Here is a 56,297-nt window from a genome sequence, read left to right on the forward strand (position 1 = left end):
TGTGGAGGGGTAGCGAAGTGGCTAAACGCGGCGGACTGTAAATCCGCTCCCTCCGGGTTCGGCGGTTCGAATCCGTCCCCCTCCACCATCTTTGTTTAACTTTACATAAAGTTAGACGATAATATTTAAATATGCGGGTGTAGTTTAGTGGTAAAACAAGAGCCTTCCAAGCTCTGGTCGTGAGTTCGATTCTCATCACCCGCTCCATTAATTTCGGGGCTTTAGCTCAGCTGGGAGAGCGCCTGCCTTGCACGCAGGAGGTCAGCGGTTCGATCCCGCTAAGCTCCACCATACATACTTACATAACAATTGTTACTTCAGGCGATGCCTGAAGTTTTTTTATTTGCTGATTGAAATTGATGTGAAAAGAAAAAAAAACTGAGGAAATGAAAGTGGACAGTAAAAATGTCAGAGTGGACAATAAATCATCGAGAATGGACAGTAAATCATCAAAAGTGGACAGTAAACTCCATTGAGATGTCTATGCGCCTCCGGATACAAAAAAACGGCGCCCTTCATGGCGGCAATCTTTACGTTGGTTACGATAATCTGTCGGATTGATCACATAATCTGTCCGGTTCAACCCGTAATCTGTCCAATCTACAACTTAATTTGTCCGTTTAAGCCAATAATCTGTCCAATTCAGGATTCACGATACTCAAGTCACCCAAAAAGATGAATATTCCAAAAAGATTCTCTTCTAAAGACCAGATTCTCGTCTGGTCTTTTTCTTATTGTCTTATTTAAATAACTTAGAAATTCTCCAAACCTCATAAATATGTAAACAACTATCGAAAGCGCTTTCTTTTCGGTATATCTATGCATTTTTTTGTCCAGTTGAACCATGAAATCCCTTACAGCTACAATAGAGATAGTGATTCTTTAGTTTTAGTGTTTTTCATAAGGGAGGAAGAAGAAATGTTAAAAGACATTACAGTAATCGGAGTACCGATGGATTTAGGACAAATGCGTCGTGGTGTAGATATGGGGCCCAGCGCAATTCGATATGCAGGTGTTGTAGAACGCCTCGAAAACCTAGATTACCGTGTAGAAGATTTTGGTGATATAGAAATTGCTCGTCCAGAAAAACAAAATATTGAAAACGAAGGAAATCTTAAAAATCTTAACGGTGTAATTGAAGCGAGTGAAAAACTGTCACAAACGGTTTCTGATGTGATCACGAGTAACAAGTTCCCGCTCGTGTTAGGTGGAGATCACAGTATTGCGATCGGTACACTGGCTGGTGTATCTAAAAATTATAAGAATCTAGGTGTCATTTGGTACGATGCACACGGTGACTTAAATACAGCAGATACTTCTCCAAGTGGAAACATTCACGGAATGCCCCTTGCAGTGAGTCTTGGAATCGGGCATGAGCGACTTACGAATATCAGTGAGTATACGCCTAAAATCAAGCCCGAAAACATTGTTATTATTGGAGCTCGATCATTAGATGAAGGTGAAAGAGAACTGATTAAGGAAAAGGGAATTAAAGTATACACGATGCATGAAGTGGATCGTCTTGGCATGACAAAGGTTATGGAAGAAACGATCGAATACTTGTCGCACACAGATGGTGTTCATTTGAGTCTTGATCTGGATGGACTTGATCCTCATGACGCTCCTGGTGTTGGGACGCCTGTTCTTGGGGGAATCAGCTACAGAGAGAGTCACCTAGCGATGGAGATGCTCGCTGAAGCGGAGATTATTACTTCGGCAGAATTTGTAGAAGTCAATCCGATTCTAGACGAAAAGAATAAAACAGCGACTGTTGCTGTGGCGTTAATGGGTTCTTTATTCGGAGAAAAACTACTATAATAAAATAGAAAAAATAAAAACAGTTGCCTCTTTACGGATGCAACTGTTCTTTTTGATTTATGCGTTGATATTGGTTAAGCAGCTGATCAATTTCTTGTGAAAGTTCAACTACTTCTTCTGCAATCAATGGTAGGTGTTTTGAAAGTTCATTCATTTGCTGTCTGGAGTGTTCGATTTGTTCAATTAATGATTCTCTATGCATACAAACTACCCCTCTCTGTTTCAGCATAATATCTTATAAGATTAATATTCCCAGGTCGTATTTTTTTGAAACGCGATATTTAGAAAAAAATACCTTTTTATTTCGTCAAATTCTGCAACATGATAAAATAAAATAATATGAAAAGATTTGAAACTTATGGAATGCTGGTACGTAAATAAAATCCGAGTGGTGATAAAATAATGGACGCCTTAATAGCGAATATGGTGACCCAAGTTAAAAAAGGGGACCAGGAAGCGTTTGAAGGCATTGTGGACCTATTTAAAGATAAAATCTACCGGCATTGTTTCCGGATGGTCGGCAATGGACATGAAGCTGAAGATTTGGCACAAGAAACTTTTTTGCGAGCTTATCGTAATATTAGTAAGTACAATAACGAATATAAATTTTCAACTTGGATCTTTCGCATTGCTACTAATCTTTGTATCGACAGACTGAGGAAAAAGAAACCTGATTATTATTTGGATGCAGAAGTGCCAGGAACGGACGGAGCAAACATGTACAGTCAGCTTTCAACGGAAGAGCCGTTACCTGAAGAAGTTGTAACAGAGAATGAGCAATGGAACGAGCTCCAAGCAGAGATTATGAAGCTTCCTGAAAAATATCGGACAGCTATTCTTTTAAAATATGTAGATGACTTATCGTTAGAAGAAATCAGCCAGATTATGGACATACCAGTACCAACAGTTAAAACTCGTATACATCGAGGCCGGGAAGCGCTAAAGAAAGTATTTCAAATGGTTGTAAAAACGAGGTGAAGAAAAAATGCAATGTGAAGCTTCCGTATATGATGAATTAATGAACAAAATACTTGATGGTGAAGCAACGAGTGAAGAAGAACAGATCTTTCAGATTCATTTAACGCAATGTGCGTCTTGTAGAGAGGAATTCGAGCTACTGACAGAATCCTTGAAGGAACTGCAGCTGCAATCTCAAATAAAAGCCCCAGAAGGCTTTACAGAAGCTGTTATGGCTAAACTGCCTAAAGAGAAACAGCAAGTGAAATGGAAACGCTGGATGAAACATCATCCTGCACTGACGGCCGCAGCCATCTTTATGTTCTTTATGGCCGCATCTGTGTTCACTAGCTATAATCAGCAAGATCTAGCTGTTGTTAAGGGTGAAGGCAACCTACAAATCAAGAAATCCGAGGGTGTTGTCGTCGTTCCAGCTGGTGAAACGATAAAAGGCGATCTAGTCGTTGAAAACGCCGATGTTCGAATTGAAGGAAGAGTAGAAGGTGATGTGACTGTCATAAAAGGCAATCAGTATCTCGCTTCTGCAGGTGAAGTAACGGGCCACAGTCAGGAAATTGGTCAAGTGGTCGAATGGGTATGGTATAAGTTGAAGTCTCTGGTTAGTACAAATAAAGAAACAATGCATGATTATAATGAGAGCCGTCCCCATACGGCTTTTTTTATTGCACAAAAGTTTGAAATAAACACTATCATTCAACCATCATGAGAAAAACATGAGTAGGCCATGCTAAGTTTTCTTTACAATGAGGTATGCTATAATATATAAGTTAAATCTTTTTTGTTCGTTTTCAAAAAAATATTAATTTAAAGTGTTTTTGTAACGCGTTTTTCTTAAAGATTTTTGCTTTCAAATTTGTCTTCTATGATAGTTGATTGGAGTGCAGGGTGTGAGACTCCTGCGGGACAGGCGGGCAGGTGAGACACTTATACGTGAAACGTACGAATGTGGCTCACCGTCTGCCCCGCGGAAAGCGAGCACCCTTGAACGGAAATCAACCACTTTCATAATTTATAGATTTTAAATACTTCAACTTGGCAGAAAAAACCCGGGTTGGGAGGGAATTTATGTTACCAATCGCAGATTTTAATATATTTAATTACATCACACAAATCATTGATATTTTATTAGTGACCTATGTGATTTATAAGCTGATCATGTTGATTCGCGGAACAAAGGCGGTCCAACTCTTAAAAGGCATCAGTGTGATTATTGTTGTTTGGTTTCTAAGCAGTTCGTTCGATCTTCGTACGATGTCTTGGCTGATGGATAAAGTGATTACATACGGGTTACTCGCGATCATCATTATTTTCCAGCCTGAACTAAGACGTGCTTTAGAGCAGCTTGGACGCGGCAAGTTCTTTTCTCGCACAGGTCTCCCTGAAGAAGAAGAAACGGAAAAAGCCATTGCTGCTATTGTGAAGTCAACAAACTATATGTCAAAACGACGTATCGGAGCCATTATCTCGATCGAGAGGGAAACAGGTCTGAGTGAGTATGTCGAAACAGGCATTCCAATTAAAGCCCACCTCACTTCTGAGCTATTAACCAACATATTTGTGCCGAATACACCGCTTCATGATGGTGCTGTTATTATCAAACAGAGTCAAGTATACGCAGCAGGCTGTTATCTGCCGCTGACGGAAAGTCCGTTCGTATCGAAAGAACTAGGAACAAGACATAGAGCAGCATTAGGGATTAGTGAAGTAACAGATGCAGTAACCGTTATCGTTTCTGAGGAAACCGGTACGATTTCTCTTACAAAGAACGGAGAAATCTATCGAAATCTGGACGAAGAGTCTTTAAGAAATTTGTTAAATGCAGAATTGATTATCTCTAACAAGTCCACTTCCTCAAACCGCTGGAATTGGAGGGGAAAGAAAAATGGACAAACTCCTTAGTAGTTCATGGTTTGTAAAGATCATTGCTTTCCTCCTTGCACTTATGATGTATACGATCGTAACGATGGAAACGCAGGAAGAAGCAGCAAACCGTTCCATATTCTCAAAAATGTACACAGAAAGTGAGACCATTCAAGGCGTTCAGATCAGACCTTATTTTGATGACGATAAATACGTCTTAACTGATTTGCCTCCTTCAGTAGATCTTACGCTTACCGGTTCGAGCCGTTTAATCACGAAAGCGACAAAAGTGGATAAGGAATTCGAAGTATATATTGATCTGACAAATATGAAACCCGGGAACAAGCGGGTGAAAGTTCAAGTACAAGGTTTGCCCGAAGGTGTGAAAGCAAAGATTAATCCTGAATACGTCGATGTTATTCTTCATAATCGAGTAACAAAACAAATGAACGTCAATGTCGACTTAAAGAATACAAGAAAGCTGCCAGAAGGCTACACGGCAGGTGATATTGAGTTCTCACCAAAAACGGTGAACGTAACTGGTCCTGAAGGGATGATTAATCAGATCTCATTTATTACAGGATTTGTTGATGTGGGAGAAGCGGATGAGCCTATTCAAACGAAGGTACCTTTGCGAGCATATAATCAGCAAGGAGACATAATCGATGTACAGATTAATCCAGGTGTAGTAGATGTTTCTGTGCCGATTAATAAACCTAAGAAAACGGTACCGATCTCAATTGGTACAAAAGGTAATTTAGAAGAAGGACTAACCCTTCAATCCATTACTACTAATCCGAGTGAGATCACGTTGACAGGAACAACAAGTTCACTTGATAAATTTGATTCATTTAAAGAAATCTCTATTGATTTAAGCAAGATAAAAAAAGATACAACACTCACCGTTGATGTTCCCGTTCCAAATGGGATCGGTGCTGTGTCTATTAAAGAAGTAACGGTAACCATCGATGTGGAGAAAACGGAAGCAGAAACTGAAACGGAAGTGGATCAAGAGACGACAAGAACGTTTAATGATGTTCCACTAACCCTGCTCGGGGTCAATAACGAAAAGCAAGCAACCATTTTAAATCCGGCAGATGGTGTTGTAGATGTTACGGTAAAAGGCAAAAAGAGTGTGCTCGATTCACTTAAAAAGTCTGATCTGCAAGGAATTATAGATGTGAGTACGCTTGAACAAGGAACACATGAAGTGAAAATAGATTGGAAAAATCCTGGGGAAGTTGAGCTGTCAGGTACAGTTCAAGAAGCCAGCGTGGAAATTCAAACAGAGACTAGCAGTCAATAGTTGAAGGAGAGAGCAATAATGGGAAAATATTTTGGGACCGATGGAGTAAGAGGAGTTGCAAATACAGAGCTTACGCCTGAACTAGCATTTAAATTAGGCCGTTTTGGCGGTTATGTTTTAACAAAAGACACAGACAAACCGAAAATTTTAATCGGACGTGATACGCGAATTTCCGGTCAAATGCTGGAAGGTGCTCTCGTTGCTGGCCTTTTATCAATCGGTGCAGAAGTAATGCGATTAGGTGTGATCTCAACGCCTGGAGTTGCTTTCTTAACAAAAGCACTTGGCGCACAAGCTGGAGTTATGATCTCTGCGTCACATAATCCGGTTGCAGACAACGGTATTAAATTCTTTGGTGCTGACGGCTTCAAGCTGTTAGATGAGCAAGAAGCAGAAATCGAAGCTCTTTTAGATAAAGATACAGATGAACTCCCTCGTCCTGTAGGCGGTGACTTAGGATCTGTCAGCGATTATTTCGAAGGCGGACAGAAGTACATGCAATATTTAAAACAGACCATTCCTGGAGATTTTTCAGGTCTTCATATTGCGCTTGATTGTGCTCATGGTGCGACATCTTCTCATGCACCACACTTGTTTGCTGATCTTGAAGCGGACATCTCAACGATGGGAACAAGCCCAAATGGCTTAAATATTAACGAAGGTGTTGGAAGCACGCATCCAGAAAAGCTAGCTGAACTCGTAGAAGAAAAAGGGTGTGACATGGGGCTTGCTTTTGATGGAGACGGAGACCGTTTAATCGCAATCGACGAAAAAGGGAATATTGTCGATGGTGATCAGATCATGTTCATCTGTGCGAAGCATCTTAAAGAACAAGGTCGCCTAAAGCAGGATACAGTCGTATCAACGGTTATGAGTAACTTAGGATTCTATAAAGCGGTTGAAGCAAATAACATGCAATCTGCACAAACGGCTGTTGGTGACCGTTATGTCATGGAAGAAATGCGTAAGAACGACTTTAATCTTGGCGGTGAACAGTCTGGGCATATCATCTTCCTAGATTACACAACAACGGGTGATGGACTTCTTTCTGGGATTCAGCTTGCATCTATTTTAAAAGCTACAGGCAAACCGTTATCTGAACTTGCGGGTGAGATGACGAAATTCCCTCAGCTTCTAATCAATGTAAAAGTAGCTGATAAATCTAAATTAAATGGCAATGAAACGATTAATGCTGCGATCAACAAAGTAGAAACAGAACTTGAAGGAAATGGCCGTGTGCTTGTTCGTCCTTCTGGTACTGAGCCACTTGTACGTGTAATGGTTGAGGCTCCATCAGAAGAACTTTGCCAAAAGTATGCAGATGAGATCGTGAACGTTGTAAAAACAGAGCTTGTCTAAAAAAGAACTAAAAAGTCCCTCATAAAATAAAAAAGGGCACGAAACATATGCATATGCGGCTCACACAAAGGGCTGTTTATGCATATTTTTTTATTATGGAACTTTATGTTTCAAGTTTTTCTAAAATCGGGAAATAATAAGAATTGACGGTTTTGAAAAACCCGTGTATGATTATTTTTGTTTACTTCAAATAAAAGGAAGGGGTTTACAGTTAATCATTCATCCAAAGCGCCTGAACTGCTGATCGGAAAAAAGCAGTTGACGAGGAAGAGGTTCATCGATATTTCGGCGGATGCCTCTCGGAACATCACTTCCGTAAGCTTTTGTTCAAACCAGGTAAGGTGACTTCCTGTACAAAGACGAAAGCAAGTGAAACAAAATAAAAATAGAGAACATAGGTGGGGTTGTGAGCCCCGCTCACGGCCCCCTTATGAAAGCCGTCAGCAGAGTGTGATGGCTTTAAGGAGGACGTTTATTTATGTGTGGAATCGTTGGATATGTTGGAAATAATGATGCAAAAGAAATTCTATTGCGCGGATTAGAAAAATTAGAATACCGCGGATATGACTCAGCAGGAATTGCAGTACTAAACGACAGCGGCGTTCATGTATTCAAAGAAAAAGGCCGCATTGCAAATCTGCGTGAAAATGTTGATCTAGGTGTAGAAGCATCCGTTGGAATCGGACATACACGCTGGGCGACACACGGAGTTCCAAGCAAAGTGAATTCACATCCACACCAAAGTTCAACAGAGCGTTTTACACTTGTACACAACGGTGTAATCGAAAACTATGAACAGGTGAAGAAACAATACATTTCAGGTGTTGAACTGTTGTCTGAAACAGATACAGAAGTTATCGTTCAGCTTGTAGAATACTTTGTAAATCAAGGCATGGAAGTGGAAGAAGCATTCCGCCAAACATTGTCTGAGTTAAAAGGTTCTTATGCGATCGGATTAATTGACAACGAAAACCCTGAAACCATCTATGTTGGTAAAAACAAAAGTCCGTTATTGGTAGGTAAAGGAGAAGGCTTCAACGTTATTGCAAGTGATGCGATGGCAATGCTTTCTCAAACTGATCAATACGTTGAATTAATGGATAAAGAAATCGTAATCGTGACACGTGACAGCTATACGATCAAGACTCTTGAAGGTGAAGTGGTAGAACGTGCCCCTTACACAGCAGAACTTGATGCAAGCGACATCGAAAAAGGCACGTATCCTCATTTCATGTTAAAAGAAATTGACGAGCAGCCTTTCGTAATGCGTAACATCATCAATCAATACCAAAACGAAAACGGAGATCTTAAGCTTGATGATGATATCCGTGCTGCAATGAAAGACGCAGACCGCGTTTACATCATCGCTTGCGGAACGAGCTACCATGCTGGCCTTGTAGGTAAACAGCTGATCGAAAATATCGCGAACATTCCAGTAGAATCACACATCGCGAGTGAGTTTGTTTATAACATGCCGCTTTTATCTGAAAAGCCATTGTTCATCTTCATCTCACAATCTGGTGAGACTGCAGACAGCCGTGCCGTATTGGTTGAAGTTAAGAAGCTTGGTCATAAAGCATTAACGATCACAAACGTTCCGGGATCAACATTATCTCGTGAAGCAGACTACACGCTTAACCTGTATGCAGGTCCAGAGATCGCGGTAGCATCAACAAAAGCATACACTGCTCAAATCGCAGTACTTGCGATATTAGCTGTTGACTCTGCTCGTGCAAAAGGCATCGAGTTAGACTTCAATCCACTTCAAGAGCTTGCAATCGTTGCAAACGCGATGGAAGTGCTTTGTGATCAAAAAGAAGAGATGGAGAAGATTGCACGTGAGTTCTTAGCTGTAACGCGCAACGCATTCTTTATCGGTCGTGCTGCGGACTTCTATGTATGTTTAGAAGCTGCACTTAAATTAAAAGAAATCTCTTACATCCAAGCAGAAGGTTTTGCTGGAGGAGAATTGAAGCATGGTACGATCGCATTGATCGAAGACGGTACTCCAGTTATCGCACTTGCAACACAAGAACATGTAAACTTAAGCATCCGTGGTAACGTAAAAGAAGTAGCGGCACGTGGAGCGTACACTTGTGTAATCTCTATGGATGGACTGCAAGAAGAAGGCGATCGCGTCGTTCTTCCGAAAATCCACCCGTACTTGACTCCGCTAGTATCTGTTCTCCCAATGCAGCTGATCTCTTACTATGCAGCGCTTCACCGCGACTGTGACGTAGATAAGCCGCGTAACCTAGCTAAGTCAGTAACAGTTGAATAAAGATAGTACTAGACGAAAAAACCTGTAGAGATACAGGTTTTTTTGTTTGTAATAAGAAGGGTGTTAAAAAGGATAAATGAAATGTATTCTTGACAATATTCAATACCTATCATATAGTTAGTTTGTCAAACTAATATTATAGTAAGAGGTGAGATCTTTGTTGGATCAAATGTTAAGGGAGTTCATTATCACTCTCGATACATCTTTTAAGAAATTAGTAAAAGAAACGATTGAAACAGCGGGTGTTTCTAATTTAAGTGTTAATCAGATTCAATACATTCAAGCAATTGGTAAGCTTAAAAATCCAACGATTAGTGAGATTGCTGAGGAATTGAATATTACTAAGGCTTCCGCAACAACCGGAATAAATAAATTAGTGAGCTTAGGATATGCGAAGAAAAGTCAATCAACCCAAGATAAACGGATTTTCCACGTTACATTAACAGAGGCAAGCGAGACCTTTATTCGGCTAAATCAACAGGCATTGGAGGAATATGTTGCTTTTATTAGTCAATCGCTAACTTCAGAAGAATTAGATCAATTCAAGGAAACTTTAGAAAAGCTAATTAAAGAATTCTATCAAAGAAACTCTTTATAAATAACAGGTGCGAATATCCTGTTAAATATTAAAGTAAGTTAGTCTAACTAAATTATTTCAATAAGGAGGTTTAACTAAGATGAACATTTCATTATTGACCACGGGTACTAGAGGAGATACACAGCCATACATTGCACTTGGAAAAGAGTTAAAGAAGCTGGGACACGCAGTGAAAATTGCGGCGTTTGAAAATTACCAGGGATTAGTAGAGGACCATGGCTTGGACTTTCATCCCATTAAGGGTGACATCTCCAAGATAGTAGGTGAGATGTCCAAAAGCTCCATTGAGTCAGATAATCCTCTTAAGTTCTTTACAAGCTTCCGTAAGATGAAACCTTATATCAAGGATAAGCAGATGGGGATGCAGAGTGATTTATTTGATGCTTGTGAAGAAGCCGATGCAATAATCTATCATCCAGGTGCAGCAATCGGACAATTTGCCGGAGAGTACTTCGGTGTACCAACAGTTCTTGCGACGCCCTTCCCTATGGCGGCTACAAAAAATTACCCTGCACTCATTTTTTATCGTGTTAGATTGGGAAAAATGGCAAATCTTCTTACACATAAATTATTTGAAAAAGGATTTTGGTTAACGGTAAAGTCTCCGATCGGTGAGTTTTGGAAAGAAAGGTTCGGAATGCTACCAAAACATTTCAATAATCCTTATCTTAAAGAAACGACAAGGTTTCATACTTCGGTGATGTCGATGAGCCAGCACGTTTTTCCACAATCAAATGAAGAAACAAAGTGTCTGGGTTACTGGTTTTTGAAAGAAGATCTAACGGATTGGGAACCGCCAAAGGAACTTGTTAGTTTTATTGAAAGTGGAAAGCCACCTATTTACGTTGGCTTTGGAAGCATCTACGACGAGAACGCGAATGAAACGGCCAAATTGGTCGTGGAGGCATTACGAAAGACAGGACATAGAGGGATTCTAGGTATGGGATGGAATCGAGTAGATGATATCGAGGATTTCAAGGACATGTATTTTATTGACAATATTCCTCACACTTGGCTTTTTCAAAGAACAGCAGGGGTAATTCATCATGGAGGGGCTGGTACAACTGCGGCCACATACTATTCAGGAGTCCCGAGTGTTGTCGTTCCTCATGGAAACGATCAGTTTGCATGGGGAAAACGAACAGAGGAATTAGGGGTTGGCTCTGCACCAATTCCTAGAAAAGAGCTGACTGTTGAGAAATTAATGGATGGAATTCTTCGAATGCAACAAGAGTCTGTTGTGGAAAAAGCCCGAGAGTTAGGTAACAGGTTGCAAAAAGAAAACGGTGCTCGTGATACAGCCCTTTATATTCATACTTTCTTAAATAACTAGAGCCATAGCATCAACAAAACCCCATTTCAGTAAGAGAAATGGGGTTTTGTTTTATATAGAAGTCGTTTTTTCATACTTAGTAATCTCATTTCCAAGCTGACCGAATAAAATCAGCCGATACATACGAAAATCAGCACGTAATGACCAGAATGGATGCCCAAAGGTAGCGGGTTTGTTTCCTTCAATAAAAAAATGACTAAACCAAGCGATCCCGTATGCTACAACTGGTGCTGCCAACAAAAACCATGGACTTTTCCAAACGGCAAGTATGATGAAAACAAACACAAAAGAAGTGCCAATAAAATGCCAAGCTCTCGTGGAAGCTTTGCTGTGCTGAGATAGATAAAACGGCCAGAACTCTTCATAACTGTTAAACCCCATTGTTAATACCTCCTTTGTTCGTAATATTCTTCTGAATACAAGAAAAACCCTTTATTCAAAAAGGAATAAACATGATCTTGAGGAAGACTAATAGTTAGACAAAAAAAGATTGACCATGTGGTGCACAACACGGTTTATGATGGAATAGCAGGTGGTGAATGAAGATGTATCGAGTAAGTGAATTTTCGGAAATGACAGGGTTGAGTAAAGAAACGCTTAGGTATTATGCAGAAGTAAAGTTGCTTGAACCGGTTTATATTGATCCTAAAAATAAATATCGCTATTACGATAATGGTTCCTACTTAATTGCCATGATTCTAGTCAGTTTGAGAAAATTCAACTTCACCATTCAAGAGATGTTAACCGTCATTGAAGATGAATCGTTTGAAAACTTAGAGCACATTCTAAATCAAAAAAAGAAAGATATTCAAAATAAAATAAAGAACCTAAACAGCACGATAGATGAGATTGATCAGTTTCTAAAATGGGGAAAAGAGGGCGATGACAATGCTGACATGGAAAGAAGAGAAGACGATACCAGCAAATATTGAAAAAGTTTGGGAGCTATTTTCTGATGAGAACTTGCAAAGGATCATGCCGAACGTTGTGGAGCATACACCAATTGAGAAGAAAGAAGGTATTGTAGGTTCTACGTACAGACAGTCATATAAAGAGGGACGTAGGATAGAAACGTACATTGTTGAAACATTAGCGTACGAAAATACGGAGAATCAAAAACACTTAGCCATTGGTTTTAACTTAGCTAAAGCATTTGAAATCCAAACTATGTTTACTCTTATTAAAGTGGATGAATCTCAAACTCGCTTTATCTATGAAGGATCTAACAAGGGCATCAATTTTATAGGAAAAGTGATGCTGAAATTAGCAGGTGAAAAAAACAATAACAAAGTTGTGCAAGATTTTATGGATACTGTAGAAAGAGAAAGCCTAGTGAGTGCTACTGCTTAAATTTGATTGTAATGCATAACCTGATGTTTTATATTCCATCCTAAAAGGTAGATATTAAAGAGCCTAACTTTAAGGAGTGGATGACGATTGGATAAAGAACAAATGAAAAATAAAGTGTTTGAAGTGCTTGAAAAGAAGCAAACGGGAGTACTGGCAAGCGTTAAGAACAATAAGCCGCATTCTAGATATATGACTTTTTTTCACGATGACCTGACATTTTACACGCCAACGAGTATCGACACACATAAAGCCGATGAAGTTCAAGATAACCCGAATGTTCATGTGCTAGTCGGTTATGAAGGCGAAGGGTATAATGATCCATATCTAGAGATTGAGGGTACAGCTACCATTAGAGACGATCAACGGTTAAAAGAAAAGTTCTGGAATGATCAAATGAAACATTATTTTGACGGTCCAAATGATTCAAACTACATTCTACTTGAAATAAAGCCAAGTTTGATCAGACTTATGAATGCAGGAGAACATGAACCACAAATTTTGGAGTTATAAAAAAGTAGGCCTCTCTTTGAATAAAAGGGAGGCCTTTGTTCGTCTAATTGTAAAAGGACTGCCAAATACCAAACAATTTTCCTTTTATTGTAAAAAAACAGCGGGTTGATTATACTTTAATAAGACTGAATATTCTAGAATAATCAAACGAGGGGGAGTTTGAATGAAAAAGGTATGGGCTACGATTGGTCTTCTAGCACTTTTAATCGGCTGCTCTGAAAAGGAAATGGATAATGAACCTAAGTTTACAGTGAAAGAAGCCATTAAAAATAATGTAGTGATTCAAAATCTGTCTGATAAAGAACATGAAATTATGTCAGGGGAGACAAAAGCAGAACACCTTGTTCCCATGTTCGCTTTTTTAGACGATGTGAAAGCCAATAAAGAGAGTACACTGCAAATCACGGTTTTCCCAAAAAGCGGTGAGCCTACAACAAGCGAATTGCATTTCATCAGCGAAGATAAGACCGTTTTTACGAATAACAATAAAACATTCGCGATGCCTACTGGTGAAATTGAATGCATGAGTATCAGGGATTCAAACCGAAATTTTACAGTAGATGGATGCAACGGTGAATATAGTTCCGTGTTTGTTTTTCCATTTGGCTCAAGAGAATACAATCTAGCAAAAGTAGAGTACAAAAAGAAAAGTAAAAATTAGGGGGATGTTATGCCATACATAGTAAGAGATAGTATGCTCTCTTTGATTCTATCTGTAATTGGAATTATTCTGCTTGGCTCCGTTCCGTTCATGTTCACTGGAATGGCTTTTAATACGAGTGGTTATTTGGATGGATTAGCAGAATTGTTTAACACCATGATGAATCCTGGAGAGATCATGTATTTTACGAAGAGCGGTCAGTACCCGCTTTTCCCGAATATGTGGGGAATTTACAGTTATTCTTTAACAATCTTATTTTCTGCTTTTTTCATTGCTCTTATATTGGCACTTGTATTTGCTGTCATCATTTTTATGATGCCGTCTCGTGTGAAAGATAAAATACGCGTTTTTTCCTTTATTTTCGAATCGATACCAGATCTGTTAATCGCAATCAGCATGCAGTTCTTTATTATCTGGTTTTTTAAAAAGACAAATATTCTTTTGTTTCAGATTGTGTCACTTTATGATCAAAAAACGTATGCTGTTCCAATTTTTTGTTTAACCGTATTGCCGACATTTTTAATCTTAAGAATTTTGCTTCTTAATATGGAGGAAGAATTCGGAAAGCAATATATAGATACGGCGAAAAGTAAAGGGATCGGGGGATTCCGAATTCTATGGCGTCATGTCCTGCCGAATACGCTGCTCAGTGTATTTCACCAATCTCGTAATATCCTTTGGTTTATGCTGTCTAATCTACTAATGGTTGAATATCTGTTTAATATATATGGAATTACCACGCTAGTGAGGGAAATGGGAAGTCCCGCTATTTTTACGATCTCTATGCTATTACTGTTTGTACCGATGTTTCTATTTTTTACAGCTCTTAGAATGATTACATATAAGTGGGTGGGTGAAAAATGATTAAAATGATATGGAGACAGCCTTTCTTTTTAGCAGGTTTTCTATTTGTCTTTTCATTGCTCGCCTTTAGTCTGTATCACCACTTTGTGATGGGAAATGCAATCTATGAAAATCAAATTATCTATGAGGGCATTAAACCTATTGATAAAGCGCCTTTTGAGCCATCACGTGAGTATTGGTTCGGCAGCGATCGAATGGGAGCAGACTTGTTCTATCAAATTATATCAGGTGCAAAATACACGTTGGGTATTGCTTTCGTTGCTAGTTTTCTAAGGATTATTCTTTCATATGTTGGCGGAATCTTATTATTGAGTGCGGGAAAAGCCCTTCCGTTCATAAAGGGATTGGGACAATCTTTTTATTATATACCTTCAGCTCTCCTTATCTTTGTGATCGTCTGGCCAATCATCGCTTCAGACCAGTTCACGTTTTGGGAGAAAGTATACTTTGAACTTCTGTTAATCGTAATGATTGCTGTGCCGAATACGGCGATCTTAATAAAAGAAGAAATTAATCTGATTCAGCGTGAAGAATTTATAACCAGTGCTAAATTGATGGGAGGCGGCAAATTCCGTATTTTGTTTAAGCATGTTATGCCACATTTGTGGCCGAAGCTTGTACTTATGTATCTGCAGCAGGTCATTGCCGTTTTGCTTTTACTTGCGCATCTTGGCATATTAGGTTTGTTTTTTGGCGGTACGGTCTATAGGGAGTATGGACCAGAATTTGAGATACCTGTATCGGTTTCTAACGAGTGGTCTGGCCTTTTAGGAGGCTATTATTATCAAATGCGACTTGCGCCATGGCTTGTGTTTTTTCCAGTTATGAGTTTTGCTGCGGTAATCATGGCATTTAATTTCATGGCTGAGGGGATTAAGCGAGCGTCAGATCGACTTCCTAGTGGAAAAAAGATGTTAAAGAACGAAGAAAGACAAGTTAAACATGAGGAAAAGAATCTCTCTTTTGTTTTGTTGAATGAGCGAAAAACAAGTTAAATAATACGGCAAGAGCAGCAGCTCTTGCCGTATCAGATACTATCTCAACGTCGCACCGATGATGATGAGAAGGATAAATAGCACAACAATTAAAGCGAAAACTCCGCCACCGCCGTAACCGCCATAGCCATAACCACCATAACCACATGGAGAGCATCCATAACCATATCCTGGGTAACCCCAGTTACGTTGTTGCTGTCTCTTTCCAAACATGCTGTCAGTCCTCCTTCTTTCTTGTGCCTTATGCTTTCAACATAGTGTATGTCCCAGGCAGAGGAGTGACATGGACATAATCCTAGTAAAAACGAAAAAGTTTTTTACTTAAAGGAGGACAAACCATTGAACGATGTGCTCATGGAATATAGAAGTTTTGCAAACTGGATGGATAAGTTGAAAGAAGTACCAGAAGAAATTTGGCTTCATCCCATTAAGGATGACAAGTGGTCAATTGGTGAAATGCTTGCTCATATTAAAGCATGGGATATCTTTGTATGGGATGAAAGGTTCTCGTATTTTGTAGATGGATCAAGCCTGCCGCCCCAAAAGGTTGATGTAGAAGAGATTAACAGAAATGCTGCAAATGATGCAAAGTCAGGCATTTCTAAGACAGAACTCATTGATGAAGTGATTGAATGCCGCCTTGTTCTCTCTAAAAAGCTTGAAGAGATGCAAAGAGAGATTTGGGAAAAGAAAATCCAAATGGGGAACAGTGAAATTACACTATGCGAATATATCAAAGGTATGGTGGAACATGATCAGCACCATAAGATTCAAATTGAAAATTTTCTTATTTCTAAAGGGATTAAGCTTATTGATCAGGTCGTGTAAACCTTTAGGAAATAACGTCGAATTTCCCCGGAAATTATCTTAGGAAATAATGGTAAGTATTTAAGAGCTTCTACCAAGACAGAAGCTCTTTTTTTCGTTAACATAAAAGGAGGTTGTTTTTTAGAATCTTTGATGTTTTTAAATGGCTTAATTTCCGTTCCAGGCTATTCGTTTTTTCCGCTAGGCAACCTTTCTTTGAAGACATCCTAATAATAAGAATTAAAGAGGACATATGGATACAGTTACTCATACATTATTTGGTTTAACATTATATGGTGCTGCTAATAAAATGAATATGGACAAGTCTTATAAACGTGCTTTGTTATTTACAACGGTTGTTGGGAGTCAGATTCCCGACATTGATGTTGTAGTTAACCTGACTGAAACGGGACGGATCATGCAGCAGATGTGGCATAGAGGATTAACACACTCTTTTTTCCTAATTCCTGTTTGGGGCATGATTATCTACCTGCTAAGCAGACTGTTATTTAAAGTAAAAGATCGAAGGATTTTTTACTGGGCTATACTAGCCGTGTTTATTCATGATACAAGTGATCTGTTCAACACATGGGGAACGGGATACATTGAACCTTTCTCCAGTTACCGTGTAACGTTTGGTACGATCTCGATCGTTGATTTTGTTTTCTGGTTTCTAATGCTTGCTGGATTTATCGTTTCTCGGAAAAAAGAAGCAGACAGTCGCTACAAAGTGTTCAGAGTGGTATGGCTTCTAATGATTGCTCACGTTGCTGTTCAATCACTTCAAGGTTATGTCATCTATAATGAAGCAAAAAATAAATACGAAGACGTCGCTTTAGCAGCAGGTTTTGTTCCTACTCAGTTTCAAGTGATCGGAAAAAAAGGCAATGAAGTTGAAATTGTAAAGGATAGTATTTTTATTAAACCGCAATTAGAACATCGCTTAGTTTCAAATGACGAAGCGGACTTAGAACCGCTTTTTGAAGAAAATCCTCGGGCCAAGACACTCTACGAATGGTCACCGTTTGTGGTAGTCGTTGAGGAAGAAGGGAAACTAGGCATTTACGATCCAAGATTCTATCGAAATGGAGAATCCTTTTTGTATGAGTTCATAGAAAAGTAACCCGCTATTAAAGACGGGTTACTTTTTCGTTTATTCTGTTGTCTGTGTAATTGTCGTTCCTGCTGTCCCGGCCTCTGTCCCAGTTGTCTCCCCTTCTGGTGGAGGATCTGTTGCAGGTGGTTCAGTAGGCGGCGGTTCAGTAGGTGGTGGCTCCGTTGGCGGCGGAGGCTCCGTTGGAGGATCCTTTGGTTCAGGATCTGTTCCTGTTCCTGGCTCATCCTGTGGCGGCGGTGGTGGATCTGGTTTATCATCTTTTGGCTTTGCAGGAGGCGGCTCCGGCTTTTTCTCTTCATTCTTCTTTTTCACTTCTTCTTGCTTTTTATCGTTTTTCTTTTCTTCATTTTGTTTCTTATCTTTTTCTTTGCCGTTATCTTTTGTTTTCGTTTCATGTTTCTTAGGTGCTTTTTTCGGTTTAGGTGGTGCTGTCATTTCTTTAAGTGATGTACCTTTAACGATAAGCTCTTTTACAATGTTAGAACCATTTTCGCTTTTCGTGATATATCCCGTATCTTTATTGATATAAACTTCCTCAACAGACTTTGGCTTTGTGAATCCAGCTGTCTTCTTATCTTTAGATACTTCTGAAACAATGGATTTAAAGATATATTTTGCAATCTTTTGATCTTCTGGTGTTAAATACGTTTCTGAAGTGGTTTTGTCATAGCCAGTCCAAACGGCTGCAGTGTAATTTGTTGTATAGCCCGCAAACCAAGAATCACTAGATCCTTTTTCATTATTAATTCCTTCTGGCAAGTTTGTCGTTCCTGTTTTTCCTGCTACTTCTAAACCAGGGATGGCAGCTAGTGTTCCCGTCCCGCGTGTAACAGCATCTTTTAACATATCGGTAATCATGTATGCTGTGTAATCATGCATAGCTGCGACAGGTTTAGATTCGTACTTTGCTTCATAGCCGTCAGGATACGTTACTTTGCGCAGAGTCGTTGGTTTATGGTAAATTCCTTGGTTGCCAAATGCGGTATAAGCTCCTGCTAGTTCCAGAGGGGAGGGGCCATTCCCAAACCCGCCGATTGCATATGCTGGATAAGCTTGTTTAATCGGAATACCTAACTGCTTAGCAAATTTTACGGCATCCTCAGAACCGACCTCCATAAAGGTTTTTATCGCAGGGATGTTGTAAGACTTTACAAGTGCTTCACGCATGGAAACATCACCATGAAACTCATCGTCCCAGTTTCCTGCTTCCCACCCATCAATCTCTAATTCTTCGTCTTTTAACTGTTTATACGTTGACCATTTAAACTTTTCAATGGCAGGTCCATAATCCAATATTGGTTTTATAGTTGATCCCGGCTGGCGTTTTGTATCTGTGGCATAATTGAATCCTTTTTCAACGTTTTGATCGCCGCTTGTTCGATTTCCGCCTAAAGCACGGATTACGCCAGTCTTTGTGTCTAAAAGAGCAACCCCAGCCTTAAACTTCTCGCTTGGGTATTTTACAAATTCTTCAGTGGATAATACTTGTTCGGTATGTTTTTGTGCTTTCGGATCAAGGGTAGTATAGATTTTTAACCCGCCTTCATAGATGGCTCGTTCTGAAATCCCTTTTTCCTTTAGCTCTTTTATAACTTGCTGAATAAAAGCTTCATACTTTAATCGCTGCGTTTTTTCTTTTGCTAGTGAATCGGTGACAGGAGTGCTTACGGCTTCTTCTTTTTGTTGTTTTGTTATTGCCCCATTTTTGTACATCAGCTGCAAGACGGTATTGCGCCTTTCTTCGGCAACTTTAGGGTGTAGAAAAGGATCATAGCTGCTCGGACGTTGAGGCAGTCCGGCGAGAAGTGCTGCTTCAGCTGGGGTCAGATCTTTTAAAGATTTATTAAAATAGGTCTTAGATGCTGTCGCAACACCATAAGCTCCGCTGCCAAAGTAAATCTTGTTTAAATACATCTCCAGAATTTCATCCTTTGAGTACTTGCGTTCGAGTTGAATGGCGAGATATGCTTCTTGTACTTTTCGTTCGATCGTTTTATCAGAAGATAATACACTGTTTTTAACGACTTGTTGGGTAATCGTGCTGGCACCTTCTGCACCAAAACCATCTTGAACATTAGCTACAGCAGCTCCGACAATTCGTTTCATATCAATTCCCATGTGCTCTTTAAATCGAACATCTTCTGTTGAAATGAAAGCTTGTTGAACCAGTTCTGGAATATCATTGATCTTTGCGTATTCCCTTCGTTCGGACCCGGTTACATACGTAATAAATTCGTCATTCATGTCATAAATCATGGATGATTTCGGATCTTGCAAGTCTTCCTCTGTCAGTTTCGGAGTACCGTTTACGTATGCGTAAATCATGGCGCCACCGAATGTTACGCTGGATAAGAAAAAAATGATAGTTATAATAGCGGTTCGCCGAATCCAAAGCGAGCGTTTCTTTTTCTGACGAAGCTCTGTTCTTTTCGCCACGGTCCTCTTCCTTTCTTTAGGGTACTATCCTTGATTTACCCAATACTTGCATAAATAAAACAGTTTATAAAATGATAGGAGGGGAATCGGATAGTGAGAGGTGATCTTATGAAAACACAGACAAAAGAGAGAGCGCAGATTATTTATTCCATGTTGGAACAAATTCAGCAAAACCATCATGTAAGTGAAGAACAAATGAATAAGTTAACTGAAGTTGCCCAACTATTAAAAGAAGATGTAGAAATAGGCAAGAAGACATCGGGAGTATTAGATGATCTCACCGAATTTGGAGAAAAAGCTTTGCAATTATCATCTGAACAGCAATTGAATGACTTTATTCAACAAGAAGAACAAAAAATAGAAGAATATTACGATCATTTTAAGATGCTGTTTAACGAAAACCAATCATAAAAGAGCAAAAAACTGATTCAAGAGGTACGTAATGTCCTTTTGTAATCAGTTTTTTTTGGGGATGAGGTATTTCACGTGCTGTGAGCGAAACCTGTTCATTTATGAGCGAAGCTTGGCCAGTTATGAGCGCTACTGTGTTATTGAGCGAATGTGTAAGAAAAATAAGAACACGTACCGTAAAAGCAGCTCAAAATTTTGTCGAACGAAACTGTTGGTCAATTTTGGATTTTTTTAATAAAATTTAATAAAACGACCAGTCGTTTTTAAAAAAGTGATAGTTGAGGAGTGATCATTGTGTTAGTTATCAAACGTTTTAGTGAGTTGTCATTTAATGAAGCCATCTCATTATGGAATACATCTTGGCAGCATTATTTTTCTGATATGACGATGGATCTTAATCGCTTTTTGCAAAAGGTAGCGGGAGAGGGCATTTCTTTAGAAAAATCGGTTGTTGCAGTTTACGATGGTAAACCTGCAGGTTTCGTACTAAACAGCTTCCGAACGATCAATGGAAAACGTTATGTGTGGAATGGCGGCACAGCGATCGCTCCTGATTTTAGAGGCATGGGAATTGGCAAAAAGTTAATTTCGGTGTGCCTCAATATATATGCTGAAGAAAATGTGGATATAGCTAGGCTTGAAGCAATTAAACAAAATGAAGCAGCGATTAAGCTGTATAAGAAAATGGGCTATCAAACGTTTGAAGAATTAATCTTTCTGCAGCATGAAGGGGCACTTACAACCCTAAAGGCAAAAAGTACGGATATACATGTAAGAGAGGCAAGTATACAGGAGATTCAAGAGTTACCTTTCTATCGACCTGTTTCAGCATGGCAAACGCAGTTTCCTAGTCTAAAAGACTTTACCTGTTTGCTGGCAGTTAAAGATAATAATTCGTTAGGTTACGCCGTATATAAAAAAGGATTTAATGAAAATGGAGAGCTTGCAGGAATTGTCCTATATCAGTTTGAAACAGATTCGCAGTATCAAAAAGAACAAGAAGTTGTTGCTTCTCTTATACAAAAGTCATTCGCTCCATTAGATGCATCTGTAAAAAGAATGACCATGAACATACCAAAAAAAGATAACTCATTAAACCGTTTGTTAACAGAATTAGGATTTACAACTTTAGTAGAACAAGTGCATATGGAACGTGCTATAGAAGTAAAGTTGGATTCTGAAGGTGTGAAAACTTTTTCCGGAATAGACTGAAAACTCTGTTATACTTATTAGGAAGACGTGTCAAAATGGAGGAAGCATCATGCCTAAAGTTTCAGCTCAGTATAAAGCAGAGAAACGTAATCAGATTCTTGAGAGCGCCTTAAAATGCTTCGGTGAAAAAGGGTATCAAGCTACGATTATTGATGATATTGTAAAAGACTCGAATATTAGCAAAGGTGCAATCTATAACTATTTTGCCAGCAAAGAGGAGATTTACCTGCAGCTGTTAAAGCAGCGTACAGATCGTTTTTTTGAAGATATGGATCAAGAGAACGCTTCTCTTACAAGCGCTAACGATAAACTTGCTAATTTGTTTAAACGTTTTAAAAAGCAAGAGTTAAAAGAAGATGATCAGCAGACTATGAGAGTATATATTGAATTCTGGCTCTATGGCTCGAGGCAGGATGATTTGAAGTCCATTCTTGCAGAAAGATACAATAGGTTCATTGATTACATCGTTAACATTATCAGTGAGGGTCAAGAAGCTGGAGAAATAAGTGAAAAGCTAGATCCGCAGAATATCTCGCGCATCTTTTGGGCTATTCGTGATGGTAATGTTCTTCATTATTCGTTTTTAGGAGAAGAAGAGCAATATCGCAACGCGTGGGATACGATAGAAGAAATGTTTTTAAGCTATGTAAAAAAATAAAGAATAGTGAGCAAAGCATAGAAAACAGCCAATCAAAAAGACACCTTTATCTGGTGTCTTTTTTTAATTGATGACTGATTTTGTCTAAGCAGAATTTCTTTTGTTGGTAATTATCGACAAATTGGTCCTATCGAGATAGGCAAATTAAGAGTAGACTAAGAAGTAACATGTTTGTAATGTAACTTTTTATGAGTAAATACGACTACATAATTACATAGAGACAGGGGGCCATCCGAAGTGAAAGAAACGTTCGACCGATTGTATGACGAGTATCATGCTGCTCTATTTCAATTTCTTTTTTATATGGTACGAAACCGTGAATCGGCAGAAGATCTTGTACAAGAGGTTTATATCCGGGTATTAAACGCTTATGAAAGTTTTGAAGGCAAGAGCTCAGAAAAAACATGGTTGTATTCTATCGCCAGGCACGTGGCCATTGACTGGCTGAGAAAACAATCAAGACGCAATAAACGATTTCTATTTTTTGATATCAAAGACAGCGAGAATGTACTGCGAGACCAGGATCCCCTTCCAGAAGAGTTAGTTGCAAAAAAGGAGTCTTATCGAGATTTATATAAAATGATGAAAGGCTGTTCACTCGATCAGCAGCAAGTCCTTGTACTTCGGTACATTCAGTCATTGTCAATCTCAGAAACTGCGCAAATTTTAAGTTGGACCGAAAGTAAAGTAAAGACCACCCAGCACCGGGCTATAAAAGAATTGCGCAAATGGTTGGATCAGCAACCGGGCCTGGAGGAGGAATTGAAAGATGGAACCAATTAAATGGAACGATGAAAATATTGAACAGCATCTTAAGTCTATGCCCCCTATAAAAGATCGCCAATCCAAACAAGAGCTCTTTCTTAAGGTCCAGGCAAAGATTGAATATAAACAGCCAAAAGGAAAAAAACTTCCCACTTGGAGCCTTCCTGCACTTGCCACAGCATGTGCGCTTGTATTATTTGGCATCTTCGTTCCCGACCTAATGAAGAACGGCGGTCAAAAGATGGAGAATTCTAACATGGCACAACACGATGGGGATATGAAAGCAAAAATGGCTGATGATTCTGCGGGTGGTAAGGATAAAAATCAGGTAGGTCTTATGAAAACTGAAAGACTTGCTGCCTATCATTCTCCTCTTTTGAAAAAGGATATTGATTCATCCAATAAAGACTGGGTAACAATAGGTTATTTGGATGAACAGGCACAGCTTGTTATACCTGTTAGTTTTTTAACGGATAAAGATTATTATTTAAATAAGGTCAATGACCAGCTTCAAAAGTTTAAGCCAAATGATGCTGGTTTAACAGAAAGTCCTCTCATTAAAGCTAAAATAACAGAAGAGGAAGAAACAGTTATTGTAGATTTCCCGCAAGGAGCGGTACTTGAGTCAGAGGAGCCATTGTTAAAGTCATTAATCTCAATAACATTTGCTAACAGTGGGCAAAAAGCAAAGGTCGAATTCAGAACAGATGGGCAGCCAGGCTATGAGTTTCCACGCTTTGGTCCGGCTAAAGAGTGGGATCTAGCCGTTCCTGGAGCTCCACACTACCGATACGATGCACCATCAAATGATGCTTTTATTGTTAGTCTGTTCTCAACAGGCGAGGAGGCAGATCGTCTGCCAAAGGAGTTTAAAGACGCTCTTGAAATGATGGATGATGAACAAGAGCGCGGACTTAAACCGCTTTTGCCTAAGAATATTACTTTTGGTGTAAAAGAGATCAATAAAGATTATGTAGAGATTACTTTTCCAGATTCGATTAAGCTCTCAGCCGACGATACAGAAGATGTAATGATGATTGACGCCATTCTCTTAACGGCTGAAAGTTATGGATATGATTCTGTGAAATTTATGAATACGAAACTAGATACAATCGGTCCCTACCATCTAGATAAACCGATTGAAGGAGTAACTGGAACTAACTTTTATCATTACCAATAGATTGTCGAAAAAGGCTGCAATTTGCAGTCTTTTTCTTTTGGTCAGAAAGTAACTTTGCCCCTCAGCCCATCGACTAATAGAGTGTAAGAGTTAATTAAAGAGAGGATGTTAAACATGAAACGTATTTTAGTAGCTTTTGTTTCATTAGGGCTCGCAGCCATGTTGATCTTAGGCGGTGTATCAGCAGCTAAAGCATCTCCATCTTATGACCAAGAAGTAACAGAGACAGCCAAACTCTATAAAGGCACTCCTTTTAAATGGGGAGGAACGACACCTAAAGGGTTGATGCTTCAGGTTTTACAAAATATATCTACAAAACAACCGTTGTAAACAAGAACTTGCCACGAACGTCCGCTGAACAATATAAAGGCGGGAAAGCTGTTGCAAAAGGAAATGAAAAACTGGGAGATCTTGTTTTCTTTAAAACCAATGGGAAGAGTGTTTCATTTGTAGGAATCTATATGGGGAATAAAGAGTTTATTTCGGCCACTTCTAAAGGGGTTCGGATTCAGTCTCTTAACACGAAATATTGGAAAGATACTTATGTGGGAGCAAAGAGATATTTACCATAGTTTCAATGTCAGGTACTAAAAAATTGTAGCTCAAAGCTCCTTTCATTCTCATCATTGAAAGTTAATTGGAGTGTAAGGTGTGAGACTCTCGGCTAGGACAGGCGGGCAGTCCGAAAAGTTAAAGTGGCTCGTTCAGCCCCGACATGCAAAAGGTGAATGAGCTAGGAAGGCGCAATTTGCCTTCTGGATCATTTAACTTTTGACCTCGAGGGGCTAGCCACTGCAACTAGACAGGTGAGACACTTAAGAGTGAAACGTACAAATGTGGCTCACCGTCTGCCCCGCGGAAAGCGAAGCACCTGAAACTGAAATTAACTAGCTGAAGTCGATTTAATGAACTGTCCTCGCGTTGGGCAGTTTTTTTGTAGGAAATTTTCTAATTTTGTATATTTAGTAAATATTTTCAAATGTTACTTGTTTTTCCTTGTTTGGCATACTACAATATCCAAGTATTGTATTAAAAGCAGGCCTTATTTACTAATAAAGGCAGCAGGGGATGGAGGAAGGGAAATGTTGAAACTGACTTGGTTTTCTTTAAAAAATCGCTCAGCCATCGTGATTATGTGTTTGTTGATTTCTGCATTAGGGGTTTATGCAGGACAGCGCTTACCGATGGAGTTTTTGCCGAGCATTGATAATCCGATGGTTACGGTCACGACCTTAGCAGATGGAATGGATTCAGAAACAATGACTGATACCATTACAGCACCGATGGAACAAGATCTTCGCAATATAAAAGGTGTTGATACGGTTACATCTGTATCTGGACAAGGAATTTCAAGAATTGATCTAACGTTTGATATGGACTCAGATATGAAAGAAGCAGCTACAGAGGTGGAACGGAAGACAAACAACTTTCCACTTCCAGAAGGGGTCAACAAACCTTATGTCATTCAGTTAAACACGTCTATGATTCCGATTATGGATCTTACACTTAATAAAGACGGTGCATTTACAACAGAAGATTATAAGCGGATTGAAGAAGAAGTCATTCCACAGCTTGAAAGTGTTGAAGGGGTTTCAGATGTGGCGTTATACGGAAAAGCGACTCGTGAAATAACCTTGCAGCTTGATAGCTCTAAGCTTCTTGAGAAAAAAGTAGCAGCGCCACAGATCATGGCTGCATTTCAAGGAAAAGATGTATCACTTCCGGCAGGAGATGTAACGCTTGAGAACAAAACGAACACGCTCAGAGTAGTGGGTGAGATGAAAGACTTGGAAGCATGGAAAAACGTTGCTGTTGCTCCAGGTGTTCTATTAAAGGACGTAGCAGAACTAAAAGATGAGCAAAGCTTAGAATCCTTTACACATGTTGACGGAAAAGACGCTATGTATTTGTCTGTTACGAAAGAAGCGAGCGCAAACGCCGTTCAAATCGGCGATGATGTACGTGAAAAAATGAAAGAAATCAATAAGCAATACGGTGATTCGTTCAAACTGAATGTTTTTTACGCAACATCAGACTCTGTATATGATTCAGTCATGAGTATGGCAAAAGAAGTGGCATTAGGGGCTTTATTCGCATCCGTTGTTATCCTGCTTTTCCTTCGACACTTTAAATCAACGGTTATTGCCGTTATCAGTATTCCGCTTTCTATTTGTTTAACGCTCTTTTTGCTGCACCAATCAGGCATCACACTGAACGTGTTAACGCTTGGTGGTCTAGCTGTTGCAGTCGGGCGATTGGTAGATGATAGTATCGTAGTGATTGAAAATATTTTCCGTCGCTTACAAACGGGTGAACGCTCAAAAGAACTGATCGTTGATTCAGTGAGAGAAGTAGCAAAGGCAATCACCTCCTCAACGATTACAACGATTGCTGTATTTTTACCAGTTGGACTTGTCGAAGGCGCACTTGGCGTTTTCTTCCTGCCTTTTGCACTAACGATGGTATATTCTCTTCTAGCATCATTGCTCGTAGCTCTGACGGTTGTTCCTTTAATGAGCTACAAAATGCTTAAAAACGTTAAAGAGCATACGGCAAAACCGCCAAGACGCTACTTGAACATTTTGAATTGGTCATTGAATCATAAATGGATCGTAAGCGGCATTTGTATCATGCTTTTCGCAGGATCTATCGCACTTTATGTGGTGATGCCTGCAGGATCAATGGCATCTGCTGATGAGAGTATGGTGAATGTAAGCCTTGAATATCCAGAAGATACGTCGCTCGATACTGTAAAATCAGGCACATATAAACTGGAAGAATATATTAATAATTCTGATGACGTAACAGCAAGCTACTCACAGGTTGGTGTTTCGAGTGAAATGGCTCAGTGGGGAGCAGCTCAAGGAAATAATATTGCGAGACTTGTTGCTAAGATGAAAAAAGGGGCAGACACCGAAAAGTTTGTAGAAGAAATTAAAGCATTACAGAAAGACTATGCACCTGCTACCATTTCAGCGGGTATGGCTAGCATGATGGGTGGAAGTTCAGACGCCATCTCACTTAACATCACGGCTGAAAAACAAGAAGATCTGGCTCCAATGGCTGAAAAGCTTACGGCAGACCTTAAGGACGTTAAAGGTCTTGAAAATGTTCAATCTAACAATGAAGATCTAAAGAATGAATGGATTTTAAATATTGATCAAGTTAAAGCACAGGCAGCAGGCTTAACACCAGCTGAAGTTGCACAGCAAGTTAGAGGTTTGACAGGAAAGAGTCCAGTTGGACAGATCACAATTGACGGTATCAAGCTTCCCGTCATGATGAGTTACGATTTAAGTGACGTTAAAAATCGTGATGATTTATTGAAAACAACCATTCTTTCGCCTATAAATGGACCTTTAGCATTAAAAGATGTAGCAGACTTGGAGCTTCAACCTGCAAAGTCCCAAATTTTCCGTAAAGACGGCAAAGAATATTTGCAAGTCACAGCAACCATCACAGATCAAAACGTCAAAAAAGTAAATGCGGATGTAGCCACAATTCTAAAGGGGATTGAAAAACCAGCGGGTGTTTCAGTTGCTTTAGGCGGAGTTGGTGAAGAGATGAATGAACAGTTTATGGACCTATTCTTAACGATGGGAGCTGCTATTCTGATCGTATACTTAATTATGGTGATAACATTTGGTCAGGCGCGCGCACCATTTGCAATTCTTTTCTCGCTTCCATTCGCGGCAGTGGGTGCCGTGTTAGCACTTGTAATTACACGGATTCCAGTCGATATCTCCTCACTGATCGGAGCATTAATGCTGATTGGGATCGTTGTAACCAATGCGATCGTGTTCATCGACCGCGTCCAGCAGCAGCGTGAAAAAGGATTAAGTGTAAGAGAATCTATATTAGAAGCGGGCTCAACCCGTTTACGTCCAATCTTGATGACAGCAGTTGCCACGATTTGTGCGATGCTACCATTGATGTTTGGCGAAGAAAGCGGCAGTCTTGTATCTAAAAGTTTAGCAATCGTGGTGATCGGCGGTCTGTCTGTATCAACCCTTCTGACCCTCGTTGTTGTTCCAGTGATCTATGAAATGCTCGCTAATATTGGAAATTTATTTAGACGTAAAAAGAGAAAGCAGGCGGAGAAAGCGGCTTAATCGTTTTGCAATGAGACCACCTAATGCTGGAAAATGGCATTCAGGTGGTTTTTTATTGGGCTGATTTGGTTAAATTCCACCTCAAAAAGGTCATACTGTTAACGATGAAAATGAGGTGTAAGAGATGACCATTATTAAACTTGGATTTGTAGCGATGAGCATGGAACTGCAGAATGCTTCTCCATCAAAAACGATGACGTATAAACAGTTCAGCCAGCTTCAAAATAGAGAAGCGGGTTTAAGAAAACTAGAGCGCATATCGCTTGCCAATATAACCAATACGCTTAGGGTTTTAAAGCATGCAGTGGCAAATGATGTTACCTTTTACCGTATGACATCCCGCATTATTCCGCTGGCGAATCATAGTGAACTGCTGGATTGGGATTATATAAGTCCTTTAACAGACGCACTTCATGAAATGGGACAGTACGCTAAACAACATAACATGAGATTGGATTTTCATCCTGACCATTTCGTGCTGATTAACTCTCCGAAAAAAGAGGTTTTAAAAAACTCGCTTAAAACGCTGCAGCTTCACTATAAACTATTAAAAAATATGGGAATCGACACAGAACATCGGTGCGTGATGCACGTCGGGGGGAATTATAAAGAAACAGATGTGGCTCTTGAAAGGTTTGTGCAGAACTGGGGAAGTGTTCCTTTACCTATTCAAAAGATGATCATGCTTGAGAATGATGATACGTCTTTTTCAATGGCTGACGCTCTATATCTATGTGAAAAACTTCAGATTCCACTTGTTTTTGATTATCACCATCATTTGGCTTTTAACCTGGATGCAGACTGGGTGCAGCACTGGCAACGTGTAGTGGATTCATGGAAACGTTCGCCACTTCCATTAAAGATGCATATCTCCAGTCCAAAGAGTGAAAAGCAGTTCAGAAATCACTCAGACTTTGTAGATGTGGAAATGTTCTTTGACTTTTTAAAAGAGGTTAAAGGCAGCGTTGACGAGATCCACTGCATGATCGAATCGAAGAAAAAGGATTTAGCCCTTTTTCAACTTATGAGAGAAATAAAGGAAAGATCAGACGTTGAGATAATAGATGGAGCGTCATTTCGACTTAAGTAAACCTTTGCCCGGGCAGAGGTTTTTTTTTATTTTCCGGGAAATTTGTCGAAAAATTTGTGAAACAAAGAGATTGACGAAACAAAATTCATAAAACTATAATTAAGATACTTAGTAAACAAAAATGTATAAAAAGTATATGATAAACAAAATCAATTAATCTTGAGGAGGAAGAAACATGAAAAAAGTAGCAATGATTACAGGAGCATCAAAGGGTTTAGGGAAAGCCCTTACACACTATTTTGCACGTGAAGGATATAACTTAGCCATCTGTTCAAGAAATGAAGAGGCGATTGGAAATGTAAAAAAAGGAGCGGAGAAGCTTGGAGCGGATGTTTTAGCCATACGTGCAGATATGTCTAAAACAAAAGATGTAGAGCGGTTTGTTGCACTGACAGAAGAGTATTTTGGAAAAATCGATGTCTTGATCAATAATGCTTCCATTCTAGGACCTAGCCCAATGCCTTATTTACTCGATTACCCAGAGCAGGATTTTGAAGAAGTTCTCAGGGTAAACACGATTGGGCCTTTTCTCGTGACAAGAAGAGTGCTTCCGATCATGCTTCAAAAACAGAAAGGCAGCATCATCAATATCACCTCTGAAGCAGGGGCAACAGGATATGCAGGTTGGGGTGCGTATGGCATATCAAAATTTGCACTTGAAGGATTAACCGAAACTTGGGCAGACGAAGTAAGCGAGTCAGGTGTTCGTGTCAATATGGTTGACCCTGGAGAAATGGATACTGATATGCATAAGCTTGCAGTACCGGATTGCGATTATGGACTTGCAAAGCCAGAAGAGATCACAGCAGTATTTGGTTACTTAGCATCAGACGCATCATCACACATCACCGGAAAGCGTTTTGAGGCTCAGTCCTTTCAATTAGAGGGGAGTGAATTCTAATGGAATCAGCTATGAAGTTTGAACTTCCAGATGAACTAAATGCAAAAGAGCCACCAGAAAGACGGGGATTACGCAGAGATTACGTGAAGATGATGGTGCTCGACAAAACCACAGGGCAAACCAATCACACGCAGTTCTATCAGTTGGATCGCTTTTTGAAAAAAGGAGACCTGCTTGTACTTAACGCAAGCCGCACCGTTCCTGCGGTTTTAAAAAGTATAAAAGAACAGGACGGAACAGAGGTCGAAGTCAGGCTTGCTCACAGAAAAAATGATTCCATATGGGAAGCGCTCCCCGTAAGTGGAAGTGTAAAGAAGGATGACGTGATTCGTTTTTCGCCGACATTAACAGCGACGATTATCGAGCAGTCCGATCATACACCTTTTGTTACACTAGCCTTTAATTTATGCTGCTCCTCACTTTTTAACCAGATTTATGATTTAGGAGAGCCCGTAAGGTACGAGTACATTGAGGAACCTTGGAATCTCGATTACTATCAAACGGTTTTCGCTACAATACCAGGTTCTGTTGAAATGCCGTCTGCCGGTCGGGCATTTAGCTGGGAGTTGCTGTTCCGTCTACAAAAAAAGGGAGTGAAGATTGCTTACATTACACTTCACACAGGACTTAGTTATCTGCTTGATGACAAGTGGCATAAAGGACCTGATAAGAACTTTGAAAACTATGAAGTTCCAAAAGAAACAGCCGAGCTTATTTTAGAAACGAAGCATGCAGGTGGTAGGATAATCGCAGTAGGTACAACGGTCGTAAGGACTTTAGAAACCGTTGCAATTGAAAAAGGAATGCTGCAGGAAGCAAGCGGCTGGACCAATCTTTATATAACGGAAAATACGAAACTGCAAGTGTGTGATGGCTTGATAACCGGCATGCATGAACCAGAAGCGAGTCATCTTCAGCTGCTGTCGGCATTCGTTGATCGTGAAAAGCTGTATAACGCGTATACCGATGCCATTCATCAACGCTATCTCTGGCACGAGTTTGGCGACATGAATCTCATTTTGTAGGGATTCATTATGCTGCATCATGTTGGAATATACGTAAGTGACTTAAAACGGTCTAGTGAGTTTTATGAGTTGATCTTACCCGTTACAGAAAAAGAAAAACTAATCTGGAATGATACCGAGCTGCTTTTTTTAAAAGGCGAGGGGTTTCAGATAGAACTCATCCATGCAGCAGCACTTGAACAGGCTTACACACATATCGCATTTAGTGTCACCTCTGTAACTGCTAAGATCAACGAGTTGAAGCAAAAAGGAATAACGCCAACAGAAGGACCTTATGAACTTCCAAACGGATGGAAAACCGTATTTTATGAAGATCCGGATGGTGAAGAAATAGAATTTATATGTACGACAAAGCTCTTTAAGAAACTCTAACTATGAAAAGCTTTTATTAAAAACTCTCTATCGGGTACTTGTAGCAAGCGATATGCTTTAAATAGATTTCTGCGGTCGTAAGGTACAGATTTGAATTCAATATGAAGTGTATCATCATCAGCATAAACGAGCGCATACCGGGCTAGAGCTTGAGCGTTACATCCTAATGCCCCAGGATTAACAAATTGTGTATGATCAATTTCAAAATGATGAACGATGTGATGGTGCCCAAATCCTATAAAGTCATAGGAAAGCGAGTGCCTAAAAAGAGCATGCATAGATTCAGAGTTGGGTTGACTAATAATGGGCATGAAGGGATCTTCAGAAATGGGAGATTCCTTTTTTCCTTTTTTAAAAGAATAATGGGTAATAAGAAACCGGAAATTATTCTGCTCAAATTTCAGTTCACGAGGAAGTTTACACAGCTGGTTAGCATATATATCTTGAAGATGATTTGCAACCCACTGATGATGCTTCTTAGCATGAAAATGGCTTTCTGGATAAGGGAGACCAAACTTCAATGTAAGAACCGCCTCGTCATGATTACCAGTAACCAGATCTATAGAGGGAAGATTAAACAAAAGCTCTAACACTTCGTTCGTAAAAGGTCCAATTCCAATCATATCGCCTCCACATATAAAGCGGCTTGCACCATTTGCCATAGCATCATCAACCACTGCTTGTAATGCATCTATATTTCCGTGAATGTCGGTAAAATAAGCAAAAAGAAACTTCAAAATATTCCCACCTTTGTGTTGTTATGAATTATTATAAAAGAGGGCTAACCCTGGTACAACAAGAAAGCTAAATGTCGCGATACATAAGTGCTGTTTGATAGGCAATACCAGGCATTCCAATGAAAATAAAAAAATAAATAAAACGATTGGCAGGAAATAAAGGATAAGCAGCGTAAAAGAATTCTTATACACGATTTAGGTTTTAGCTTTTGTTTGATTAATAAATACTAGGAGAAAAAATGAAATGACAACTCCAGAAGGATTTCATCATATCGAAATAAATGTTCATAACTTAAAAGAGACAAGAGACTTTTATGATTGGCTGATGCCGGAATTAAATTATTGTCTTTTTCAGGAATGGGAGAAAGGATTTAGCTACAAAAACGGTTTTGCATATCTTGTATTTACACAAACTGATGATGAATATAAAGAAATACCTTTTCATCGGAAGCGTTCAGGACTTAATCACCTGGCCTTTTGGGCTAAATCACGTGCGCACATAGAGCAACTTCGTGTACAATTGAAGAAGAAAAATATTTCCTTTTTATATGAAGACAAGTTCCCTTTTGCAGGGGGAGAAAGTCATTATGCTTTATTTTTTGAAGATCCAGATCGATTAAAAATTGAAATCGTGTCGCCGAGGTGATCAGATATGATTGAACAGGAAAAAGAAACCAAGCAGAAAAGTGAATGGGTCAGTTGGTTTAAAGCAATCGGGTTTGCATTAGTTTTTGTTTTCATTACAAAAGCCTACTTCTTTGCGCCGTACATGGTAGAAGGAGCTTCGATGTCACCTACTTTACACGATCAAGAAAAGCTATATGTTAATAAAATTGTTTACGCTTTTTCTGAACCGAAAAAGGGAGAAATTGTCATTATAAAAGGTGACGATAAACGTTATGTGAAACGGATAATCGGTGTTGAAGGAGATATCATTCAAATGAAGAGTGATGTTCTCTACGTAAACGATAAAAAAGTAAAAGAATCGTATCTGCAACAAAACAAGTCAGAAGCAAAAAGTCTGGGAGTGTACTTAACGGAGGACTTTGGCCCGATAAAAGTGCCAAAAGGCAAAGCTTTCGTTATGGGAGATAACCGCCTAAACAGTATGGATTCGCGAAACGGTCTAGGTTTGATCGAATTAAACTCAATTGAAGGCCGGTCAGAAGTCGTCATTTACCCGTTTTCTGAAATGCGGGCAACTCAATAAAAAAGTGCAGCCACGCTGCGCTTTTTATTTTTTTATAAAGGAGTATATTCAATGAATCGATGCAAGTGGAGTGAAGAGAGTGAGATGCTGCAGCATTACCATGATAATGAATGGGGGAACTGGGTTGTTGGTGACAATAAGCTGTTCGAGTGCTTAACATTAGAGTTATTTCAGTCGGGTTTAAGCTGGAAAACCATTCTTCACAAACGGGAAAACTTTAGAAAAGCATTCTTAGAGTTTGAGGTAGAAAAGGTAATGCAATTTACAGAAGAGGACATAGAGCGATTACTAGAAGATGCGGGAATCGTAAGACATAGAAAAAAGATTGAAGCGACGATTGAGAATGCGAAAAGGGTAATTGAAATAGTTAATAAGTTTGACAGCTTTGCAGAGTTTCTAGATCAACTGCCTGCAGATAAAGAAGCAAAACAAAAAACACTGCAGAGGACTTTTAAGCATGTCGGGTTAACAACAGCAGAAAGTTTCCTGGAAGCAACGGGAAGAATTCCTGCTTCACATAGTGAGCAATGCTTTATGGTATCTAAATAAGAGGCATTTCAAACTTGTCCTGCATAAGCTAAAGCGGGAGGTATGACGATGCCTTATGAGATCTATATTTCAACAGCAAGAAAAAGACTTGCCCTCGTAAAGGATGGGAAAGTCATCAAACGCTATCCCATTGGAGTAGGGAAGATGCTTACACCGACACCAACTGGAACATATACCATTATCAATAAAGCACCTAATCCAGGCGGCCCATATGGAGTGATGTGGATGGGACTTTCAAGGCCGCACTACGGCATACACGGAACAGATAACCCATCATCCATAGGAAAATACGTATCTAAAGGGTGTGTGCGCATGCAGAACAATCACGTATTAGAACTATCCAAATTGGTGCCGATTGGGACGAAGGTGGTTATAAGTGCATAAAAAATATAACCCTGCGGGGTTATATTTTTGTTTTCTTATATGAATTTGGTTGAGGATTGTCTTCAATTACTAATCTGTATGAATTTGGTCGAGGATTTAGTTCAATTGCTAAATTTAACTTTTGTGAGTTCGGTCGAGGATTTAGTTCAATTGCTAAATTTAATTTTTGTGAGTTCGGTTGAGGATTATCTTCAATAACAAGTTTTTGATTATTAGGTTGAGGATTATCCTCAATAGTATTTACTAGTATAGAATCATTTAAAGTAGTAATTAAAAGCACCGAAATTAGTGAACCGAAAATAAGAATTTTTTTCAATGTTGTTACCTCCTAATTTTAATAAATATTTTTCCTAGCATTGTTAGCAATTCTATAATATAAACTAGCTTTCTTGTATTGACCTTGTTCAAAGTAGATATCAGCTAATAATTCAGAGTGAGTTGCTTCATGTTCCAAAATACCTTTTTCCTTAAAAAAAGGAATTGAGTCTCTGCTTAAAAATTTAGTAAATTCAGGGTCTTTTTCGTTTCCAGTTACCTGGAACTCTAGCTGTTTTAAATGGTAATATACTTCGTGATTGGAGTTTACTATTTTAAGTCCTTGATAAATTAATTCTTTAGCTTCTTTGATTTCACCAACTATATAGTATTCAGTTGCAAGTAAATATAAAGTTCCTGCGGTATTATGAATGGTACCGCGGTCTTCTTTATATATTAAACTCTGTTTAAGGTAATCTATAGCTTTATAATGTTGATTTTGACAAGCAGCCACATAACCAAGATTATGAAGTATAACTCCACTAGTATATTTATCTTGAAAGACAGTAGAATATTTTAAAGCTAAATTCAAATGATACTTTGCTTTTTCATAATTTCTTGCTCTTCTATAACTTAGACCTAACAGGATTTGACAATCAGCACTTCTTGAATAACAATATTCTCTATCAAAAATTCCAATTGCTTTGTATGCATAGTTAGCAACAGAACTTATATGCAATAAATAATTGTGAGTGAGACCTAAAAAGTAATAGACAGTGGCAGCCTCTATATCAGAAAGGTTTGAGGTTTGATTAAATTGTTTATCAGCTTTCTCAAAAAAATCTAATGCTTCTTGGTATCTACTAATATAGTTAGAATACATTCCGTTAAATGTATAAAAATAAAACTTTAAATCATTTGGTAATTGTTCAAATAACTCATTTACCTTATTAAGCTCATCTTTAGCTAAACTTAAATTAGGGGTACTTTGAACTAAATAGTAGCGTGCTTTGAACAGCTGGTATCTAAGTAAAAGGTTTGGTTGGCTAATACCTTTCATGTTTTCGTTAACTTCTTGAAATGTTGCCTCAGCCTCATCAAACTGCCTATTAACCATCATCATATTCCACTCATTCAACATCTCTAGGATCTTACTCTCATCCACTTCCTCAGGCGAAATACCTAGACGTTCACAAAGCATGTTAATGACTTCTTCGCTTGATTTGGCGTCCCCTTTCTCAATTTTGCTCAAGTATGAAACAGAGCAAATTCCCTGTGCTAGTTCTTCTTGGGTTAGGCCTTTGGTTTTCCTATAATATCTTATTCGTTGACCGACCATAAAATCCCCCTTTCAGAACTTGGGAAAATTGTCATGCAATACCCCCAATAAACAAGTACCTATCCTACTATTTTTCCCAATACAGAATAAATGGATTGTTTGATAAGATAAATATAACAGAAAATACTAAGTTTTTGCTACAAATTGATAATTTTGAAAAAACGTTTTACATAAATCCTATGTCAACGTGGGACCGGCGTCAAATTCGAAGGGAGAGAGTACTATGGCCAAAATGTATAAATTATCATCACGAGCTGCAGAGAAGAATCAATCGCTGTACGTCTCACATGATCCTGAACAGGCCGGGAATGTAGTAAGAAATGAGGAAGGTGCTTTTGCCTACTCCGACGTATTCATGGACAAACAGAAGAACTACTGGTTTTCCAAAAAGGTAGAAGATCAATCAAACGATCATAAAATCTTCATTTTTGACTATAAGAACGGCTGTTTAAAATCACAAACCGTTAAAGGGCAACCTAACTTTTATGAATTTGATCCGTGTGTCGTTGTAGCTTGTGAGGGTGATGGTTCTAAAGGCTCAGTTTTGATTTTTTCGAAAGACGAACCTGAACTCATGAAAGAATGGAAAGTGAACGGGTACTTGTGGGAAGTTGAGATGAACCAAGATGTTCTGTATATTTCCTCTTATATCGTAGAAGAAGATCAAGCCGTTCTGTATATCATCCGCAATGGTAAGAAAAAACGAATAAACCTTGGAAGCAACATGGCACCTACTGATATTTTATGTCATGAGAATCTTGTGTACGTTTCCGGTGCACCTGTACTAAACGGAGATCCTAAGAAAATCATGGTATTAAATGAAAAGGATAAAGTTGTTACAGAATATAAATTGTCTATCTCGCCTCGTGCATTATACCAGGTAGATGACCAACTGCTTGTATATGAACTGGACTTGGCGACGGGTAAAAGCGAGCGGATCGTATATATTGATATGAAGACAGGAGAACAAAAGGAACATGAAATTCCTCACTCGAAAATCGTTGAGTGCACAAATGATTCTCTGTCACTTTTAGAACAAAACAGTAAAACGCTATACATTTGGGATCATTGTAACCGAAGAATCGTAAACACCCAAAAAGTAGCAGATCAATCCAAAGTCATATAATTGTTGAAAAGTCCTGTGTTGCTGCACAGGACTTTTTTATTGCTTTAAGAAAATAACAGGAGAGGGGGGAGATGGAATGAAGTGGGAAGGTACAAGCTGTATTTGTGTGCATGATGGAAAGATTTTAATGGTCTTACAGGGAACACCTGAAGAAGAGAAAAAGTGGAGCGTGCCGTCTGGTGGAAGAGAAGGTAACGAAAGTCTTGAGGCATGCTGTATTCGTGAAGTATGGGAAGAAACGGGTTATGTGATTAAGATTATTCAGAAACTACATAGTAAAGAGGGAGTTTCACAGGGAATTGATTACAAGGTGCAATACTTTTCAGCTGAAATGATTGGCGGATCCTCTGTTATTCAAGATCCCGATGGTTTAATTTACGAAATAAGATGGGTATCCTTGGAGGAGTTAGACACCCTTGTTTTGTCTTTTCCTGAAGACCGGGAAGTATTGTGCAGCTACTTGTCTCAAGTAAAGATTTAACTGAAGGTTTACCTTGTCACTAAACGGGAAATCTATTTGGAGGGAAGTACAGTGGAAGCAGTTTTCGCTACAAAAGAGGATCTTAATCGTTTACTGAATTGGTGTAATGATGCTCCCGATTATCAAAAATATCTTTCTTCCTATATAAAAGATCGTGATGACACGGCTGTCGTAATTTTAAAAGATGAGCATGAATTAGCTGCGATAGGCTTACTAAAGATAATGACAACGGAAAAAACAGGCTCGATTTGGATATATACGAAAGAGGCCAATTACCAAAACCATCCCGAAATGATACAGACGTCACTGAAATGGTTAAGGCAGAAAGGCGCAAAGAACTATACCGTCATATAAATACAATACAAAATAAAGGATGGATCAAAAAATGGAACAGACCAGTGTTTATGGTTGGAAATGGTACCGTCATGATTCCCATAATGATACCATTCAACAACTAATATCTAATAACAAAGGCTGTAAGAATTGGTTAACAAATATCCAAGAAGAAAAAGTAAATTATTTGCGCATTGAAAGAGAAAGTAACGGCGATCCCATTGTTAGAGGTTCTTTAACATACAAACAAGATCCTGAAAATCAATCAGACTTCGAAATTTTTCATTTTTATATAAGACAACAATCCCTCATCACGGTAGGGCTGGATCTTTCTCGAATAGAGGGTGAGTACAGAGAACCATGTGAGCACTTAATTGTAGAAGAAAAGACGCCTGTAGAAGGGTTTATCATTCTATTAGGTGAGTTAATTAATTACTTCCTGGACGGAATAGACAAATTAGAGTTTAAACTGAAAGAACTTCAGAGAGATGTGCAGCAGAATAACCATACTACTCTATTGAACAGTATTTATGATCGCCGTATTGAACTGATTAACTGGAGTGATTTAACACTACCTGTTCATGAAACACAGATGGCCATTAAAGAAGCATTTCTCGATGAAATCACGGAAACGAAGGCGTATAAGAGAATTGAAACAAGAATTGATCGTACGACAACTCTTTTATCTCATTACAGACAAGACATTGACACCTTATTAAATTTAGAAGAGGTTCTTTCCTCACATCGCGGTAATGAGATCATGAAAACACTGACGGTATTTACCGTGATATTCACCCCGGCAATGGCGATTGGTGCAATATGGGGAATGAACTTTAAGAACATGCCAGAACTTGAATGGAAATTCGGATATCTGTATGCCATGATTCTAATTATTGCATCAACATTAGCTATTTACCTGTGGTTACGTATGAAAGGCTGGACAGGAGATTTATTAAGAGGAAAGAAAAATAAGAAGCATTTTGACTAAAGAAAACGTGGAAACGTACGATAATTAAAAGGAAACAGGCGAATTTTGTCGAACGGTATAAATTGATAAAAACGCCTGTTTTTTTATGGCAAAAATTACTGTATTTCATTTTGATTTCAACCATAAAAGAAAAGATAAATCATGCGAAGAGTTATGAAGATTAAATGACTAACGGGAGCGGAAAGAAATGAAAAAACTGAGCCTTTTTCTTGTTCTTACACTTATTATGCTTATGCAGACCCAATTTGTGGAAGCAACAGGTGAGAACACACCAGAAATAAAGAGCGAAAGCGCCGTAATGATTGATGCAAAAACGGGAGATATTTTATATCAAAAAAATAGCTCAGAACAAATGTATCCAGCGAGTATTACAAAAATCGTTACAGGCATTCTGGCTATAGAATCAGGCAAATTAGACGAGTCCGTTATCGTTAGCAGTGAAGCAGTCAAAGCTGATGGAACGCGTGTCTATCTACTTGAAGGAGAACACGTGCCATTAAAGAAACTTGTGCAAGGGTTGCTGATCAATTCAGGAAATGATGCAGCCATTGCCATTGCCGAATATGTAGCGGGTGATGTGGCTTCGTTTGCAGACCAAATGAACGAGTTTGCAAAAAAGGTAGGAGCAGATAACACCCATTTTGTTAATCCAAATGGTCTGTTTGATGTAGAACATTATACGACAGCTGAAGATATGGCGAAAATCACACAGTATGCGATGAAAAATGAGGACTTCCGTGAAATCGTGTCTACAAAAGAATTGCCTTGGGTAGGTGAAGGCTGGGACACGACTTTACGAAACCATCACCAATTATTGTGGGACTATCCAGGAACAATAGGTGTGAAAAACGGATACGTTGATGAATCGAAGCATACTCTTGTTACAGCAGTTTCCCGTGATCATTTAGATGTGATTATTGTTACGCTAAAAGCTCCAACAAGTCGTGCTGCTTATTGGGATACAATGGCGATCGGCGATTACGGATTTGCAAACTTTGAAAGACAAACCATCTCGGCAGGGACGATGATAGAAGCTGAAAATGGACAAGCATATGAGCTTAAAGAAGACTTAACCGTTACTTTGCCTAAGGGAGAAAAACCAATTCAGAACGTTACGGCAGATGGTGAATTGCAGCTAAAGGACTCAAGCGGCAATTTGCTGCTTACTCACACGCTTTTTAAAGAAAAGAAAAAAGCATCGGCAGCTGAAAAGGCTAAGGAAAAAACGGTTGAGGAAGTAGATTCATCCTTTATGCATAAGATTGTGAATACGAGTATTTTCTTATATTCTGGATTACTTCTGTTACTCGCTTTTCTTGTGATCTTACGCATGCGCAGCCAAAAACACAAAAATAGAAAAATGCGACATGTCGCTCGCAGTTATGTGAAATAAACCGTCATTAGGCGGTTTATTTATTTTTAGTAACTTTTGTGCTCGAGGCACACTTAACTTACAAAAAGAATTTCTGCAGGATTCCTCGAAGGAAAAAGCAGATAAGCTGAAGAACTTAGTAGGTGAAAAGATTATACTTTGCAGGAGGAAAAAGAAATGAATGCAACCGTTTCTTTAACAGAGACTTTATTGGAAGAATTATATGTTGTTGTACGAACGACGAAAAGTTTATTAGTAAAGGCAAATCCTTCTGTGTATGACTTTCGTCCAGCTGAGAATATGCGCTCTTTCTTAGAACTTGCAAACCACTTGGTTCAAATCCCGCATATAGATTTAGCGATTTTACAAGAGAGAACGGAAGAAGAAGTTCGCCTGTTGGAAAAAAAGTTATCTGCTGGAAACATAGCCGAACTGACACACGTTCTAGAGGAAGGATACCATTTAGTAAAATCGTACTTTTTATCACTCTCTGAAGAAGACTTTCTCAGAAAAGAAACAAAAGCGTTTTATGCAGAAAAAGGCGTAACACAAGCCAAGTGGCTTGTTGAAATTACAACGCATGCTTTTCATCACAGAGCACAGCTGTTTACATATTTAAAACAGACAAAACATGAAGTGAATATGTTTGATTTGTACTAAAAGCACTGGTATTTCCTACCGGTGTTTTTTTAGAAGCTCGACTTCTATTGTTTCTTCCTGTAGTATGGTTGGTTCAATTGAAAGTTGTTGCTTAGCAGAATTACCAGCAGGAAAAAAGAAATCATTATTGAATCTTTTAGGAGATAAACAATTGATATTGTTAAAATACATCTAAGAGGTGATGTTGCATGTACACCGTTTTTTCAACATTTGATGTTCCAAACGATAAAGCAGAAGAAGTGATACAAATCTATAAAAACCGCTCTAGATCTGTGGACAAGGCAGATGGTTTTGTAGATTTTTTATTATTGCAAAATGACAAAAGAGCGGGTGAGCTTACCGTGCAGCTCATTTTTACTACAAAGGAAGATTATTTAAAATGGGTAAGAAGTGAAGAGTTCAAGAAGATCCATGACCTAGAAAAAAAATATCCAGACAAGGAATTGGCGGCAGTCGTACCAACTGTAAAACAATATAAGGTGGTCGCCAAATGACGGAAATTAACATAAATGTTATGGTAGAACGAGTAACTGAGAAAATTTACGAAAAAGATCCTACCCTTATTGACCGATATGGTGATAAAGGGAGAGCAAAATGTATTGAAGATAATCATCACCACTTCAAACATCTAGAAACGGCATTCGAGTTGAACAACAGTATTTTCTTTACCGATTACGCTGTGTGGTTGAATGGTATTTTGCAAAAGTTCGGGATGAGTGCAGAACTTCTAATGGATAATTTCGACTTTATAATAGAGGTTTTGCGAGATGAACTGCAAAATCAACCACTAGAAGTTAGGCGTTTTGATACTTATATTGAATGTTTAAGTCAAGCAAAGCATGTTCTGAGTGAACAATCAGCAGCGCATTAGACAAAGGAGAGGTTCCAACCATGGCTATTTCAGAAGCGGAAAAACTGGCGCGGCTGTTTTTAGAAGGTAATCATGCTGAGGCATTACATTTCATTAGACAGCAGCCAGATCAAAATCGAATGGTTTTGTTTAAAGACCTATTTACTCCGGCGATGTACATGATTGGAGACCTCTGGGAAAATAATGAGATTTCTGTTGCGGATGAACATTTAGCAACTGGGGTTTGTGACTTTGTTCTCTCCAGGCTCTTTCAAGTTTCGGTGGAAGAAACAAAGCGTGAGAAAAGAGCGATGTTTCTGTGTTTGCAAGGTGAGCAGCATTATCTTGGTTTAAAAATGATAAATAGCATCTTTGAAGAAAAGGGTTGGGAAACAAAATATTACGGAGCGAGCTTGCCTTTAGAATATGCACTAAAATCCGCTCTGGAAATGAAACCAGAGGTGATTGGACTCTCTGTTTCAATTGTATACAATCTCCCAGTGCTTAAAAACTATGTTCGAACATTATCTGCTCTTCCTAATAAGCCAGTCATCTTAGTAGGTGGAAGGCTTACCGAAAAGTATGACTTAGATCCATATGTGAACAATCAAGGAATCATCATTAAAAACCTCCAACAGGCAGAAAAATGGCTGGATGAGTATATAGAAGAGAGGATCAACGCCTAAAGATGAGCTGTGTATTGCCAGTACCTTACGTAAAATTGAATAAAGATGGCGTTATTCTTATCAAATCATCAAGAGCCGAAGACCTGTTAGGTATACAGGTAGAAACGATTCGTGATTGTTTTGATGAAGAAAGTCATAACAAATTAATGAAGTATATGATGCCTTTTAGTGGTGAGAAAACATTTGAAGCTAATATCAGGACTAAAGATCAGCCTTTTCTTCTATGTGATGTTTTCATTTCATGGGAAGAAGAAATGGCACATGTTGTGTTTATACCAACAGGCAAACATGTTCAAGGACTCGAGGAAAAGCTCCTCGAACTAAGACTGAGGCTATCGTCCACCGACTTTGAACTTTTTGAGAAAAAAGAAGCGTTAGAAGAGGCGATGAAACGGCTTGACGAGTTATCAGGTCCATTTATCCCGATTTCTGAAAAGATGGCATTTGTTCCGTTATTCGGAGACATATCTGAGAGTAAGATGCTAACTGTTACAGGGAGTGCTCTTAAAGCAGCTTATGAAGGTCAGTTTGAAGAAATCTTTTTTGACTTATCAGCGACTGGTGAAATGGATGAGAGCGGCGTCCAGAAATTAAGCGAGCTGTTTCGGATGCTTCATTATATGAATGGAAAACCCGTTAAGATAATAGGTGTTAAGCCTAAACACGCTAGGCAGCTGAATTCGTTGGAAGTGGATTGGCCAGTATATTTTGAAACTTCGTTAAAAGAAGTACTGATTGAACATCTTCAATTTGAAAAATAGGAAAAGCACCTCGGCGCTGCGAGGTGCTTTTTTGCATGAGCATAAAATCTACCATCTCTTACTCTTTCGATGAAGTGAGGCTAAAATGATGGGTGCGAGTGCGGCTCCGCCGATCAAGCCAAAGATATGCCCCATTACATTTATCCGTGCGTTTAAAAATGTAGTAACTAAGCTGATTCCAAGAACAACTAAAAGAATTTGCGTATTCGCTCGGTCAATATACTGCCGATGGTTATAAAGCATATATACATAAATGCCGAACAAGCCGAAGATGGCCCCTGATGCACCGATATGAGCATATGAAAGCGGCAGAAGCAAAAGCGTCGCGATGTTTGCGATCAATCCAGCCCCTACGTACCCGATAATAAACCGTACTTTGCCTAAAATCCCTTCAAGGGCAGGGCCGAACAAAACAAGAGAAAACGAATTAAATATCAAATGACCAGCAGCTTCATGCGTAATGATCGGTGTAAATAAGCGCCAGTACTCACCGGCATAGATGTAATAATTTGACCCGACCATAAAATGATACAAAGAGGTGCTAAAAGGGGTAAAATTAATAAGTAGAAACACAATAATATGGGCGGCGATTAAGAAAGTTACAACTGGATAGCGCCTTGTAAAGGTTTGAAAGCTTTCATCTCTTATAAACATGTAAAATTATCACCCTTTTTATAGGAAGTTTACATACCGGTTCGTCTTAACTCTCAGTTTACCATGTGCAAGGAATTAGGGCGAAAGATATAGCTGCAGAGGAGTAGTTTACAATGATCATTGGAACAGGCATCGATATGATTGAATTAACGAGAATAAAGCGGGTAGTTTCTCATCAGCCCCGTTTTCCGGAGCGTGTATTAACACCTTTTGAACATAAACGATTTCAATCTTTAAGTGGAAACAGAAGATTTGAATACTTGGCCGGGAGGTTTGCAGCAAAAGAAGCGATGGCAAAAGCCCTTGGAGTAGGTATCGGTGCAGAACTTTCATGGCATGACATGGAGATTAAGTCCGATGAAAAAGGAAAACCTTTCTTGACATCCCCTTATCCTTATTTATGCCACTTATCCATTTCTCATACGAAGGAACATGCAGTGGCGCAAGTGATTTTAGAAAGCTCGTCAAGCTAGTCTGCATATTGTCCAGGGTTGTCTCATATATTGTAATGCGGTAGAAGGGGTAGTCCTTTGCAAGATGCAGAGTTAGTCCCCCTTCAATGTCGAAATTACTTTGGGACAAAGGGGATGGCAAAAAATGAAGAAAACACTGTCAATGATTTTGACGGCGTTCATGATCTTACTGGTTCTGTCAGCGTGTGGTGAACAAAGCCAGAGTGATGTTCTGGATTCATTGGAAGAGAGAATGGAGTCCATGACAGGCTACAAAGCTGAAGCCAAGATGACGTTAAGCACAGGTGAAAAGCCGCTAACGTACGATCTAGAGATTTGGCATAAGAAGCCGGATTTTTACCGAGTTAGCTTGAAAAATGCTGAAAAGGATCAAAGTCAGATGATTCTGCGCAACAAAGACGGAGTATTCGTGCTAACACCAGCTCTAAATAAAAGCTTCCGATTCCAAAGCGACTGGCCAGAAAATAATAGCCAAGTGTATTTGTTCCAATCACTTATTTCAGACATCCTAAACGATACGGACAGAGGTTTTAAATCGAAAGAGAAAAGCTATGTTTTCCATACAAAAACAAATTATCAAAACAAAAACCTGTATCAGCAAGAAATTACACTTAACAAAGATCTAGATCCAACACAGGTACGCATTATGGACCAAGACCAAAAAGAGCTAGTAAGACTGGATTTCTCTAAAGTTCAATTTAACGCTAAGTTTGATAAAAACTCGTTTGATATGGAATCGAATATGTCGAGCGCTCAGTTTGAGGTCCCTACTTTTTCTGGTGGTGGAGAAGAATTTGAAGTGCTGTATCCGGTTTACACAGCTAACTTAAACATCGTGAACGAGCGAGAAGTTGTTCAAGGCGAAGAGGATTCTAAAGTAGTATTAAACTATGCAGATGCAGAAGAAAATAAATCATTTACACTAATGCAGCAGAAAAATACGGCTGTTGAAACGGCATCGCGATTAACGATGTCAAACGGTGAACCCGTTGATTTAGGATTTACAGTAGGAGCGATGACAGATCAGTCGATCACCTGGAATTATAATGGTGTTGATTACTTCCTTGCTTCCAATAATTTAGGTCAAGAAGAGCTAATGGCCATTGCACGTTCTGTTTATGGAGAGGCCGTTAAATAATTTCTACATTAAAATAGTATATCAAGAACAGGCTGGCGAAAACGCTAGCCTGTTTTGCTTAGTCATGATGGGTATGTGAAGTCATCAGCTAGTGAGAAAATTGTCGAGGATTGTAGACTCGTGGATATATGTCCAAACTTTTGGATTCTGTACATGAATTTCTGGATTGAAGCAGCTACTTACATAAAACGGTCATAGAGGGTAAAATAGAAGGCAGCAATCAAGAATTAACAGGGAGGCAATCATATGGATAAACATCATTTTTATCGAGATACATGGGCTGAAATAGATTTGGATAAGATCAGCCAGAATATAAAATCATTTAAGAAGCATCTCCCTGACAAAAAAATAATGGCTGTTGTTAAAGCGAATGGATACGGACATGGCGCTTATCAGATCGCGAGAGAAGCACTAGAGTCAGGAGCAGAATGGCTCGCTGTAGCGTTGCTTGATGAAGCGTTAGCTTTAAGAAAACAAGGTATAACTGCACCGATTTTAGTTATGAACCGGGTACGTCCCGAATATGTTAATCTTGCGGCAGAAAATGAGATCAGTATAACAGTCTTTCAGAAAGATTGGCTGGTTGAAGCCGAAACGTATTTAATGGATACAAGCTACCAGCCTTTGAACATTCATCTCAAGATTGACACGGGTATGGGGCGTGTAGGTGTAAATGACGAAAATGAGCTTTATGCCATTACTCAGTATATGAATCAATCTGCCTTGTTTCATCTTGAAGGCGTTTTTACGCATTTTGCTACTGCAGATGAGTGGGAATCTGCTCTTTTTGAGAAACAGAGAAAGAAGTTCATTAAATATATAAACTTGCTTCAAGAGTGGGGAATCAAGCCGTCTCTCATTCATAGTGCAAATAGCGCTGCAGCTTTACGAAAAGTAGAAGGCCCTTTTAATCTCGTTCGTCTTGGGATCAGCATGTATGGCTTAGCGCCTTCTGGAGAGTTAAAGAAAGACTTGCCTTTTTCATTAGAAGAAGCGTTTAGCCTTCATTCACAGCTCATTCATGTTAAAAAACTGATGCCTGGAGATACTGTAAGTTATGGAGCTACTTATACAGCTAAAGGGGAAGAGTGGGTAGGCACCCTTCCGATCGGTTATGCTGACGGATGGCAAAGAAGACTTTCACCAGGAGCATTTGTATTGATTAATGGGGAGCGTATGCCGATAATCGGCCGAATTTGTATGGATCAGTGCATAGTGAGACTTCCAGAGAAAATGAGTGTTGGTGAAGTTGCTACATTAATAGGCGGTCAAAAAGATAAGAGAATAGAGATGGATGAGATAGCGGGGATTGCGAAAACCATAAATTATGAAATTCCATGTCTCATTTCTGCTCGAGTGCCGAGAGTTTATGTTAAAAATGGTCGAATTTCAGAAAATATGAATGTTATTCTAAATTTTTAGCAGAATATTAGAAGGACTATTAAAAAATTTGTAGAATAAATACATTGAAATCGCTTTGCAAATGGAATATTGAAGTGATAAGATTATATGTGGTTAAAAGGAATTTGATCGTAGTATAGCTTTGCGCTGGAGGTGTATGTTGTGTCCGAATTGAACACAAAACGAATAGTGATTAGTCTTCCTCAGAAATTATTAAGTGAGGTTGATCGTGTCATTAAAAAAGAAAATTTGGACCGCAGCGAATTTATCCATCAAGCTACTGAGATGTTTCTTCGTGAGCGGAAGAATAAGCGTCAGTTTCGTGATGAGATGAGACAAGGTTACATGGAAATGGCTAAGATCAATCTAACGATTGCCTCAGAAGCATTTATGTTAGAGGAGGAAGCCGATCATACCTTGGACCGCTTAGTTAGCGGGGTGTAGTCCTTGATAGTCAAACGCGGAGACGTTTACTTTGCAGATCTTTCACCGGTAGTTGGTTCAGAACAAGGCGGAATTCGCCCTGTACTGATTATCCAGAACGATATCGGGAACCGTTTTAGCCCTACTGTAATAGTTGCTGCAATCACAGCCCAAATTCAGAAAGCAAAACTACCAACACATGTTGAAATAGATTCTAAAAAATACGGCTTTGAACGGGATTCAGTTATTTTGCTTGAACAGATCAGAACGATTGACAAGCAAAGATTAACAGATAAAATCACACAACTGGATGAAGATATGATGCGCAGGGTAGACGACGCATTGCAGATCAGCACAGGTCTGGTTGATTTTTAATTTCATATCTACAAATTAGGAAACTGCTGACACGATGTCTGGCGGTTTTTTATTTTATCTGCTGTTTATCATAAAAAGAACTTTGGAACATAGAATAGGCTTTCATTTATAAGGTTAGTTCTTTTGGTATATTTTGTGATTTTCTTATCTGACGTGACCGAATGTGGATCACCGCCTACCCCGCGGAAAGCGAGCAACTGTAACGGAAATCAATTACCTACAAAAGCAATGAAGCAAAACAGCTAAAATAAAGCTGGAAAAAAATACATGTTTAACATTTTGGATCTTGGGTTATATATCCAAAGTTAGAAAAAGAGTAAACATTGCACAATATATTCAGAAATGAAATAATAGAATTTGATACTAAATGTAGTGGGGGTGCAAGGAAAATTGGACAACTTGATTGTACAGATGGTCAATGAGAATCAAGAGACCCTAAAAAATAATTGGATAAAAGAGGTCAATCTCTTCAAAGAAAAAGAACTAGCTGGGACCACACTTAAATTTAGTGATGAGACTGATCAGCAGTTTTTTAATATGTTAATTAAACACATTAATTATCACGATATATCCAAAGATGGCACACTTGATGAATTTTTTGATCAAGTGCTTCATACAGGCTTACCTTTAAGCTATATAACACAAGGACTTCAAGCGGCACGCCGTGTTATCGTCAATTTCTTAGTAAAAACAGAAATGGATAAGGAGAAGCTTGCGTCCGTTTATAGAGAAATCGACAGATGGTTAGATCCTATTCTTAACCAAGTGGTAGAAAATTCTTCTCAGATTTGGGAAAGAACTGTTTCAATTCAAAAGACAGCACTATTAGAACTTTCCGCTCCGCTTATCCCGGTTTTCAAAAACATCAGTGTTATGCCTCTTATCGGATCGATCGATACGGAACGCGCAAAGCTGATCATGGAAAATCTTTTAAACGGAGTGATTAAATATCGTTCAGAAGTTGTGCTGATTGATATAACAGGGGTACCAGTCGTAGATACGATGGTGGCCCATCACATTATTCAAGCTGCAGATGCTGTGCGCTTATTAGGTTCAACATGTATCCTGGTAGGAATACGTCCTGAAATTGCACAGACCATTGTAAGTTTGGGTATCGACTTAAGTCTATTCCCAACGAAGAGCACTCTTCAAAAAGGAATGGAAAATGCATTGGAGATCACAAATCAGCAATTAATCAGCAATAAATAGGGAGTGAGGGGAAAAAAATGAGGATTCCTATTTTAAAATTGCACGAGTATTTATTGATCACCATTCAAGTTGAAATGGACGATCAAACAGCCCTTCAATTTCAAGAGGATTTGCTTAACAAAATTCATGATACAGGGGCAAAGGGAGTTGTTATTGACTTAACATCAGTAGACATGATCGACTCTTTTATTGCAAAAGTTCTTGGAGATGTGGTGAGGATGTCAAAGTTAATGGGAGCTCAAGTTGTATTGACAGGAATACAGCCCGCAGTTGCTATCACTTTAATTGACCTTGGAATTTCAATGAGGGAAGTTTCGACAGCACTTGACTTAGAACAGGGGCTTGATAAATTGCGTCTGGAACTGGAGGGATGACTATGGACATCCAATCCTGTGTGGAAGTACGCAATGAGTGGGACATCGTAAGTGCCCGTCAACTTGGAAGAAACATGGCTAAGGAGCTTGGTTTCGGAAATGTTGATCAAGCCAGAATAACAACAGCGATTTCCGAACTCGCACGAAATATTTATTTATATGCAGGTCGAGGAAAGATTTGCATTGAACCGATTAATCAGTTAGGAAAAAAAGGACTGCGAATCGTAGCCTTAGATAATGGTCCTGGCATCCGAGAAATCCGAAAAGTGATGGAAGATGGTTATACGACTTCCGGCGGATTAGGAGCTGGATTGCCGGGTGTGAAGCGTTTAATGGATGAATTCTCTATTGAATCCACAGTTGATGTGGGAACGGAGATTTCCGCTACTAAATGGCTTCGTTAGGAGGAGAGCTCTTGACTGCAAAGGACGCACTAATTGAACGTTACCAAGATTTATTATCAGTCTATCTAAAAGCAAAAACTGAGACGACACTCTATAAAGGTCAGCAATTTAGCAGAAAACTACTGGAGCAGCAGATTTCGCCTGAAGATTTAGTGAGCTTGCACATTCAAGTAATGGACGAGCTTTTCCCGGATATGTCGGAAGAGATGAGAGATTCTTTTGACTTTCTGCTTGAATCCATGATTGGATATGGCTTTGCCTACCGAGAACATCAAAGTTTGCGGGATAAACAGCAACAGTTGGAATCTGAAATTGAAGTTGCCGCAAGCATGCAGCAAACATTGCTGCTTAGCGATGTACCCGACTTTGGAGAGTTGGACATTGGTGTTGTCAGCGTTCCTGCTAAAAAAATGAATGGTGATTACTACAATTTCGTAAAAAGCGGTAACAGCCTTAGTGTCGCTGTAGCTGACATCATTGGCAAAGGCATACCCGCTGCACTATGTATGTCCATGATTAAATACGCCATGGACAGCTTGCCTGAAGAACAGATGAAACCCCATCTCCTGTTGGAAAATTTAAACCGTGTTGTTGAACAAAATGTGAATAGCAACATGTTCATTACGATGTTCCATGGGGTATATGAACCGGAAAGTCATAAGTTTTACTATGCCGGTGCTGGTCATGAACCAGGCTTCATCTATAACGCAAAAGAAGATAAATTTAACGATCTTATTGCTAAAGGCCTTGTTCTCGGCGTCTCGCGCTCAACAACCTACCATCCGTATGAAAAGAAGATAGAAGTCGGAGATATGGTTGTCTTGCTCTCAGATGGAGTGACAGAGTGCAGGACGAGCAAAGGCTTTATTGAAAGAGATGAAATTGTTTCTCTTATTCGTAAATATATGGATCTATCCTCTCAAAAGATCGTTGAAAATGTATTTCAGGAGTTGGATCGTCTTCAAGGATTCGAGCTCAGAGATGATTTTACTTTAATTATTTTAAAAAGACTGGTTTAAACAGGATTTGATTAGGGTAAAGGTACCTTATGGTTCCATACAAAGCTTGGGGGGAAAACAATGAACTTACAAATCAATCAAGACCAAATAAATGAAACATTTGAATTACAACTGACAGGGGAAGTAGATGCTTATACAGCTCCAAAACTAAAAGAAGTTATGCTTCCTCTAACCGAAACAGAAGGGAACATCATTATTGTAGACCTTTCTGGTATCGAGTATATGGACAGCACAGGGTTAGGTATTTTTGTAGGAGCTTTAAAGTCTTCCAAAGCCAACAACAGTTCTTTAAAGCTTAGAGGCATGACAGAACGCGTGAAACGTATCTTTGAAATTACTGGCTTAACAGAGGTAATGGATATCGAAAGCGGAGTAAAGGGGGAGGCGCTATGAGAACAGCGTCCGACTATATTGAAATGAACGTTCCGGCAAAGCCGGATTATGTGGGAGTAGTCAGATTGACGATTTCTGGTCTGGCAAACCGCATGGGCTTTGCGTTTGATGAAATAGAAGATATTAAAATTGCCGTTTCAGAAGCGGTAACCAATGTTGTAAATCATGCTTACACTGAAGGAGAACAAGGCCAAGTTCGTATTGGCTGCAATATACATGATGACCGCATGGAAATTACGGTTGTCGATCAAGGACAAAGTTTCGACGTTGAATCTATCTCAAAAGATCTTGGCCCTGTAGATGGTAAATCAGTTGATCAACTGCATGAGGGAGGTTTAGGCCTCTTCCTGATAGATACACTTATGGACAAGGTAGAAATAAGCAGTGAAGCCGGTGTCGTTGTAATGATGACAAAGTATCTTCACAGAGATGAGGTGGAGGAACATGTCGACAGAATCTCACCAGCGCCTTCACAGTAAAGAACAAGTTTATGCATGGATTGATGAACTGCAACAGGATCCTAAAAATGAAGAAATTCAAACAAATCTTGTATTGCAGTACCAAGACTTAGTGCATTCTCTTGCACGGAAGTTTTCTAAAGGTAAAAGCATCCATGACGATTTGGTTCAAGTCGGTATGATTGGTTTGCTTGCAGCTTTTAGAAGATACGACAAAACGTTTGGCAGATCATTTGAATCCTTTGCGGTTCCAACGATTGTTGGGGAAATTAAACGTTTTATTCGTGATAAAACATGGAGTGTGCATGTACCGCGCCGTATTAAAGAATTGGGTCCAAGAATTAAGAAAGCCGTTGAAGAACTCACGACTAGCTTGCAAAGATCACCTAAAATTTTTGAAATCGCTGAGTTTCTAGAAGTTTCAGAAGAAGAAGTTCTAGAGACGATGGAAATGGGCAAAAGTTATCAAGCATTGTCTGTGGACAGTTCAATTGAAGCGGATCAAGAGGGAAGCACGGTTACACTTCTTGATTTAGTCGGATCCAACGATGATGGATTTGATCAAATTGATAAAAGGCTGCTTTTGGAGAAGGCATTTGCTGTTCTTTCTGAACGGGAACGTGAAATCCTTCAATGTACGTATTTTGAAAACTTGAGCCAAAAGGAAACAGGAGAACGTCTAGATATCTCACAGATGCATGTTTCCCGCCTGCAAAGAAGAGCGTTAGAAAAATTGAAAGAAGCGTTGAGAGTTTCACCTTCGGAGGCGCTTAAATGATTGAGCACTACCAGTTTAGCAAATCATCAGTTTCCTCTTATCAGAAACCTAAAAAGGGAAATGATCTTTGCGGAGATAGTTTTTACGTGAAAGAAACGGAAGATTATTTGATTTGTGCTGTTGCAGATGGTTTAGGAAGCGGCAAATTGGCGAAAGAGGCTTCAGGAGCTGCTACTGACGTTATTGATCAGCATCATCATGAATCAGTGGAACAGTTGATGCATCTTTGCAATGAGGGGTTAAGACATACTCGTGGTGCTGTAATTGCAATTGTTAAAGTCGATTATAAAAATCAAACAGCTACCTATTCAGGTGTAGGTAACATCCGTTTTATGATCTCTGCTGAAAGACAAAGAGCGATACACCCTTTAACTAAAGCGGGTTTTCTTGTAGGTAAGCCTGAACGATTTAAAGTACAAGATTTCAAGTTTGAAAAAGAGTTAACATTGATGCTTTATTCTGATGGCATGGATATCCATACCCAAAGCCGTTCACTGTTAACAAAAATGGTCTCTCCAAAAGAGTCCGTTATTTTTATAAGTGGACTTCCTCAGGATATCAACGACGATGCTACATGTATCGTAGGCCAAGTAAATATAAGTTAGCGAAACATCATCCTTATTTAGCTTTAGGATGGTGTTTTTTGTTTTTTTCTCATGGTTCTTTTCAAAAGGTTGTTTCCTAAAGGATTGTTGCTTTTTAATTTTTTTATTGTCTTCATTGAACAGTTGGTTGTAGTGGAAGGTGCGAGACTCCTGCGGGACAGGCGGGCAGTCCGAAAAGTGGAAGTGGCTCGTTCAGCCCCGACAAGCAAAAGATGAATGGATTGGAAGGTGCACTTTGCCTTCTGAGCCATTTAGCTTTTGACCTCGAGGGGCTAGCCACTGCAACTGGACAGGTGAGACACTTAAGAGTGAAACGTACAAATGTGGCTCACCGCCTGCCCCGCGGAAAGGGAGCACCTGAAACGGAAATCAACTACTTTCAAAAGCAACAATGAATCTGAAAACAGGTTTTCCTTTTTTTACGGCACAACATCATTGGTTTATAATAGTACTAATTGATTGAAAAAGGAGTGTTCTTATTGGGACAACCTATTAGTGAACAAGCATTGAGAACAATGGAACAAGAATTAAATGTAAAAGGCAAACAAATTAATCAGGTTATTGCACTTTTAGAAGAAGGAAATACAGTTCCATTCATCGCACGTTACCGAAAAGAATTAACAGGCGGTTTAGATGAAGTACAGATCAAAGACATTATGGATCGATGGACGTATTTGCAAAACTTAGCGACTCGAAAAGAAGAAATCATTCGTCTTATCGATGAACAAGGAAAACTTACAGAAGAACTATCAGCGGCTATTTCGAAAGCTCAGAAGCTTCAGGATCTAGAAGATATCTATCGCCCTTATAAACAAAAAAGAAGAACGAAAGCAACGATAGCCAAAGAAAAAGGACTTGAGCCACTGGCGCATTGGTTGCTGGAACAAAACAATGATGACCCAATATCAAAAGCTGCAGCATACATAAACGAAGAAAAAGAAGTGCTTTCAGCTGAGGATGCTTTAACAGGTGCAAAAGATATTATTGCTGAAATGCTGTCTGATGACGCGGATATGAGAAAATGGATCCGAGAAGATACATTTTCAAAAGGTGAAATCAAAACGGAAGGCAAGAATACCGAAAATGATGAGAAAAAAGTATTTGAAATGTACTACGAATACCAAGAACCGATCCGTAAAATTGTTCCACATCGTGTTTTGGCGGTAAACCGAGGCGAGAAAGAAAATATTTTGAGAGTAAGTATCGTAACTCCATCAGAATTGATTCTTTCTAAGATGGAAAGAAAAACAATCAAACGTTCGGGTTCACCGTCTGCCGTTTTTATCCGTGAAGCGATGGAAGACGCATATAAACGATTGATTTCTCCTTCGATTGAACGTGAAATTAGAACAGCACTTACTGAACAAGCGGAAGAACGCGCCATTCATATTTTCTCTGAAAACGTAAGAAGCCTTTTGCTACAAGCTCCCCTTAAAGGAAAAGTAGTTCTTGGCGTTGACCCAGCTTACCGAACAGGATGCAAGCTAGGTGTTGTGGACGAAACGGGAAAAGTGCTGCACATTCAAACCATCTATCCTACACCGCCACGGTCAGAAGTTGAAAAATCTGCTGCGGTTGTAAAAAAGTTAATCGAGCAATACGATATTGAAATTGCTGCGATTGGAAATGGCACCGCATCGCGTGAAACAGAACAATTTATTGCTGAAACGCTAAAAGACTTAGATAAGTCAGTGGCTTATGTCATCGTAAACGAAGCGGGTGCGAGTGTTTATTCGGCTTCAAGTGTAGCGCGTGAAGAATTTCCTGACCTACAAGTTGAAGAAAGAAGCGCTGTATCTATTGCACGAAGACTTCAAGATCCATTGGCTGAACTGGTGAAAATCGACCCTAAATCTATTGGGGTTGGTCAGTATCAGCATGATGTTTCCCAAAAAAGGCTTGGGGAAGAAATTTCATTTGTGGTTGAGACTGCGGTTAACCAAGTAGGCGTTAACGTAAATACAGCTTCTTCTTCGCTGCTTCAATATGTTTCAGGGTTGTCCAAAACTGTGGCACAGAACATTATCTTAAAACGAAATGAAGTCGGCAAGTTCAAAAACAGAACAGAACTTAAAAAAATTCCGCGTCTCGGTGCGAAAACATATGAGCAGTGTATCGGCTTTTTACGAGTGGTTGATGGGAATCAGCCGCTTGATCAAACAGGCATACACCCAGAAAGCTATCCAGCGACTAAAGCATTGTTAAAGGAGCTTGGTTTTACTCCGGCAGATATTGGTTCAGAAGCTCTGGCAGAAAAATTAATTTCTATATCGCTTGAAGCAACATCTGAAAAATTGGATATCGGTGTACCGACTTTAAAAGATATCATTGAAGGTCTAACTAAACCAGGAAGAGATCCTCGTGATGCTTTTTCAGGTCCAGTGCTGAAAACGGATGTTCTGAAGATGGAAGACTTATCAAAAGGGATGGAACTGCAAGGTACCGTTCGAAACGTTGTTGATTTTGGAGCGTTTGTCGATATTGGTGTAAAACAAGATGGACTTGTGCACATCTCTAAGCTAACAAATCGTTTTATTAAGAACCCGATGGATGTAGTAAGTGTAGGACAAGTCGTAACCGTATGGGTAGATTCTGTAGATGTAGCAAAACAACGTATTGCGTTAACGATGATTGCTCCTAAATAAGAAAATAAGTAGAAACAACAACTAGATAAAGCACTTCTCCAGTAAATTACTTTTCACTGGAGGAGTGCTTTTTGTTATAAAAAAACCAGCATTGATTAAGTAAGCGGATTTGGTAACGATCTTTTTGATAATAAGCACGACGGAGCTGTCTTTTAAACCATGTTGGCATAGAGAGAACCTCCTTGAACTTCCCAATCCGTTATTTGTGTATTAGTCTA

General features: G+C 39.1%; 66 protein-coding genes and 3 tRNA genes. 60 read left to right on the forward strand and 9 right to left on the reverse strand.

Annotation, left to right across the window (positions count from 1 at the left end; all coding sequences use genetic code 11):
* The first annotated feature begins 3 nt into the window (after window positions 1-3).
* The 4 genes from AWM68_RS07250 to rocF all read left to right on the forward strand — a co-directional run bounded on the left by AWM68_RS07250 (window position 4) and on the right by rocF (window position 1,818).
* Window positions 4-88: transfer RNA gene (locus tag AWM68_RS07250), tRNA-Tyr, on the forward strand.
* Between the two features lie 45 nt (window positions 89-133).
* Window positions 134-207: transfer RNA gene (locus tag AWM68_RS07255), tRNA-Gly, on the forward strand.
* 8 nt (window positions 208-215) lie between these two features.
* Window positions 216-291, forward strand: a tRNA-Ala gene (locus tag AWM68_RS07260).
* 627 nt (window positions 292-918) lie between these two features.
* Window positions 919-1,818 (forward strand): arginase, encoded by a 900-nt coding sequence (rocF, locus tag AWM68_RS07270; protein WP_066239292.1) that lies wholly within the window; start codon window positions 919-921, stop codon window positions 1,816-1,818.
* A 31-nt stretch (window positions 1,819-1,849) separates the two neighbouring features.
* Here the strand turns inward: rocF and AWM68_RS21010 are convergent, their stop codons facing one another.
* Window positions 1,850-2,020 (reverse strand): aspartyl-phosphate phosphatase Spo0E family protein, encoded by a 171-nt coding sequence (locus tag AWM68_RS21010; protein WP_197468143.1) that lies wholly within the window; start codon window positions 2,018-2,020, stop codon window positions 1,850-1,852.
* Window positions 2,021-2,220: 200 nt separating this feature from the next.
* On the opposite strand from AWM68_RS21010, the gene sigW reads away from it, so the two are divergent.
* The 8 genes from sigW to AWM68_RS07310 all read left to right on the forward strand — a co-directional run bounded on the left by sigW (window position 2,221) and on the right by AWM68_RS07310 (window position 11,533).
* Window positions 2,221-2,796 carry an RNA polymerase sigma factor SigW gene (gene sigW / locus AWM68_RS07275; protein ID WP_066239295.1) on the forward strand — a complete coding sequence of 192 codons (576 nt, stop codon included), beginning with the start codon at window positions 2,221-2,223 and terminating at the stop codon, window positions 2,794-2,796.
* A gap of 7 nt (window positions 2,797-2,803) precedes the next feature.
* The gene (locus AWM68_RS07280; protein ID WP_066239298.1) at window positions 2,804-3,502 is read left to right on the forward strand and encodes an anti-sigma factor family protein; all 699 of its coding nucleotides are present in this window, start codon (window positions 2,804-2,806) and stop codon (window positions 3,500-3,502) included.
* A 359-nt stretch (window positions 3,503-3,861) separates the two neighbouring features.
* Window positions 3,862-4,695 carry a diadenylate cyclase CdaA gene (gene cdaA, locus AWM68_RS07285; protein ID WP_066239304.1) on the forward strand — a complete coding sequence of 278 codons (834 nt, stop codon included), beginning with the start codon at window positions 3,862-3,864 and terminating at the stop codon, window positions 4,693-4,695.
* The gene (locus AWM68_RS07290; protein ID WP_066239306.1) at window positions 4,679-5,962 is read left to right on the forward strand and encodes a CdaR family protein; all 1,284 of its coding nucleotides are present in this window, start codon (window positions 4,679-4,681) and stop codon (window positions 5,960-5,962) included. The genes cdaA and AWM68_RS07290 overlap by 17 nt, the downstream gene beginning before the upstream one ends.
* A gap of 18 nt (window positions 5,963-5,980) precedes the next feature.
* Window positions 5,981-7,321: a phosphoglucosamine mutase gene (glmM, locus tag AWM68_RS07295; protein WP_066239309.1), complete on the forward strand. Its 1,341-nt coding sequence runs from the start codon at window positions 5,981-5,983 to the stop codon at window positions 7,319-7,321.
* 478 nt (window positions 7,322-7,799) lie between these two features.
* Complete coding sequence (gene glmS, locus AWM68_RS07300) at window positions 7,800-9,602, forward strand: glutamine--fructose-6-phosphate transaminase (isomerizing) (RefSeq protein WP_066239312.1); 1,803 nt, start codon at window positions 7,800-7,802, stop codon at window positions 9,600-9,602.
* Between the two features lie 169 nt (window positions 9,603-9,771).
* The gene (locus AWM68_RS07305; RefSeq protein ID WP_231868393.1) at window positions 9,772-10,200 is read left to right on the forward strand and encodes a MarR family winged helix-turn-helix transcriptional regulator; all 429 of its coding nucleotides are present in this window, start codon (window positions 9,772-9,774) and stop codon (window positions 10,198-10,200) included.
* Window positions 10,201-10,279: 79 nt separating this feature from the next.
* Window positions 10,280-11,533 (forward strand): glycosyltransferase, encoded by a 1,254-nt coding sequence (locus AWM68_RS07310; protein WP_066239315.1) that lies wholly within the window; start codon window positions 10,280-10,282, stop codon window positions 11,531-11,533.
* A gap of 51 nt (window positions 11,534-11,584) precedes the next feature.
* Here AWM68_RS07310 and AWM68_RS07315 read toward each other — a convergent pair whose 3' ends face one another.
* Complete coding sequence (locus tag AWM68_RS07315) at window positions 11,585-11,914, reverse strand: DUF962 domain-containing protein (RefSeq protein ID WP_066239318.1); 330 nt, start codon at window positions 11,912-11,914, stop codon at window positions 11,585-11,587.
* Window positions 11,915-12,072: 158 nt separating this feature from the next.
* On the opposite strand from AWM68_RS07315, the gene AWM68_RS07320 reads away from it, so the two are divergent.
* The 6 genes from AWM68_RS07320 to AWM68_RS07345 all read left to right on the forward strand — a co-directional run bounded on the left by AWM68_RS07320 (window position 12,073) and on the right by AWM68_RS07345 (window position 15,913).
* Window positions 12,073-12,465 carry a MerR family transcriptional regulator gene (locus AWM68_RS07320; protein WP_231868389.1) on the forward strand — a complete coding sequence of 131 codons (393 nt, stop codon included), beginning with the start codon at window positions 12,073-12,075 and terminating at the stop codon, window positions 12,463-12,465.
* A complete protein-coding gene (locus AWM68_RS07325; protein WP_066239324.1) occupies window positions 12,422-12,883 on the forward strand; it encodes an SRPBCC family protein in 462 nt (153 codons plus the stop codon). Before AWM68_RS07320 ends, AWM68_RS07325 begins: the two co-directional genes overlap by 44 nt.
* 87 nt (window positions 12,884-12,970) lie before the next feature.
* Complete coding sequence (locus AWM68_RS07330) at window positions 12,971-13,393, forward strand: pyridoxamine 5'-phosphate oxidase family protein (RefSeq protein ID WP_066239329.1); 423 nt, start codon at window positions 12,971-12,973, stop codon at window positions 13,391-13,393.
* A gap of 163 nt (window positions 13,394-13,556) precedes the next feature.
* On the forward strand, window positions 13,557-14,054 hold the full coding sequence (locus AWM68_RS07335; protein WP_066239332.1) for a hypothetical protein: 498 nt from the start codon (window positions 13,557-13,559) through the stop codon (window positions 14,052-14,054).
* Window positions 14,055-14,063: 9 nt separating this feature from the next.
* Window positions 14,064-14,918 carry an ABC transporter permease subunit gene (locus AWM68_RS07340; RefSeq protein WP_066239335.1) on the forward strand — a complete coding sequence of 285 codons (855 nt, stop codon included), beginning with the start codon at window positions 14,064-14,066 and terminating at the stop codon, window positions 14,916-14,918.
* Entirely contained in the window at window positions 14,915-15,913 is a 999-nt protein-coding gene (locus AWM68_RS07345; protein ID WP_066239338.1) for an ABC transporter permease subunit, read from the forward strand. The genes AWM68_RS07340 and AWM68_RS07345 overlap by 4 nt, the downstream gene beginning before the upstream one ends.
* A gap of 39 nt (window positions 15,914-15,952) precedes the next feature.
* Here AWM68_RS07345 and AWM68_RS07350 read toward each other — a convergent pair whose 3' ends face one another.
* A complete protein-coding gene (locus AWM68_RS07350; RefSeq protein ID WP_066239341.1) occupies window positions 15,953-16,126 on the reverse strand; it encodes a YjcZ family sporulation protein in 174 nt (57 codons plus the stop codon).
* A 135-nt stretch (window positions 16,127-16,261) separates the two neighbouring features.
* Between AWM68_RS07350 and AWM68_RS07355 the strand changes: the two genes are divergently transcribed.
* Entirely contained in the window at window positions 16,262-16,741 is a 480-nt protein-coding gene (locus AWM68_RS07355; RefSeq protein ID WP_231868394.1) for a DinB family protein, read from the forward strand.
* 232 nt (window positions 16,742-16,973) lie between these two features.
* Window positions 16,974-17,843: a metal-dependent hydrolase gene (locus tag AWM68_RS07360; protein ID WP_066239347.1), complete on the forward strand. Its 870-nt coding sequence runs from the start codon at window positions 16,974-16,976 to the stop codon at window positions 17,841-17,843.
* A 30-nt stretch (window positions 17,844-17,873) separates the two neighbouring features.
* Here the strand turns inward: AWM68_RS07360 and AWM68_RS07365 are convergent, their stop codons facing one another.
* On the reverse strand, window positions 17,874-20,273 hold the full coding sequence (locus tag AWM68_RS07365; protein ID WP_066239350.1) for a transglycosylase domain-containing protein: 2,400 nt from the start codon (window positions 20,271-20,273) through the stop codon (window positions 17,874-17,876).
* Window positions 20,274-20,381: 108 nt separating this feature from the next.
* Here AWM68_RS07365 and AWM68_RS07370 point away from each other — a divergent pair, with 108 nt between their 5' ends.
* From AWM68_RS07370 to AWM68_RS07420, 12 genes are all read left to right on the forward strand, one after another.
* Window positions 20,382-20,684 carry a hypothetical protein gene (locus AWM68_RS07370; protein WP_156488334.1) on the forward strand — a complete coding sequence of 101 codons (303 nt, stop codon included), beginning with the start codon at window positions 20,382-20,384 and terminating at the stop codon, window positions 20,682-20,684.
* 294 nt (window positions 20,685-20,978) lie between these two features.
* On the forward strand, window positions 20,979-21,896 hold the full coding sequence (locus AWM68_RS07375) for a GNAT family N-acetyltransferase (RefSeq protein WP_066239355.1): 918 nt from the start codon (window positions 20,979-20,981) through the stop codon (window positions 21,894-21,896).
* A 49-nt stretch (window positions 21,897-21,945) separates the two neighbouring features.
* The gene (locus tag AWM68_RS07380) at window positions 21,946-22,554 is read left to right on the forward strand and encodes a TetR/AcrR family transcriptional regulator (protein ID WP_066239357.1); all 609 of its coding nucleotides are present in this window, start codon (window positions 21,946-21,948) and stop codon (window positions 22,552-22,554) included.
* Between the two features lie 237 nt (window positions 22,555-22,791).
* Complete coding sequence (gene sigX, locus AWM68_RS07385; RefSeq protein WP_066239360.1) at window positions 22,792-23,337, forward strand: RNA polymerase sigma factor SigX; 546 nt, start codon at window positions 22,792-22,794, stop codon at window positions 23,335-23,337.
* Window positions 23,324-24,499, forward strand: coding sequence for a hypothetical protein (locus AWM68_RS07390; protein ID WP_066239363.1), 1,176 nt, complete (start codon window positions 23,324-23,326; stop codon window positions 24,497-24,499). The genes sigX and AWM68_RS07390 overlap by 14 nt, the downstream gene beginning before the upstream one ends.
* A 114-nt stretch (window positions 24,500-24,613) precedes the next feature.
* Window positions 24,614-24,829: a hypothetical protein gene (locus AWM68_RS21860; RefSeq protein ID WP_231868390.1), complete on the forward strand. Its 216-nt coding sequence runs from the start codon at window positions 24,614-24,616 to the stop codon at window positions 24,827-24,829.
* A gap of 8 nt (window positions 24,830-24,837) precedes the next feature.
* Complete coding sequence (locus AWM68_RS21865; RefSeq protein WP_231868391.1) at window positions 24,838-25,071, forward strand: C40 family peptidase; 234 nt, start codon at window positions 24,838-24,840, stop codon at window positions 25,069-25,071.
* Between the two features lie 510 nt (window positions 25,072-25,581).
* On the forward strand, window positions 25,582-28,611 hold the full coding sequence (locus AWM68_RS07400) for an efflux RND transporter permease subunit (RefSeq protein WP_066239366.1): 3,030 nt from the start codon (window positions 25,582-25,584) through the stop codon (window positions 28,609-28,611).
* Between the two features lie 124 nt (window positions 28,612-28,735).
* Complete coding sequence (uvsE, locus tag AWM68_RS07405) at window positions 28,736-29,701, forward strand: UV DNA damage repair endonuclease UvsE (RefSeq protein ID WP_066239369.1); 966 nt, start codon at window positions 28,736-28,738, stop codon at window positions 29,699-29,701.
* A gap of 175 nt (window positions 29,702-29,876) precedes the next feature.
* Window positions 29,877-30,602, forward strand: a complete 726-nt coding sequence (locus AWM68_RS07410; RefSeq protein WP_066239375.1) for an SDR family NAD(P)-dependent oxidoreductase — start codon at window positions 29,877-29,879, stop codon at window positions 30,600-30,602.
* Window positions 30,602-31,627 carry an S-adenosylmethionine:tRNA ribosyltransferase-isomerase gene (locus AWM68_RS07415; RefSeq protein ID WP_066239378.1) on the forward strand — a complete coding sequence of 342 codons (1,026 nt, stop codon included), beginning with the start codon at window positions 30,602-30,604 and terminating at the stop codon, window positions 31,625-31,627. Before AWM68_RS07410 ends, AWM68_RS07415 begins: the two co-directional genes overlap by 1 nt.
* Window positions 31,628-31,636: 9 nt before the next feature.
* Entirely contained in the window at window positions 31,637-31,999 is a 363-nt protein-coding gene (locus AWM68_RS07420) for a VOC family protein (RefSeq protein ID WP_066239380.1), read from the forward strand.
* Here the strand turns inward: AWM68_RS07420 and AWM68_RS07425 are convergent.
* Entirely contained in the window at window positions 31,996-32,736 is a 741-nt protein-coding gene (locus AWM68_RS07425; protein ID WP_066239384.1) for a metallophosphoesterase family protein, read from the reverse strand. The genes AWM68_RS07420 and AWM68_RS07425 overlap by 4 nt on opposite strands.
* 244 nt (window positions 32,737-32,980) lie before the next feature.
* On the opposite strand from AWM68_RS07425, the gene AWM68_RS07430 reads away from it, so the two are divergent.
* From AWM68_RS07430 to AWM68_RS07445, 4 genes are read left to right on the forward strand one after another with little or no spacing between them, the layout of a single operon-like run.
* Entirely contained in the window at window positions 32,981-33,382 is a 402-nt protein-coding gene (locus AWM68_RS07430) for a VOC family protein (protein ID WP_066239387.1), read from the forward strand.
* Between the two features lie 6 nt (window positions 33,383-33,388).
* On the forward strand, window positions 33,389-33,946 hold the full coding sequence (gene lepB / locus AWM68_RS07435) for a signal peptidase I (RefSeq protein WP_066239390.1): 558 nt from the start codon (window positions 33,389-33,391) through the stop codon (window positions 33,944-33,946).
* A 51-nt stretch (window positions 33,947-33,997) separates the two neighbouring features.
* A complete protein-coding gene (locus AWM68_RS07440; RefSeq protein ID WP_066239393.1) occupies window positions 33,998-34,495 on the forward strand; it encodes a DNA-3-methyladenine glycosylase I in 498 nt (165 codons plus the stop codon).
* Between the two features lie 48 nt (window positions 34,496-34,543).
* Window positions 34,544-34,879 carry a L,D-transpeptidase gene (locus AWM68_RS07445; protein ID WP_066239396.1) on the forward strand — a complete coding sequence of 112 codons (336 nt, stop codon included), beginning with the start codon at window positions 34,544-34,546 and terminating at the stop codon, window positions 34,877-34,879.
* Between the two features lie 19 nt (window positions 34,880-34,898).
* Here the strand turns inward: AWM68_RS07445 and AWM68_RS07450 are convergent, their stop codons facing one another.
* Window positions 34,899-35,195, reverse strand: a complete 297-nt coding sequence (locus AWM68_RS07450) for a hypothetical protein (RefSeq protein WP_066239399.1) — start codon at window positions 35,193-35,195, stop codon at window positions 34,899-34,901.
* 18 nt (window positions 35,196-35,213) lie between these two features.
* Window positions 35,214-36,473 (reverse strand): helix-turn-helix domain-containing protein, encoded by a 1,260-nt coding sequence (locus AWM68_RS07455; RefSeq protein WP_066239402.1) that lies wholly within the window; start codon window positions 36,471-36,473, stop codon window positions 35,214-35,216.
* A gap of 223 nt (window positions 36,474-36,696) precedes the next feature.
* Between AWM68_RS07455 and AWM68_RS07460 the strand changes: the two genes are divergently transcribed.
* The 10 genes from AWM68_RS07460 to AWM68_RS07505 all read left to right on the forward strand — a co-directional run bounded on the left by AWM68_RS07460 (window position 36,697) and on the right by AWM68_RS07505 (window position 43,730).
* The gene (locus tag AWM68_RS07460; RefSeq protein WP_066239405.1) at window positions 36,697-37,599 is read left to right on the forward strand and encodes a hypothetical protein; all 903 of its coding nucleotides are present in this window, start codon (window positions 36,697-36,699) and stop codon (window positions 37,597-37,599) included.
* Window positions 37,600-37,675: 76 nt separating this feature from the next.
* Window positions 37,676-38,080 (forward strand): NUDIX hydrolase, encoded by a 405-nt coding sequence (locus AWM68_RS07465; protein WP_066239410.1) that lies wholly within the window; start codon window positions 37,676-37,678, stop codon window positions 38,078-38,080.
* Between the two features lie 51 nt (window positions 38,081-38,131).
* Window positions 38,132-38,434, forward strand: coding sequence for a hypothetical protein (locus AWM68_RS07470; protein WP_066239413.1), 303 nt, complete (start codon window positions 38,132-38,134; stop codon window positions 38,432-38,434).
* A 31-nt stretch (window positions 38,435-38,465) separates the two neighbouring features.
* The gene (locus AWM68_RS07475; RefSeq protein ID WP_066239416.1) at window positions 38,466-39,401 is read left to right on the forward strand and encodes a magnesium transporter CorA family protein; all 936 of its coding nucleotides are present in this window, start codon (window positions 38,466-38,468) and stop codon (window positions 39,399-39,401) included.
* A gap of 187 nt (window positions 39,402-39,588) precedes the next feature.
* Window positions 39,589-40,794, forward strand: a complete 1,206-nt coding sequence (locus tag AWM68_RS07480) for a D-alanyl-D-alanine carboxypeptidase family protein (RefSeq protein ID WP_066239419.1) — start codon at window positions 39,589-39,591, stop codon at window positions 40,792-40,794.
* A gap of 156 nt (window positions 40,795-40,950) precedes the next feature.
* Window positions 40,951-41,433, forward strand: coding sequence for a DinB family protein (locus tag AWM68_RS07485; protein WP_066239422.1), 483 nt, complete (start codon window positions 40,951-40,953; stop codon window positions 41,431-41,433).
* A gap of 188 nt (window positions 41,434-41,621) precedes the next feature.
* Window positions 41,622-41,927 (forward strand): antibiotic biosynthesis monooxygenase family protein, encoded by a 306-nt coding sequence (locus AWM68_RS07490; protein ID WP_066239429.1) that lies wholly within the window; start codon window positions 41,622-41,624, stop codon window positions 41,925-41,927.
* On the forward strand, window positions 41,924-42,304 hold the full coding sequence (locus tag AWM68_RS07495) for a hypothetical protein (protein ID WP_231868392.1): 381 nt from the start codon (window positions 41,924-41,926) through the stop codon (window positions 42,302-42,304). Before AWM68_RS07490 ends, AWM68_RS07495 begins: the two co-directional genes overlap by 4 nt.
* A gap of 20 nt (window positions 42,305-42,324) precedes the next feature.
* Window positions 42,325-42,969: a cobalamin B12-binding domain-containing protein gene (locus AWM68_RS07500; RefSeq protein WP_156488336.1), complete on the forward strand. Its 645-nt coding sequence runs from the start codon at window positions 42,325-42,327 to the stop codon at window positions 42,967-42,969.
* Between the two features lie 2 nt (window positions 42,970-42,971).
* On the forward strand, window positions 42,972-43,730 hold the full coding sequence (locus tag AWM68_RS07505) for a hypothetical protein (protein WP_066239432.1): 759 nt from the start codon (window positions 42,972-42,974) through the stop codon (window positions 43,728-43,730).
* Window positions 43,731-43,778: 48 nt separating this feature from the next.
* On the opposite strand, the gene AWM68_RS07510 is transcribed toward AWM68_RS07505, so the two are convergent.
* Window positions 43,779-44,384, reverse strand: coding sequence for a rhomboid family intramembrane serine protease (locus AWM68_RS07510; RefSeq protein WP_066239436.1), 606 nt, complete (start codon window positions 44,382-44,384; stop codon window positions 43,779-43,781).
* A gap of 113 nt (window positions 44,385-44,497) precedes the next feature.
* Between AWM68_RS07510 and acpS the strand changes: the two genes are divergently transcribed.
* The 14 genes from acpS (at window position 44,498) to AWM68_RS07585 (ending at window position 56,079) form a co-directional block, all read left to right on the forward strand.
* Entirely contained in the window at window positions 44,498-44,857 is a 360-nt protein-coding gene (gene acpS / locus AWM68_RS07515; RefSeq protein WP_066239439.1) for a holo-ACP synthase, read from the forward strand.
* Window positions 44,858-44,981: 124 nt separating this feature from the next.
* Window positions 44,982-45,995, forward strand: a complete 1,014-nt coding sequence (locus AWM68_RS07520) for a LolA family protein (protein WP_066239442.1) — start codon at window positions 44,982-44,984, stop codon at window positions 45,993-45,995.
* A 246-nt stretch (window positions 45,996-46,241) separates the two neighbouring features.
* Window positions 46,242-47,417 carry an alanine racemase gene (alr, locus tag AWM68_RS07525; protein WP_066239445.1) on the forward strand — a complete coding sequence of 392 codons (1,176 nt, stop codon included), beginning with the start codon at window positions 46,242-46,244 and terminating at the stop codon, window positions 47,415-47,417.
* A 141-nt stretch (window positions 47,418-47,558) separates the two neighbouring features.
* A complete protein-coding gene (locus AWM68_RS07530; protein WP_066239448.1) occupies window positions 47,559-47,840 on the forward strand; it encodes a CopG family ribbon-helix-helix protein in 282 nt (93 codons plus the stop codon).
* Between the two features lie 3 nt (window positions 47,841-47,843).
* Complete coding sequence (locus AWM68_RS07535; RefSeq protein ID WP_066239453.1) at window positions 47,844-48,194, forward strand: type II toxin-antitoxin system PemK/MazF family toxin; 351 nt, start codon at window positions 47,844-47,846, stop codon at window positions 48,192-48,194.
* 390 nt (window positions 48,195-48,584) lie between these two features.
* Complete coding sequence (locus tag AWM68_RS21980; RefSeq protein ID WP_269446783.1) at window positions 48,585-49,403, forward strand: STAS domain-containing protein; 819 nt, start codon at window positions 48,585-48,587, stop codon at window positions 49,401-49,403.
* A gap of 17 nt (window positions 49,404-49,420) precedes the next feature.
* The gene (locus tag AWM68_RS07545; RefSeq protein ID WP_066239455.1) at window positions 49,421-49,777 is read left to right on the forward strand and encodes an STAS domain-containing protein; all 357 of its coding nucleotides are present in this window, start codon (window positions 49,421-49,423) and stop codon (window positions 49,775-49,777) included.
* Window positions 49,778-49,779: 2 nt separating this feature from the next.
* Window positions 49,780-50,181 (forward strand): anti-sigma regulatory factor, encoded by a 402-nt coding sequence (locus tag AWM68_RS07550; RefSeq protein ID WP_066239458.1) that lies wholly within the window; start codon window positions 49,780-49,782, stop codon window positions 50,179-50,181.
* A gap of 11 nt (window positions 50,182-50,192) precedes the next feature.
* Window positions 50,193-51,200, forward strand: a complete 1,008-nt coding sequence (locus AWM68_RS07555) for a PP2C family protein-serine/threonine phosphatase (RefSeq protein ID WP_156488338.1) — start codon at window positions 50,193-50,195, stop codon at window positions 51,198-51,200.
* Between the two features lie 60 nt (window positions 51,201-51,260).
* Window positions 51,261-51,593: an STAS domain-containing protein gene (locus AWM68_RS07560; protein WP_066239464.1), complete on the forward strand. Its 333-nt coding sequence runs from the start codon at window positions 51,261-51,263 to the stop codon at window positions 51,591-51,593.
* Window positions 51,590-52,072, forward strand: a complete 483-nt coding sequence (gene rsbW / locus AWM68_RS07565) for an anti-sigma B factor RsbW (RefSeq protein WP_066239467.1) — start codon at window positions 51,590-51,592, stop codon at window positions 52,070-52,072. Before AWM68_RS07560 ends, rsbW begins: the two co-directional genes overlap by 4 nt.
* Window positions 52,038-52,829, forward strand: a complete 792-nt coding sequence (sigB, locus tag AWM68_RS07570) for an RNA polymerase sigma factor SigB (protein WP_066239470.1) — start codon at window positions 52,038-52,040, stop codon at window positions 52,827-52,829. The genes rsbW and sigB overlap by 35 nt, the downstream gene beginning before the upstream one ends.
* The gene (locus AWM68_RS07575; protein WP_066239473.1) at window positions 52,826-53,434 is read left to right on the forward strand and encodes a PP2C family serine/threonine-protein phosphatase; all 609 of its coding nucleotides are present in this window, start codon (window positions 52,826-52,828) and stop codon (window positions 53,432-53,434) included. The genes sigB and AWM68_RS07575 overlap by 4 nt, the downstream gene beginning before the upstream one ends.
* A 515-nt stretch (window positions 53,435-53,949) precedes the next feature.
* A complete protein-coding gene (locus AWM68_RS07585) occupies window positions 53,950-56,079 on the forward strand; it encodes a Tex family protein (RefSeq protein WP_066239491.1) in 2,130 nt (709 codons plus the stop codon).
* 46 nt (window positions 56,080-56,125) lie between these two features.
* Here the strand turns inward: AWM68_RS07585 and cmpA are convergent, their stop codons facing one another.
* Window positions 56,126-56,248 (reverse strand): cortex morphogenetic protein CmpA, encoded by a 123-nt coding sequence (gene cmpA, locus AWM68_RS21330; RefSeq protein WP_156488339.1) that lies wholly within the window; start codon window positions 56,246-56,248, stop codon window positions 56,126-56,128.
* Window positions 56,249-56,297 lie beyond the last annotated feature (49 nt).

The sequence above is a fragment of the Fictibacillus phosphorivorans genome (genome assembly GCF_001619875.1).
GTDB lineage: Bacteria > Bacillota > Bacilli > Bacillales > Fictibacillaceae > Fictibacillus > Fictibacillus phosphorivorans_B.

Excerpts from the sequence above, each read along its gene's own strand:
- rocF (WP_066239292.1), top strand. The coding sequence starts at position 919 with ATGTTAAAAGACATTACAGTAATCGGAGTACCGATGGATTTAGGACAA.
- AWM68_RS21010 (WP_197468143.1), bottom strand. The coding sequence starts at position 2,020 with ATGCATAGAGAATCATTAATTGAACAAATCGAACACTCCAGACAGCAA.
- sigW (WP_066239295.1), top strand. The coding sequence starts at position 2,221 with ATGGACGCCTTAATAGCGAATATGGTGACCCAAGTTAAAAAAGGGGAC.
- AWM68_RS07280 (WP_066239298.1), top strand. The coding sequence starts at position 2,804 with ATGCAATGTGAAGCTTCCGTATATGATGAATTAATGAACAAAATACTT.
- cdaA (WP_066239304.1), top strand. The coding sequence starts at position 3,862 with ATGTTACCAATCGCAGATTTTAATATATTTAATTACATCACACAAATC.
- AWM68_RS07290 (WP_066239306.1), top strand. The coding sequence starts at position 4,679 with ATGGACAAACTCCTTAGTAGTTCATGGTTTGTAAAGATCATTGCTTTC.
- glmM (WP_066239309.1), top strand. The coding sequence starts at position 5,981 with ATGGGAAAATATTTTGGGACCGATGGAGTAAGAGGAGTTGCAAATACA.
- glmS (WP_066239312.1), top strand. The coding sequence starts at position 7,800 with ATGTGTGGAATCGTTGGATATGTTGGAAATAATGATGCAAAAGAAATT.
- AWM68_RS07305 (WP_231868393.1), top strand. The coding sequence starts at position 9,772 with ATGTTAAGGGAGTTCATTATCACTCTCGATACATCTTTTAAGAAATTA.
- AWM68_RS07310 (WP_066239315.1), top strand. The coding sequence starts at position 10,280 with ATGAACATTTCATTATTGACCACGGGTACTAGAGGAGATACACAGCCA.
- AWM68_RS07315 (WP_066239318.1), bottom strand. The coding sequence starts at position 11,914 with ATGGGGTTTAACAGTTATGAAGAGTTCTGGCCGTTTTATCTATCTCAG.
- AWM68_RS07320 (WP_231868389.1), top strand. The coding sequence starts at position 12,073 with ATGAAGATGTATCGAGTAAGTGAATTTTCGGAAATGACAGGGTTGAGT.
- AWM68_RS07325 (WP_066239324.1), top strand. The coding sequence starts at position 12,422 with ATGCTGACATGGAAAGAAGAGAAGACGATACCAGCAAATATTGAAAAA.
- AWM68_RS07335 (WP_066239332.1), top strand. The coding sequence starts at position 13,557 with ATGAAAAAGGTATGGGCTACGATTGGTCTTCTAGCACTTTTAATCGGC.
- AWM68_RS07340 (WP_066239335.1), top strand. The coding sequence starts at position 14,064 with ATGCCATACATAGTAAGAGATAGTATGCTCTCTTTGATTCTATCTGTA.
- AWM68_RS07345 (WP_066239338.1), top strand. The coding sequence starts at position 14,915 with ATGATTAAAATGATATGGAGACAGCCTTTCTTTTTAGCAGGTTTTCTA.
- AWM68_RS07350 (WP_066239341.1), bottom strand. The coding sequence starts at position 16,126 with ATGTTTGGAAAGAGACAGCAACAACGTAACTGGGGTTACCCAGGATAT.
- AWM68_RS07360 (WP_066239347.1), top strand. The coding sequence starts at position 16,974 with ATGGATACAGTTACTCATACATTATTTGGTTTAACATTATATGGTGCT.
- AWM68_RS07370 (WP_156488334.1), top strand. The coding sequence starts at position 20,382 with ATGAAAACACAGACAAAAGAGAGAGCGCAGATTATTTATTCCATGTTG.
- AWM68_RS07380 (WP_066239357.1), top strand. The coding sequence starts at position 21,946 with ATGCCTAAAGTTTCAGCTCAGTATAAAGCAGAGAAACGTAATCAGATT.
- AWM68_RS07390 (WP_066239363.1), top strand. The coding sequence starts at position 23,324 with ATGGAACCAATTAAATGGAACGATGAAAATATTGAACAGCATCTTAAG.
- AWM68_RS21860 (WP_231868390.1), top strand. The coding sequence starts at position 24,614 with ATGAAACGTATTTTAGTAGCTTTTGTTTCATTAGGGCTCGCAGCCATG.
- AWM68_RS07400 (WP_066239366.1), top strand. The coding sequence starts at position 25,582 with ATGTTGAAACTGACTTGGTTTTCTTTAAAAAATCGCTCAGCCATCGTG.
- uvsE (WP_066239369.1), top strand. The coding sequence starts at position 28,736 with ATGACCATTATTAAACTTGGATTTGTAGCGATGAGCATGGAACTGCAG.
- AWM68_RS07410 (WP_066239375.1), top strand. The coding sequence starts at position 29,877 with ATGAAAAAAGTAGCAATGATTACAGGAGCATCAAAGGGTTTAGGGAAA.
- AWM68_RS07415 (WP_066239378.1), top strand. The coding sequence starts at position 30,602 with ATGGAATCAGCTATGAAGTTTGAACTTCCAGATGAACTAAATGCAAAA.
- AWM68_RS07420 (WP_066239380.1), top strand. The coding sequence starts at position 31,637 with ATGCTGCATCATGTTGGAATATACGTAAGTGACTTAAAACGGTCTAGT.
- AWM68_RS07430 (WP_066239387.1), top strand. The coding sequence starts at position 32,981 with ATGACAACTCCAGAAGGATTTCATCATATCGAAATAAATGTTCATAAC.
- lepB (WP_066239390.1), top strand. The coding sequence starts at position 33,389 with ATGATTGAACAGGAAAAAGAAACCAAGCAGAAAAGTGAATGGGTCAGT.
- AWM68_RS07440 (WP_066239393.1), top strand. The coding sequence starts at position 33,998 with ATGAATCGATGCAAGTGGAGTGAAGAGAGTGAGATGCTGCAGCATTAC.
- AWM68_RS07445 (WP_066239396.1), top strand. The coding sequence starts at position 34,544 with ATGCCTTATGAGATCTATATTTCAACAGCAAGAAAAAGACTTGCCCTC.
- AWM68_RS07455 (WP_066239402.1), bottom strand. The coding sequence starts at position 36,473 with ATGGTCGGTCAACGAATAAGATATTATAGGAAAACCAAAGGCCTAACC.
- AWM68_RS07460 (WP_066239405.1), top strand. The coding sequence starts at position 36,697 with ATGGCCAAAATGTATAAATTATCATCACGAGCTGCAGAGAAGAATCAA.
- AWM68_RS07465 (WP_066239410.1), top strand. The coding sequence starts at position 37,676 with ATGAAGTGGGAAGGTACAAGCTGTATTTGTGTGCATGATGGAAAGATT.
- AWM68_RS07475 (WP_066239416.1), top strand. The coding sequence starts at position 38,466 with ATGGAACAGACCAGTGTTTATGGTTGGAAATGGTACCGTCATGATTCC.
- AWM68_RS07480 (WP_066239419.1), top strand. The coding sequence starts at position 39,589 with ATGAAAAAACTGAGCCTTTTTCTTGTTCTTACACTTATTATGCTTATG.
- AWM68_RS07485 (WP_066239422.1), top strand. The coding sequence starts at position 40,951 with ATGAATGCAACCGTTTCTTTAACAGAGACTTTATTGGAAGAATTATAT.
- AWM68_RS07490 (WP_066239429.1), top strand. The coding sequence starts at position 41,622 with ATGTACACCGTTTTTTCAACATTTGATGTTCCAAACGATAAAGCAGAA.
- AWM68_RS07495 (WP_231868392.1), top strand. The coding sequence starts at position 41,924 with ATGACGGAAATTAACATAAATGTTATGGTAGAACGAGTAACTGAGAAA.
- AWM68_RS07500 (WP_156488336.1), top strand. The coding sequence starts at position 42,325 with ATGGCTATTTCAGAAGCGGAAAAACTGGCGCGGCTGTTTTTAGAAGGT.
- AWM68_RS07505 (WP_066239432.1), top strand. The coding sequence starts at position 42,972 with ATGAGCTGTGTATTGCCAGTACCTTACGTAAAATTGAATAAAGATGGC.
- AWM68_RS07510 (WP_066239436.1), bottom strand. The coding sequence starts at position 44,384 with ATGTTTATAAGAGATGAAAGCTTTCAAACCTTTACAAGGCGCTATCCA.
- acpS (WP_066239439.1), top strand. The coding sequence starts at position 44,498 with ATGATCATTGGAACAGGCATCGATATGATTGAATTAACGAGAATAAAG.
- AWM68_RS07520 (WP_066239442.1), top strand. The coding sequence starts at position 44,982 with ATGAAGAAAACACTGTCAATGATTTTGACGGCGTTCATGATCTTACTG.
- alr (WP_066239445.1), top strand. The coding sequence starts at position 46,242 with ATGGATAAACATCATTTTTATCGAGATACATGGGCTGAAATAGATTTG.
- AWM68_RS07545 (WP_066239455.1), top strand. The coding sequence starts at position 49,421 with ATGAGGATTCCTATTTTAAAATTGCACGAGTATTTATTGATCACCATT.
- AWM68_RS07550 (WP_066239458.1), top strand. The coding sequence starts at position 49,780 with ATGGACATCCAATCCTGTGTGGAAGTACGCAATGAGTGGGACATCGTA.
- AWM68_RS07560 (WP_066239464.1), top strand. The coding sequence starts at position 51,261 with ATGAACTTACAAATCAATCAAGACCAAATAAATGAAACATTTGAATTA.
- rsbW (WP_066239467.1), top strand. The coding sequence starts at position 51,590 with ATGAGAACAGCGTCCGACTATATTGAAATGAACGTTCCGGCAAAGCCG.
- sigB (WP_066239470.1), top strand. The coding sequence starts at position 52,038 with ATGTCGACAGAATCTCACCAGCGCCTTCACAGTAAAGAACAAGTTTAT.
- AWM68_RS07575 (WP_066239473.1), top strand. The coding sequence starts at position 52,826 with ATGATTGAGCACTACCAGTTTAGCAAATCATCAGTTTCCTCTTATCAG.
- AWM68_RS07585 (WP_066239491.1), top strand. The coding sequence starts at position 53,950 with ATGGAACAAGAATTAAATGTAAAAGGCAAACAAATTAATCAGGTTATT.
- cmpA (WP_156488339.1), bottom strand. The coding sequence starts at position 56,248 with ATGCCAACATGGTTTAAAAGACAGCTCCGTCGTGCTTATTATCAAAAA.